Source organism: Erwinia oleae (assembly GCF_000770305.1).
Taxonomy (GTDB): Bacteria; Pseudomonadota; Gammaproteobacteria; order Enterobacterales; family Enterobacteriaceae; genus Erwinia; species Erwinia oleae.
Genome location: NZ_JNVB01000012.1, coordinates 1 through 56,737, shown reverse-complemented (window position 1 = coordinate 56,737; position 56,737 = coordinate 1). Strand labels below are relative to the sequence as shown.

The following is a 56,737-nucleotide window of genomic DNA, read 5'->3' as shown; positions in this document are numbered from 1 at the left end:
GCACCGTTTGCAGAAAAAAGGGCAGCGAAACCATCGCCAGCATCTGCGCGCAAAAAGAGCAGATGGAGGTACCGATAGAAAGTGAAAAAACCGGAATGCGAAACAGATCAACCGGCAGCAGCGGAAAGGGCAGGCGTAGCTGACGGCGAATAAAAAGAAAGCCGACCACTGCCAGCGCTGCCAGTTCAGCCAACACCACGCTGCCGCTGTGGCCCTGCGCAAAGCCGCTCAGTGCCGAAATCAGCAGGCCGAAGGTCAGTGCATTCATCAGCGCGCTGAGAACGTCAAAGCGCTGATCCTTTGGCCTTTGCGCATTATCCGGCAGAAAGCGTAATGCCAGCACCACCGCTGCCATGCCCACGGGAACGTTTATCAGAAACAGCCACTTCCATGAGGCAACCGACAATACCGCCGCCGCCACGGTTGGGCCCGCCGCCGTTGAAACGGCGACAATCAGCGAGTTGATGCCCATCCCACGCCCCAGATAGCGCTGCGGATAGATGATCCTGATGAGCGCCGTATTGACGCTCATCAGGGCGGCGCCGCCAAAGCCCTGGAGAATGCGCGACACCGTCAGCGTGGTCAGCGAGTCGGACAGTGCACAAAGTAACGACGTACAGGTAAACACCACCAGTCCGCACTGATAGATGCGTCGATAGCCAATAATATCGCCAAGAAACGAGAGCGGAAGCAGCGCCACAACAATAGCAAGCTGGTAGGCGTTAACAATCCAGATCGAGCGGGCCGGGCTGGCATGCAGATCGTGCGCAATGGTCGGTAAAGCAACGTTGGCGATCGCGCCGTCCAGCACGGCAACAGTGATCCCCAACGCAATCGCCAGGATTGCGCCATAGCGCTGTGGAACGGGTAAACCGTCCGGTTGAGTAATTTGCGGCATAGGCCTGAAGATGTCAGCAGAGGGAATGTTCATGCTAGGGGTTTTTTACTGAATGATCCAATAGCTACACTTTTAATTGTGCAAAAGTCCGGTGAGCGTTGCTGGCGGCATTGCGCAGGAGGTACGTCAAAACGTATACTAAAAATAGTGTTCCATTTTTTCTGAAACGGATAGAAAGCTATGGTCAGCAGCGATATGGATAAACAGCCCGACTCGGTATCTTCAGTAATGAAGGTCTTTGGCATTCTGCAAGCGCTGGGTGAGGAAAGAGAGCATGGGATAACCGAACTTTCTCAGCGAGTCATGATGTCTAAAAGCACGGTTTATCGTTTCTTACAGACGATGAAATCGCTGGGTTATGTTGCACAGGAAGGCGATTCAGACAAATACACCTTAACGCTTAAGCTGTTCGAGCTTGGCGCAAAAGCGCTTGAAAATGTCGATCTGATCCGCAGCGCTGATATTCAGATGCGCGAGCTTTCCCGCCACACTAAAGAGACCATCCACCTTGGCGCGCTGGAAGAAGACAGTATTGTTTACATCCACAAGGTTGATTCACTCTATAACCTGCGTATGTATTCACGGATTGGCCGCCGTAACCCGCTTTACAGCACGGCTATCGGTAAGGTGTTGCTCGCCTGGCGCGACCGGCCGGAAGTGGAAGAGATCCTCAATGATGTGACGTTCAAACGTAGCACTTCGCGTACGGTTGGCAGCGCGGAAGAACTCATTGCGCAGCTTGACCAGGTACGGGCGCAAGGCTACGGCGAAGACAACGAAGAGCAGGAAGAGGGACTACGCTGTATTGCCGTGCCGGTTTTTGACCGCTTTGGCGTGGTGGTCGCAGGCATGAGTATCTCCTTTCCGACAATTCGTTTTGATGTCGAGCAGAAACAACATTACGTCGCCATGCTGCATAAAGCGGCCGGAACGCTATCCGCGCAGATGGGCTACCGCGACTACCCTTTCTGATAAACCAGGCCAGTCTGGCTGGCTTAGTTGTCGATGACGTCAGTGCTTTTCTTGAGCAAGGGGCACTGCGTAACGCCAACAATTCCGCTGTCCGTATGCAGATATTGAGCCGAAACAACGCCGCGAGCGGTAAGGTAACGGCACTGCAACCCCATTCCTGCCACGTTTTCCGAGCTCCCGGCCAGTATGCCGTAACCGGTAACCAGTAGCGCAAGCCAGATCAGAATCAGCAGCGAAACAATGCGAATCAAAAATCTCATGGGTTCCTCGTAAAATATTTATCGCAGACCGGCTTGTGTCCGGTCACGTTAATCAGGACTGCGAAAAGGCTCGCAATGGGTAAAGAGAATACACAACCTGGCACATAATGCCTGCGTGAAGGTTCTGAATTCTTTTCTTTCTGGCTACTATTTTGCAATCGACAAGGTAAAATCCATGCACATCTGTAGCGTTACGTAACGGGAGTAAAGAAGCTTCTATGAACGAACTGGCAAACGGCATGTTCGCGCCAATAATAACCGTCGTCCTGTTTTTTGCAGGCGTTGTGATCTGGTTTTTTATCAATCGCGCCAGTGTCAGAGCAAATCAACAGATCAAACTGCTGGAGGCGCTGTTGGAAGAGCAGAAGCGTCAAAATGCGATGCTGCGTAAACTGACGGATTCCGTCGTGGGTAAAGAGAAAACGGAAACCACGTCCGACGGGCAGGATGATAATAAAGACTTTATTCGTTTAATCCCTGAACGTTAATAAACGCAAAAAGGATGTAAGCATGGCCTGGCAAAATCCCTGGTACGATCCTGCTAAAGCGCACCATTCGCCAGAAGGGTTCCGCAATGCTGCTGACCCGGATCTACGTAAAAATGGCGATCTCAATCGTTGGCGTAAAGAGCGGAAGGCACAGGGATTGCCCTTGCCGCCCGCGCTGGGCTATGAACGTTTTATTGAGACGTGGTGGCAGCCTGCCGATCTTTCCGGCACTGAAGACGCCGTCTGGTGGTTGGGGCATGCCTGTATCCTGCTGAGGCTGGCAGGGCGCTATATACTCATTGACCCCGCACTGTCTGAGCGTGTTTCGCCAGTCAGCTTTTACGGCCCGAAGCGCAGAACACCTGCTGCGCTTAATATCGACGATTTGCCGACGCTTGATTGCGTGCTGATCTCCCACAGTCACTACGATCATCTTGATGCTCCCACTGTCAAAAAAATCCTTCGTCGCTTTCCGCAGGTGCATTTTGTGGTGCCGCTTGGGCTCGAACCCTGGTTTCATCGGCGCGGTGCACGGCACATTACTCAGCTTGACTGGTGGGAAGCAACCGACGTGGCGGGTGCCACGATCCATGCCGTTCCCGCCAGGCACTGGAGCATGCGCACGCCTTTTGATCGTAACCGCTCGCTATGGTGTGGCTGGACAATAAAAACTGAATTGATAAATTTTTGGTTCACAGGCGATAGCGGATACAGCGAAGCGCTGTTGGCTATTCCGCAACAGCTGGGGCCTTTTACGCTGGCAGCGTTGCCGGTGGGCGCGTATGCACCAAAATGGTTCATGCAGGCGCAGCACATGGATCCGCAAGAAGCGGTTGCTCTTCATGCTGCATCAGGCGAACCCGTTAGCATTCCTATTCATTGGGGAGTATTCGAGCTGGCGGACGAGTCGCTTGATGAGCCTCCCCGACAGCTTGCGGCAGCAATGGATGAAGCGGGACTCGATAAAAGCCGTTTCACTGCATGGAAAATAGGGGCGAAAATGGCCTTAAATAAACCATGCTAAGAATAATCCTAAATTGCTATTACGAGGCAATTAACTTTAGTCTCAGATGTTATATAAAGGTTCTATTCGAGAGCAGGGCAGAAATTAATTATTATTTATGATGCCATTTAATGGGGCAGCGGAATGATACCCTTCCTTTTTTTGGTGCAATTAATTTAAACTTGTACCAATTTAATTTTCTTGTACAACGGAGCGGATTGCCTTACGTTGAATCCGCTTTAATTTAAATGAAGTTTTTGGTGTAAGGTATGCCATAAAACGGTAATAAACAGGCGGTGATAAAGGGCGAAAATCTGCCCCGGCGCAGGCTGTCCTGAGCGCTGCGGCGTAAAGCTCCCCTTGCAGTTGTGGTAACAATATTTGACATGCAAAAATACTATTTTAATGTAATCGCTTTCATAACGATGCCTCCTTATCAACGCTTCGGTTTGAGCTGTTTCAATTGTGTGCGGCGCATCTGTTAATGCTTAAAAATAACTTGCCATCAATTAACGAATATGTGATAACGCATGAAGTAAAACGAGGTACACTTCTGTTTATGCAAGGCATCATCAGTAAAGAAGTTTCGAGTAAAGACGTTGACGTTGAATACCGCTTCCTTGCCGAGTATTAATTCGTGCCTCATGCAGTAATGTCTCTGGTTTTTGTACGTAAGCCTCCGGGCGAATAAACACTCTAAGGAATTTGCAAAATGGCAAAGATTAAAGGTCAGGTTAAGTGGTTCAACGAGTCTAAAGGTTTTGGTTTCATCACCCCAGCCGACGGCAGCAAAGATGTATTCGTACACTTCTCTGCTATCCAGGGTAATGGTTTCAAAACGCTGGCTGAAGGCCAGAACGTTGAGTTCGAAATTCAGGATGGTCAGAAAGGCCCTGCTGCTGTGAACGTTACCGCTATCTAATTCTCGATCTTAGCCTGCTATTGCCGCACCGCGCGCGATCCGGGCAAAAATCTGAATACTAAAGCCCTGCCCTGGCGGCAGGGCTTTTTTGTTGAAGAAAAATTTTTTGCCGTTTGTCAGTGCCTTTCCGGTAAAATGCCGCCTCAAATCTGAACCGGAGCGTGGTTATGTCCTATCTTTGTCCCCTTTGCCATCAGCCGCTGTTGCCTGTATCAGGCGGTTTGCGCTGCGAAAACCGGCATCAGTTTGACCGGGCCAAAGAGGGCTACGTCAACCTGTTGCCGGTGCAGCACAGGCATTCAAAACAGCCGGGCGACAGTGCGGAAATGATGCAGGCCAGACGCGACTTTCTTGATGCGGGCCATTATCAGCCATTACGGGATGCGGTTTGCGATCTGCTGGCGCGTCTGCTGCCTGAGCAGCCGATCAACGTTTTGGACATCGGCTGTGGGGAAGGGTATTACACCAATGCCGTGGCAACCCGCTTTCATGCAGGGGAACGCGCGATGGTTTATGGTCTGGACGTCTCCAGGGTCGCAATCCGTTACGGCGCAAAGCGTTATCGTAACGTGGTGTTTTGCGTCGCCTCCAGTCATCGTCTGCCGTTCGCAGAGAATCAATTTGATGCCGTGCTGCGTATCTATGCGCCCTGCAAGGCTGAAGAGCTGGCGCGCGTGGTGAAGGAACAGGGATATGTGGTGACGGTTACGCCCGGTCCAAGGCATCTTATTCAGTTTAAAGCGCTGATTTATCAGGATGTAAAGCTGCATGATGACACGCCAGAGAAGATGCCGGGTTTTGAGCTGATTGAACAGCAATCGCTGGCCTATCCTTTCTCACTTAACAGTGAAGAGTCCGCCGCGCTGTTGCAGATGACGCCGCTGGCCTGGCGCGCCCGGCCGGAAGTCTGGGGCGTACTGGCGACAACGCCGCAGTTTGACTGTGAAACGGATTTTACGCTGCGCGTCTGGCGTCGCCATCGCGAAGAAACCGCTATGACTGGATCATAAACTGGTAAATCTGTTCGAGATCGTCCAGTTTATTAACGTGGATATGAAGCGGACGATTCTCAAGCTCAATCACCAGCACGCCATCTTCAGACAAATTCATGCTTTTGATTCGTCCATAGGCGATAAAGACGTTGGCGAAGAAAAATCCCTGCGCTTTAAATAACAGTTTGGGGCGGCGGAGCCAGAAGAGATAGAAAGAGAGCGCCGCCAGTGCCATCAGGAGCGTTGCGGTGATCCTGGGGCCTTGCGTGGTGACGTTCTGATAGAGCAGAATGGCAATCAGCCCCATGAATATCAGGCTGTCGAGCTTGTTACGACGCTTCAGCAGCACCTTCAGGCGTGTCTGACCGCGCAGGCGATCCATTATAAACTCATCGTATATCGCATAAAGCAGGAAAAGCGCGATAACGGCCACGATGACATAATCGGTTAACGACATCTCCAGTCCTCAAAAAAAGACATCGCGCCACCCGGGCGCGATGTCCGAAAGCGTTTCGCCGGAGGGGGCCCGGCGAAACGTTTACAGCCCCAGTAAGCCAACCCAGTAGCCAAAAATACCAATCACGAAGAAGCCCATGATAATCCACAGCGCGTTGACTTTGCGGCGCAGCAGCCACATACAACCAAAGGTCAGCAGCAGCGGGATCAGGCCCGGCATCAGCTGATCGAGGATCGACTGAACCGTGGTGACGGTGGTTTTCCCGGTCTGATCGGTGATACGTGATACGACCAGCGGCACGTTGACGTGTGTCCACTTGTTCACCAACGCGCCCATAACAAAGAGGCCAAGAATAGAGGCGCCCTCCGTTAGTTTTTGCAGGAAACCGCCGCCCATATCACCTACGATATCAACACCTTTGCGGTAGCCATAGGCAACGCCATAATAGCGAACCAGCATGCGCACCAGATTGAACAAAATGAAGAACAACAGCGGGCCGAGCAGGCTGCCGCTCATGGCGATGCCTGCACCCAGCGCCGCAAACACCGGACGCACGGTACCCCAGAAAATCGGGTCGCCCACGCCTGCCAGCGGCCCCATCAGGCCCACTTTGATGCCGTTGATGGCCGCATCGTCGATGGCCGCACCGTTGGCACGCTGCTCCTCCATCGCCATGGTGACGCCAAGCACCGGCGCGGCCACGTACGGATGGGTGTTAAAGAACTCCAGATGGCGCTTGATCGCCTGTTTACGGTCGTCGTTGTTAACAGGGTAGAGGCGGCGGATCACCGGCACCATCGAGTAGCAAAAGCCCAGCGCCTGCATACGTTCAAAGTTCCATGAACCCTGAAACAGGTTAGAGCGGAGAAACACGCCACGCACGTCGCCCGGCGTTAGTTTTTTCTGCGTGGTCGCAGTTGTTGTGGTATCAACCATTTTTCTCACCCTTTCCTTAATCTAATTCGTTATCAAGGTCATTAGCCACTGGACCCGCGGCCTGAGCGCCCGCCACGCGGTTATATTTCGGTGCCAGTTGAATGTAAAGCACAGCCATCACCACGCCGATGACGCCAAGCGCCACCAGGTTGAAGTTGGTGAAGGCGGCGGTAACAAAGCCAAGGTAGAAGAACGGCATCAGGTAGCCAGCACGCATCATGTTAATAACCATTGCGTAACCGACCACAACAATCATTCCACCTGCGATGTTCAGACCGTTGGTCACCACTTCCGGGATGGACTCAAGCATGCTCTGCACAACGCTGGTGCCGACGGAAACGCCCACGATCACTGCCGGAATAGCGATACGCATTGCCTGCAATACCAGCGCCGATACGTGAATCCAGGATATGGCAGAAAGATTGCCTTTCTCGGCAGCCTTATCGGCCGCGTGCTGGAAGGCGACGGTAATGGTACGAACGATAATCGTCAGCACCTGACCGGCCGCCGCCAGTGGGATAGCCAGCGCAATACCGGCGCCAACGCTCTGACCACCGGCGATAACCAGAATGGTTGAGATAATAGAGGCGAGGGCGGCATCAGGCGCCACGGCGGCACCGATGTTCATCCAACCCAGCGCGATCATCTCCAGCGTACCGCCGATGATAATGCCGGTTTTGATATCACCTAAAACAAAACCAATTAAGGTACAGGCCACCAGCGGACGGTGAAACTGAAACTCATCAAGAATTGATCCCATACCTGCAATACAGGCGACAATAAATATCAGCACAATTTGAAGAGTGGTAATCTCCATTGCACTTCTCCTCTGACATTCGTGAACTGAGTTAAACCTGACGTATCAGGCAATAAAGTGTTACTGGCGGCCCATTTTGTTAATCAGATCCATCATTTTCAGGCGCTGATCGCTTGAGACCTTCCGAACTTCTAATTCAATACCGCGCTCGTTGAGTTTTTTGAAAGCCACAATATCTTTCTCATCAACCGAAACGGCGTTATTAATCTGCGTTTTACCCTGACGAAATGCCATACCGCCGATATTTACGCTGGGAATTTTTACTCCTGCTTCAACCAGACGCTCAACGTCGGTCGGATTAGTGAACAGCAGCATAACGCGTTCGCCCGCATATTTGGGGTTATTCCATACGCGGATCATTTTAGCGACATCAACCACATGCGCCGTCACGCCGGGAGGCGCAACCTGAGTGAGTAACGTTTTGCGAACGTGATCGGCAGCCACTTCATCGCTGACGACAATAATGCGCGTAACGTTGGTCTCTTTTGTCCAGCGCGTGGCGACCTGTCCATGAATCAGACGGTCGTCAATTCGCGCGAGGCCAATCTTCATATAGTCATTGGCGCCCATTGGCTTTTGCGCCACTGGCGCCGCTTTGACCTGAGGCGCCGCGGCAGGCGCGGGTTCAGGTTCTTTTGCCTTCAGCGCCTTCACGCCTTCACGCCCGGCTTCAACCGCGATGGCGACCAGCTCGTCAAAAGAGGGATCGTCATCACGTCCCATCAGTGTTTCCACCAGCATTGGGATATTCACCCCGGCGATCACTTCGTGATTCGCCTTATCTACCACAATGCGACTGGCGGCGTTAAACGGGCTGCCTCCCCACGTATCAACCAGAAACAACACGCCCTGACTGGTATCCAGCTCGGTGAGTCGCGCCTGATACTTCTCAATCAGGGTTTCCGCATTCTCGCCGGGTACAAAATCTATCCACCCGACGTTCTGCTGGTCCCCAAGGAGCATTTCGGCTGTTTTTATCAGCTGCTCAGCAGCCCAGCCGTGTGTGCCGATCACAATAGCAATTGTCACCTGCTACCTCCATAAACAATCATCAATGGCCGCCCGGAAGGCGGGCCGTGCGAATCTTCATCAGAGTGCCGAAGCCATCATCATGAAAGAGATTAATCTGTTATTGTGTTGGGAAGACGTTTAAGAAAAAACTTAACCCAACCTTACGACGCGATTTATTTTAGTACGCGAAAAAATAAATTATGTGACGGTGCTCAGCTATTTAGACCCTGATCTCGTTGTCAGGCACTATTGCTCAAAAGTGCAGCACGAAATGCACGTATACAAGTGTAAATGTAAGAAAACATTTTGACGCGAGCCTGGACGCTGATTAGAGTAAAGCTCCTTATTCAATACAGGAGTAACGGGCTTCAGCCCCCTCTATGGACCGTCACCGACGCCACTCTCTTTTTTTACCGGCCAGCCCGGTTAGTTCTGTTCCGTCCTTTGACGATACGCTTCACTCCCTCAACGCTTACCCCTGCTGCGCGATCCTGTCTGCGCCGGCAGCCTTTTTTCGGAGTCTGTAATGGAATTTCTCCTGGATCCTTCAATTTGGGTAGGTTTGCTGACGCTGGTTGTGCTCGAAATCGTGCTGGGTATCGACAATCTGGTTTTTATTGCCATTCTTGCGGAAAAACTCCCCCCGAAGCAGCGCGATAAGGCCCGCCTGATTGGTCTCTCACTGGCGCTGATCATGCGCCTGGGCCTGCTGTCGCTTATCTCATGGATGGTCACGCTGACGAAACCGCTGTTCAGCGTGGGCGAATTCAGTTTCTCCGGGCGCGATCTGATCCTGCTGACCGGGGGACTTTTCCTGCTGTTCAAAGCCACCATGGAGCTGCATGAGCGGCTTGAGAACCGGGAAGTCAACGCCGACGGCAACAAGGCCTACGCCAGCTTCTGGGCAGTGGTGACGCAGATCGTGGTACTGGACGCGGTTTTCTCGCTGGATGCGGTGATCACAGCCGTCGGCATGGTGAACAACCTCGCCATCATGATGACGGCGGTGGTGATTGCGATGAGCGTCATGCTGCTGGCCTCCAAACCGCTGACGAACTTTGTTAATGCACATCCAACCGTTGTGGTGCTTTGTCTCAGTTTCCTGCTGATGATTGGGCTGAGTCTGGTTGCGGAAGGCTTTGGCTTCCATATTCCGAAAGGCTACCTCTATGCCGCCATCGGCTTCTCGATTCTGATTGAACTGTTCAACCAGATCGCCCGCCGAAACTTTATGCGGCATCAGGCCAGACGGCCGATGCGCGAGCGCACCGCCGAGGCGATCCTGCGTCTGATGGGCGGTCGTCGCCAGCAGGAGAGCAGCAGCGAAAGCAGCGAAGTGGCAAAAGCGATGCCGCAGGAAGCGTTTAAGGATGAGGAGCGTTACATGATTAACGGCGTGCTCACCCTGGCTTCCCGTTCGGTACGCAGCATCATGACGCCGCGCGGCGAGATCTCCTGGGTCGATGCGATGCGTCCGGTGGATGAAGTTCGGCTTCAGCTTCTTGATACGCCGCACAGCCTGTTCCCGGTTTGCCGCGGCGAGCTGGATGAGATCATTGGCGTGGTGCGGGCGAAAGAGCTGCTGGTCGCGCTGGATCATGGTATCGACGTTGCCACCTTTGCGGCGGCCACGCCGCCAATCATTGTTCCGGAAACGCTTGATCCCATTAACCTGCTGGGAGTGCTGCGCCGCGCCAAAGGCAGTTTTGTGGTGGTGAACAATGAGTTTGGCGTGGTGCAGGGACTGATCACGCCGCTCGACGTGTTGGAGGCTATTGCGGGAGAATTCCCGGACGAGGACGAAACGCCAGACGTGATCGCCGACGGCGACGGCTGGCTGGTGAAGGGCGGCACCGATCTTCATTCGCTTCAGCAGTTGCTGGATACGCAGGTGCTGGTTAATCGTGAAGACGACCACGCGTCGCTGGCGGGACTGCTGATTGCCCAGAAGGGACAGTTGCCAACGGTCGGCGAAGTGATTGAACTGCCGCCGCTGCGCTTTCAGGTTATTGAAGCAACCGACTATCGCGTTGATCTGGTGCGCGTGACGCGTGCGCGAACGGACAATGATGAGGAAGAGAGCCCACAATAAGCCTGCCCGTCTGCCACCGTCTGGTGGCAGACGCTTCATCAGGCGCTGAGTCTCACCTTATGGCTGCTCAGCCAGACGGGAAAATCGCCCAGCGGCATCGGCCGCGCATAGTAATATCCCTGAAGCACATCAACACCTCTTTCCTTCAGATAGGCCGCCTGTTCAGCGGTTTCGACGCCTTCCGCTACCAGACTGATATTCAGCCGCTGCGCCAGTGAAATCACCATATCCGTCACCGTCGCGTTGATGGCGTCGGTGCCAATTGCGGCGGTAAACACCTTATCGATTTTCAGCACATCCGGACTGAGCGTCTTCAGGTAAGACAGCGAGCTATGGCCGGTGCCGAAGTCATCAATAGCCAGCTTCACGCCAATCTGATGCAGCTGTGAAACCACCTGACGATCGACTTCCGGCAGCGCATCCCGCTCGGTCAGTTCGACGATCAACTGCGGCACCGGGCTGGCAGGCCACCAGAGATTTTGCAGATCGTTGATAATTTGCCGCTGATGAAACTGGCTTGCCGCCACGTTGATCGCAATATGAAAAGAGGTGCAGGCGGGCAGATCGGGCAGATGCCGCACCACTTCGCTGAGCACAAACCGCGTCAGGGGCGCGATCATATTCTGCCGCTCCGCCAGCGGAATAAAGAGATCAGGCGATATCCACCCGTGGCGCGGATTGTGCCAGCGCAGCAGCAGTTCGATACCGCTACAGTTTCCCGTACGGGAATTAATCAACGGCTGGCAATAAACCATAAATTCCCGCGCGGTGATGCCGTAGCCAATCTGCCAGGAGAGACTCATACGGTTGGCGGTGGCCAGCCAGACAATATATCCCAGCAGCAGGCTCAGCAGGAGCGCCAGCGGCAGCTGCGAGGGCAGTTTTTCCAGCGCCAGCCGCTCCGGGGCAGGACCAAACAGCGTGATGGAGAAGGGATAGCGCAATGACTCCGCCTTGTAACTGACCTCATCCGCAGAGGGCAACGCCGCTTCTATCATTGGATTGCCATATTCCAGGCTCTTACCACCCACGTTGAGTATTGCACGCTCAACCCACGGCAGCGTGGGTTCGAGCAGGTAGTTGTTCATCATTTCGATATTGATAATCTGGATGATGCCGGCACGATTATCGGTATCGTTTGGCGTCCACAGCAGCAGAATGGGCGAGCCTTTAAGCAAATGATCGTCGGTACTGAGTATCATGCGCTGGTTGTTCACCGCCAGTTCAGGCCAGGTTGCACTGAAGGAGGTATGACTGTCGCCGAAGATGCTTGAGCAGTACAGAGTGTCGCGGTCAACCACGATAATCGACCGCACGGTTTGTAAACTGGCGAGCTTTTCAATCAGTTGCGAACGTATCTGCTCGCACGGCAGCCCCACCAGCCCTAACGTGTTATTGGCGGCAATATCCAGCGGAGAAAACAGGCGGTCAAAACGCTGAATAGCATTGCCCGCAAATGTTTTCGACTGCTGCTCAATGCGACTTTTCTCTTCCATGAAACGAACAAAAAGCGTAAAGATGAGCACCAATGCGGCAACGACCACAGCGATGAATAACCGCTTGCGGCGAAACTGTCCGAAAACCTCATGGGACATATGCATCAGTAACCACCCTCTACTCGGACACGCACACATAAGACCGGATATCTGTTATCGGCAGTTTGCCCGGTAAGTTTAGTGAGTGAACATGAAATACAGTGGTTAATAAATCAGCGTCTTAACGGGCCAGGCCGCGATCGGAATACATCAGTCGCACTGCACCTTGATCGCCAGCCCGCCGCGTGAAGTTTCCCGATATTTGGCATTCATATCCTTACCGGTTTCATACATGGTTTCGATAACCTTATCGAGCGAAACCCGGGCCTCGCTGGTACGACGAAGCGCCATACGCGCGGCGTTGATCGCTTTAACTGCGGCAATGGCGTTCCGCTCAATGCAGGGCACCTGCACCTGTCCTGCAACCGGATCGCAGGTCAGACCGAGGTTATGCTCCATGCCAATTTCAGCGGCGACGCACACCTGCTCCGGGCTGGCGCCAAGGAGCTCGGCCAGCCCGGCAGCGGCCATGGAACAGGCCACGCCCACTTCACCCTGGCAGCCGACTTCTGCGCCAGAAATCGAGGCGTTCATTTTATAGAGAATACCCACCGCGCCCGAGGCAAGAAAGTAGCGAATGAAAATATCCGGGCTGACCGACTGGATAAAGTGATCGTAATAGGCCAGCACCGCTGGCACGATGCCGCAGGCGCCGTTGGTCGGTGCCGTTACCACGCGGCCGCCTGCGGCGTTCTCTTCATTCACCGCCAGCGCAAACATATTTACCCAGTCAATCACGTTCATCGGATCGCTCGAAAGCTTATCCGATGACACCAGCAGGCGGCGAAGCGCCGAGGCACGTCGCGGGACGCGTAAAGGACCAGGCAACACGCCCTCTGTATTCAGCCCGCGATCGATACAGTCGCGCATGCTTTGCCACACGTCGCTAAAGTACTTTTCAATCTCTGCTTTGCTGTGCAGTGCCAGCTCATTTTTCATCACCATGCCGGAAAGCGACAGACCGGTATCGTGACAGTGCGTCAGCATCTCTTTGGCAGAATTGAACGGGTAGGGGACGTCAACGTCGTCAAGCGTGGACTGGCCGAAATGCTCTTCATCAACAATAAATCCGCCGCCGATGGAGTAGTAAGCTTTAGTGAAAAGCGGCGTCTCATCGGCAAAGGCGTGCAGGCGCAGGCCATTTTCATGCAGCGGAAGATTATCGCTACGAAATACCATGCCGCCTTCACGTGGAAATTCCACCTCATGTTCGCCGTTTGCCAGCAGCAGCCGCTGACGCTGCTCCACATCACGAATAAAAGCGGGAATGCCATCAATGTCCACGTTCTCTGGCGAGGCGCCGGCGAGACCCATAATAACAGCGATATCGGTATGGTGACCCTTGCCGGTCAGCGAGAGCGAACCATAAACGTCAACGGCGATGCGCGTAACGTCGGCCAGTTTTCCACTGTTAACCAGTTCATCAACAAAAAGCTTTCCGGCCTTCATCGGGCCAACCGTATGGGAGCTTGATGGGCCAATGCCGATCTTGAACATGTCAAAAACGCTAATCACATCGCGCTCCTTATAAGATTGCCGGGGCCAAAAATCATCGTATCGTGGCGCACATAGTAATCATCCTGCGTGGGATTGCCGCATGAAAAAAACTAATCGACCACGTGCGAAAAACTTATGGCTGTACAGACGTTAAGGATAGCGGAAAAGCATGATATCAGTGTGACGCAGCGCGCTATTCAGCGACCTGAAGACTCAGCGCGCGAATAATGCCGGCGGTCATTCCCCAGATAAAATAATCTTCATACCAGGAGAGCCAGACGCGATGATGGCGATCGCGTCGATAGATATCCAGCGGCTGATAGCGGCCCAGGCGCAGCGCTTCCTCAAGGGGCATCTCAAATATGGACTCTACTTCGTCCTCATTGGGGTGCCAGCGAACGTTGTCCGACACCACGCCCACCACCGGCGTCACCTGGAATCCGGTACTGCTGGTCACCGGCGGCAGCACGCCCACCACGCGCACGCTGTGTGGCGGAATGGCGACCTCTTCCTGCGCCTCACGCAGCGCGGTGGCAATCAGCGAGGCGTCTCCGGCATCCATCATGCCGCCGGGAAACGCCACCTGTCCCGCATGCTTGCGCAGCGTTGAAGAACGACGGGTCAGCAACAGTGAAGGCGTGGCGCGATTGACGACCGGCACCAGCACCGCAGCGCGACGCAGCGGCAGCGACGACGTTGACGGCTGGGGGCATTGCAGCACAAAACGGCTTAAAAACTGTGCCAGCACCGGAGAAAACTCACTCATGAAACGCATCCAGGCAGGGAAGTATTCGGTTAACTTTATCAAACGTTTCCTGATATTCGGCCTGTTCGATGCTGTCGGCGACGATGCCGCCGCCCGCTGAACAGTGAAGGTATCCCTGCCCGGCGATCAGCGTGCGGATAGTGATACTGGTATCCATGGTGCCGCAGGCGCTGATGTAACCGATGCTGCCGCACCAGGCGTTACGGCGATGAGGTTCGAGCTGGTCGATAATCTCCATGGCGCGCACCTTTGGCGCACCGGTAATCGATCCGCCGGGAAAACAGGCGCGAAGCAAATCGCAGGCGTCATGCCCGACGCTGAGACGAGCCGTGACGGTACTGACCAGGTGATGCACCGCCGGGAAAGCCTCAACGGCAAAAAGCTGCGGCACGCGGACGCTGCCCGGCACGGCAACCCGACCCATATCATTACGCATCAAATCGACAATCATCACGTTTTCAGCCCGATCTTTTGGCGAACTGGCCAGTTTTTGCGCCTGAAGACGATCCGCTTCCTCATCATCAAGGCGGGGAAGGGTGCCCTTGATCGGACGCGTTTCAATCGCCGAATCCACTTTCTTCAAAAAGCGTTCAGGCGAGAGACTGAGAATGGCGCTGTCTTCCAGACGCAGAAAAGCGCTGAACGGCGCACGGTTTTGTTCATTCAGCGCCCTGAACGCCTGCCATTCGTCGCCGCTATAGCCTACGCTGAAACGCTGGGCCAGGTTGACCTGGTAGCAATCACCTGCACGAAGCCAGGCCTGAATGCGGCGGAATTTTTCGCCATAGTCTTCTCGCGTCATATTCGATTGCCATGCTCCGGCGAGCCGGAAGGGCGTCCTGGCCGGGGAGCGTTGTGCGGCAAGCCAGTCGAGACGCGCCTGCGCATCGCGATGGGTCACCAGCGTTAAAGTCTGGCGATGATGATCCGCTATCAATGCCCAGTCATAGATGCCCACCGCCAAATCAGGTGTGGTAATATCCGGCTCAGCACAGGCAGGCAACGTTTCGAAACGGCGTCCAAGATCGTAACCAAACAGGCCCAGCGCGCCGCCCTGAAAAGGGAAGTCGGCGTTCTGCGCGGCCTTTAAACCGCTCTCCGCCAGCGCCTTCGACAGTAAACGCAGCGGATCGTCTTCGCTGACGGTCACCGCGCTGCCGCGCACCGTGTGCGTTAACGTTCCTCGCGTGGTGAGCGTGATAAGCGGATCGGCCACCATGATGTCAAAGCGATTGTCGCTGTGATCGGCAAAACCGGAGTGCAGCAGCATTGCCCAGGGCCTGTCGGCCACGGCGGAAAAATATTCAGTGAGCGCGTCAGGGGCGTAGTCGAGCGGAAAAAAAACAGGCGGCATAGACAGATATTCAGCAGTTTCGGATCGCAACAGGATGCAAGCCTGCCATATTTTAACGCGGAAGGCATCCGTTTGTTCAGCGTCAACACCAGACAGGAGCGAAAATGATTACAGGTCTACCGGCACTTTCACACGAGCAGCAGCAGCAGGCCGTTGAGCGCATTCATCAACTCATGTCCGAAGGGATGAGCAGCGGCCAGGCGATTCAACTGGTCGCCGCAGAGATCCGCGAAACGCATACCGGCGACATGATCGCCGCCAGATTTGAAGAAGAAGACGACGACGAGTAATACCGGGCCGACGAGGTCAGGGCGGGCGGCATCGCCCGCACCTATTTTGCCGCGATGATTTTAATTTCGACGCGATATTTCGGATTCATCAGGCCGGCCTGCACCGTGCAGCGAACCGGCGCATTACCGGGAGAAACCCAGGCATCCCAGGCACGATTCATCGCCTGAAAATCTTCTTTGTGCACCAGAAAAATCGTTGCATCAAGAATGCGGCTTTTGTCTGAACCCAGACGGCTGAGAATATTGTCAATCACCGCCAGCGCATTGGTCGTTTGCGCTTCGGCATCCTCATCCAGGTTTTCAGGTACGCTGGTGTAATAAATCGTGTCGTTATGAATGACGGCTTCAGACATGCGGTGTTCCGGATCGATACGTTCGACGGTCATTATTTTTCCTTACGGGTAATCGGTTTGCCGCAAGCCTGGCATATTTCCGGGGGCGATGTCATCTGAAGGATGGCATGACAACACGCAAGATTGACCGTTGGCATTGGCTTGCGCCGCCCTTATATCTGAGGGAATCCACTTTTTTCCGGCAGGTGACTCATGAAAAAGCAGCTTCTCATCCTTATTGTTGTGGCACTGACGGGCTGTTCATCAGCCGGGCCGGAGAAGGAAGCGCCCGGCTATGCCGCGCACTCGATAAAGTCGGCCTATGAATTTAACAAATGCCTCGCGCCTCAGTGGCTGGCACTGAACCCGGCATCTGCCAGCGTGGCGGGTGCAAAGGGTTACCGGATTACCGCGTCGGGCGCTGTTGATTCCGTTGCAACCATTGAGATGGCCAGCGACGGCGGCGCGGACGTCAAAATATATACCGCATCGAAGGACCCGCGCGATCGCTGGATAGCCTCTGCGCGATCCTGTATGTAACGAACGCGGGCTTATACAAACCAGGCAAATACTGACATAATTACAGTACTTTTTTTTAAAAAACGGTGAGGGCGTGTGGCGGACGATTTTGCAGCAGAGGGCGCGCTGGCGCAGGCCATTCCGGGCTTCAGGCCGCGCGAACCCCAGCGTCAAATGGCTGAGGCAGTCACGAATGCTATCGCCAATAAGCGTGAACTGGTGGTTGAGGCGGGAACCGGAACGGGTAAAACCTACGCGTATCTGGCGCCCGCGCTGCGTTCCGGCAAAAAGGTGATTATTTCCACCGGTTCTAAAGCGCTTCAGGATCAGCTCTACAGCCGGGATCTTCCCACCGTCGCCCGCGCGTTGAAGTACAAAGGTGCGCTGGCCCTGCTGAAAGGGCGCTCGAATTACCTTTGTCTGGAGCGCCTTGAGCAGCAGTCAATGGCGGGCGGAGAGCTGGCTGCGCAGGCGATGAGCGATCTGGTCCATCTGCGCGGCTGGTCGTCTGAAACCATTGACGGCGACATCAGCACCTGCGGCGGCGTGGCGGAGGACAGTCCGGTCTGGCCGCTGGTCACCAGCACCAATGACAACTGTCTGGGCAGCGACTGCCCGCTCTATCAGGACTGTTTTGTGGTGAAGGCGCGACGAAAAGCGATGGATGCCGACATTATTGTGGTGAACCATCACCTGTTTCTCGCTGATATGGTGGTAAAAGAGAGCGGCTTTGCTGAGCTGATCCCGGATGCGGACGTGATGATTTTCGACGAAGCGCATCAGGTGCCGGATATCGCCAGCCAGTACTTCGGCCAGCAGCTCTCCAGCAAACAGCTTCTCGATCTGGCAAAAGATATTTCAATCGCGTACCGCACCGAAGTCCGCGACGCACAGCAGCTACAGAAGTCTGCCGACCGTCTGGCGCAGAGCGCGCAGGACTTTCGCCTTTCGCTGGGCGATCCGGGTTTTCGTGGCAACCTGCGCGATCTGCTCAGCAACGCGCAGGTGCTGCGCTCGTTGACGCTGTTGGATGATGCGCTTGAGCTTTGTTATGACGTGGCGAAAATGTCGCTGGGGCGCTCGGCGCTGCTGGATGCCGCTTTTGAACGCGCCGCGCTCTATCGCGGCAGGCTCAAGCGTCTGAAGGATGTGTCGCAGCCCGGCTTCAGCTACTGGTACGAATGCAACTCGCGCCACTTTGTGCTGGCGTTCACGCCGCTGTCGGTATCCGATCGTTTCCGCGAGGTAATGGACGAGCGCCCGGCGAGCTGGATATTCACCTCGGCAACGCTGGCGGTGAACGAGCAGATGACCCACTTCGTCGAGCGGCTTGGCGTCACCAACGCCGATACGCTGATACTCAACAGCCCGTTTGATTTCGCCCGACAGGCGCTGCTCTGCGTGCCGCGTAATCTGCCGTCGCCGAATCAGCCCGGCGGCGCACGGCAGATGGCGCGTATGCTGCTGCCGCTGATTGAAGCCAACAACGGGCGCTGCTTTTTCCTCTGTACCTCACACCAGATGATGCGCGGTCTTGCCGAACAGTTCCGGGCGATGACGACCTTGCCGGTATTGTTGCAGGGCGAAACCAGCAAGGGTCAGCTCCTGAAGCAGTTCATTTCTGCCGGTAATGCGCTGTTGGTGGCGACCAGCAGCTTTTGGGAAGGCGTGGACGTGCGCGGCGATGTGTTGTCACTGGTGATCATTGATAAGTTGCCGTTCACCTCGCCGGACGATCCGCTGTTAAAAGCGCGCATGGAGGATTGCCGGATACGCGGCGGCGATCCGTTTGACGAGGTGCAGCTCCCGGACGCGGTTATCACGCTTAAACAGGGCGTGGGCCGGCTGATCCGCGATACAGACGATCGCGGCGTGCTGGTGATTTGCGACAACCGGCTGGTGATGCGGCCTTACGGCGCGGTGTTCCTTAACAGCCTGCCGCCGACGCCGCGCACGCGGGATATTGCGCAGGCGGTCGCCTTTCTTCAACCTGAGAAGCAACGGTAATTTTGCGCGCAGTATGCTATACTGCGCGCCGAAAATTTTCTCCCGCCTGAGGTGAGTATGTCGACGCGAATTTTAGCTATTGATACGGCCACGGAAGCCTGTTCGGTGGCGCTGCTGAATGATGAAAAGATAACGGCCCATTTCGAACTTTGCGCCCGTGAGCACACGCAGCGCATCCTTCCGATGGTACAGACGATCCTTTCTGAAGGGCAAACAACGCTGACCGATCTCAACGCGCTGGCGTTTGGAAAAGGGCCGGGCAGCTTTACCGGCGTGCGCATCGGTATTGGTATTGCACAGGGTCTGGCGCTGGGTGCTGATTTACCGATGATTGGCGTCTCGACGCTGCAAACCATGGCTGAAGGCGCATGGCGCACGCTCGGGGCGCAACGGGTGCTGGCCGCCATTGATGCGCGCATGGGGGAAGTTTACTGGGCGGAATATCAGCGCGACGCGCAGGGCGTCTGGCAGGGTGACAGCAGCGAAGCCGTACTGACGCCGGAAGCGGCTCAGCAGCGAATGGCGCAGCTCGGCGGTGAGTGGGCTACGGTCGGCACCGGCTGGCAAGCCTGGCCACAGCTGGCCATGCAGAGTCACCTCACGCTTACCGCCACCGACATTGCCTTACCGCATGCGGAGGATATGCTGCCGCTCGCCGTGATGGCGCTTCAGCAACATCGCGCCGTTGCGGTTGAACACGCCGAGCCCACTTATCTGCGCAATGAGGTCGCCTGGAAAAAACTGCCCGGTCGCGAATAGCAGGCAACTATTCGCCGTGCCCGAAGTCTAATTTTCAGGCTGTATTCATGGAGTGGGTTATGCGTAAAAAAGCAATATTGCAGTTGGGCCGGGTGCTGTTGGCCGTTGCGCTGGTGTCCGGCTGCGTCAGCGTGCCGGATTCGGTGAAAGGACATTCGGAGATGCCTCAGCAGGACCTGGCGCGGGTGCTTAACGCGCCGCAGCTCTACGTCGGGCAGGAGTCTCGCTTTGGCGGCAAAGTGGTGAAGGTCAGTAATAAAAGCGGCATGACGCGGCTGGAAATTGCCGCTATGCGGCTTGATGATACCGCCCGGCCTGTGCTTGGCAGCGCGTCAATCGGCCGCATTTATGCGGACATCAACGGCTTTGTCGATCCCATCGACTTCACTAATCAGATGGTGACTGTGGTCGGGCCGATTAAAGGCACGGAGAAAGGGGAAATCGGCCAGGCAGCGTATAACTTTGTCACCGTGAACGTGACCGGTTATCAGCGCTGGCACATGACGCAGCAGCTGGTTTCGCCGCCGCAGCCGCTCGATCCGTGGATTTGGTACGGCCCGCCACACGGGCGCCATCGCGGCGGTTATTGGGGCCCGCCGCCGTTCGGGTTCTACAATCAGGGGCCGGCGCAGGTGCAGACCATTCTGACCGAATAAACAGACAGACGATAGCGCTTATGACCCGACGGCTGTTTCTCTGCCGCCGGGTCTTTTTTTATCACGACCCGTTGAACGGGATTTTTAGTGATGGGCTTCGCAACCTTACTACGGCAGCATTTTTTAACTGGTACGCTGAGTTAAAATAATGTTAACAAACGCGATGGGTGAAGCCAATGACAACAATAAATAGTTTCCGAGGTGCTTCCTTGAAAAAGGTTTGGTTAAACCGTTATCCCGCCGACGTGCCGGCTGAGATCAGTTCCGATCGCTACACATCGCTCATCGATCTCTTTGAGCTGGCAGCACATCGCTACGCGGATCGCCCGGCGTTCATCAATATGGGTCAGGCCATGACCTATCGCAAACTGGAAGAGCGCAGCCGGGCATTCGCCGCCTGGCTCCAGGAAGGGCTGGGTCTGAAAGCAGGCGATCGCGTTGCGCTGATGATGCCGAATCTGTTGCAGTACCCGATTGCGCTATTCGGCATTCTGCGCGCGGGGATGGTGGTGGTAAACGTCAATCCCCTTTATACCCCGCGTGAGCTGGAGCATCAGCTCAACGACAGCGGCGCAAGCGCCATTGTGATCGTCTCCAATTTTGCCCATACGCTGGAAAAAGTGGTGGCGAAAACGCAGGTGAAGCATGTGATGCTGACGCGCCTTGGCGACCAGCTCTCTCCCGCCAAAGGAACATTGATTAATTTTGTCGTAAAGTACATCAAGCGTCTGGTGCCGAAATACCATCTGCCGGGTGCCATTTCGTTTCGCAGCGCGCTACAAAAAGGTTACCGCATGCAGTACGTGCGGCCTGAGACCACCAATGACGATCTCGCTTTCCTGCAATATACCGGCGGTACCACGGGCGTGGCGAAAGGCGCGATGCTCAGCCACCGCAACATGCAGGCCAATCTTGAGCAAACCAAAGCCACCTACGGCTCGCTGCTCAAGGAAGGCAAAGAAACTGTGGTGACGGCGCTGCCGCTTTATCATATTTTTGCGCTGACGGTGAACTGCCTGCTGTTTATCGATCTTGGCGGCACCAACCTGCTGATTACGAATCCTCGTGATATTCCGGGCCTGGTGAAAGAGCTGAGTAAAGTCCGCTTCACCGCCATTACCGGCGTCAATACACTTTTTAATGCGCTGCTGAACGACAGCGAGTTCAACAAACTGGACTTCTCGAGCCTCAGTTTATCGGCAGGCGGCGGCATGGCGGTACATAAGGCCGTGGCGGAACGCTGGGAAAAACTCACCGGCCACTATCTGCTGGAGGGCTACGGCCTGACCGAATGCGCGCCGCTGGTTTCAGTCAACCCCTATGATATTCGCTACCACAGCGGCAGCATTGGCCTGCCGGTGCCGTCAACGGATATCCGGCTGGTGGATGACGCAGGAAATGAGGTCGGCGAGGGCGAACCTGGCGAACTGTGCATTAAAGGCCCGCAGGTGATGCGCGGCTACTGGCAGCGACCGGACGCGACGGCTGAAGTACTGCAAGATGGCTGGCTGCACAGCGGTGACATTGTCACCGTGGATAGCGAAGGCTTTATTCGCATTGTCGATCGTAAAAAAGATATGATCCTGGTCTCCGGTTTTAACGTTTACCCCAACGAAATCGAAGACGTGCTGATGATGCACCCGAAAGTGCGGGAAGCGGCCGCCATCGGCGTGCCTGATGATATTGCCGGGGAAACGGTAAAGGCGTGCGTGGTCAGAAAAGATCCGTCGCTCACCAAAGAAGAGCTGACAGCCCATTGTAAAAAGCATCTTACAGGCTACAAAGTGCCGAAAATAGTTGAATTTCGCGAAGATCTGCCGAAAACTAACGTGGGCAAAATCCTGCGTCGCGAACTCCGTGACGAGGCAACCAATGCGACCAGGAGCCCCTGAACACGGTATACTGCCTGCAACTTTTTTCAGAGCGCCGGTGACCCCGGCGTTTTTATTGTCACCGAAACGGTTTTTTTGTTGCGGTAAGAGGATTTTTTTTGAATTACACCATGATAACCACCAACGAGGCGCTGGCTGAGCTGTGCCTGCGCGCGCGTACGTTTTCTGCGCTGGCGCTGGATACCGAATTTGTGCGTACCCGTACCTATTATCCTCAACTGGGGTTGATCCAGCTTTATGACGGCGAAAACATCGCGCTGATCGATCCGTTGCCCATTACCGACTGGGCGCCTTTTCGCGCGCTGCTGCTGGATGAGCAGGTTATAAAATTTCTGCACGCCGGTAGCGAAGATCTGGAAGTTTTTCTGCATGAATATGGCGTGATGCCAACGCCGATGATTGATACACAGATCCTCGCGGCCTTTACCGGACGCCCGCTCTCCTGTGGTTTTGCAACCATTGTGGCGTCATTTACCGGTATTGCGCTGGATAAAAGCGAGTCCCGCACCGACTGGCTGGCGCGTGCGCTGACCGAACGCCAGTGTGAGTACGCGGCAGCAGACGTTTACTATCTGCTGCCTGTTGCCCACAAACTGATGGCGGAAGCGGAAGAGAGCGGCAAACTCGCCGCCGCACTGAATGAGTGCGCGCTGCTGTGTCAGCGTCGCCGCACGGTGGTCGCGCCGTCTGAAGCCTGGCGCGACATTACCAACGCATGGCAGCTACGGCCGCGACAGCTGGCTGCGCTGAAGCTGCTGGCGGAATGGCGACTGACGCTGGCGCGTGAAAAAGACATGGCGGTAAATTTTGTCGTACGCGAAGAAAATTTGTGGAAGGTGGCGCGTTTTATGCCGGGTTCACTGGCAGAGCTGGATCAGTTAGGGCTGAACGGGCAGGAGATCCGCTTCCACGGCAGAGAGTTGGTCAACAGGGTTGAGCAGGCCAATGCGCTTGATGAGAGTGAACTGCCGGAGCCGCTGCGGAATCTGATCGATCATCCCGAGTATAAAAACGCTTTCAAAGCGCTGAAGGCGGTGGTTGCCAGCGCAGCGGAGCGGCATGGCGTCAGTCAGGAATTACTGGCTTCCCGTCGGCAGATTAATCAGCTATTAAACTGGCACTGGAATATAAAACCCCGCAGCACCACGCCGGAACTGATTGATGGCTGGCGTGGGGAGCTACTTCACTCGGGTATCAGTGACGTGCTTAACACGATCTGAACCGCATGCTGATGATTTCCCCTGCGAAGGCAGGGGAAATTCAGCGGCGGCAGACGATCATTTTGGCGTTTCGTCCGTCTCTGGCAAGGTTACGTTCAGTTCCAGAATCGAGATATCATCATCTTTCTGATCAAGCTTAACGCTCAGCATCTCAGGATCGATCTTCACGTATTTACAGATGACTTCCAGAATGTCCCTTTTCAGCTGCGGCAGGTAATGAGGTTCGCTGTCACCCCGTCTGCGCTCCGCAACGATGATTTGCAGCCGTTCCTTGGCAATATTGGCTGTGCTCTTTTTACGGGATAAAAAGAAGTCGAGTAAGGCCATGTCTTATCCCCCAAACAGGCGTTTCAGAAAACCCTTCTTCTCTTCTTCAATGAAGCGGAAGGGACGATCCTCGCCGAGTATACGGTCTACCGTATCGGCATAGGCTTTACCCGCATCGGAGCTGAGATCCAGAATAACCGGCTCGCCCTGGTTGGACGCGCGCAGTACCGACTGATCTTCAGGAATCACACCCGCCAGAGGAATGCGCAGGATCTCCAACACGTCTTCCATGCTCAGCATATCGCCACGATTTACGCGGCCGGGATTGTAGCGGGTCAGCAGCAGATGCTCTTTTATCGGGTCCTGGCCGTTTTCCGCACGGCGCGATTTTGAAGAAAGAATGCCCAGAATGCGGTCGGAGTCACGAACGGAGGAGACTTCCGGGTTGGTGGTAATAATCGCTTCATCAGCAAAATAGAGCGCCATCAGCGCGCCGGTTTCAATCCCCGCCGGCGAATCACAAACGATAAAATCGAAAGCCATCTCACCCAGATCGTTCAATACTTTTTCCACGCCTTCACGGGTAAGCGCATCTTTATCGCGCGTTTGCGAGGCAGGGAGAATGAAGAGGTTTTCAGTACGCTTGTCTTTGATTAATGCCTGATTGAGCGTGGCATCGCCCTGAATTACGTTAACAAAATCGTAGACGACGCGGCGCTCACAGCCCATGATCAAATCAAGATTACGCAGGCCAATATCGAAGTCGATCACTACGGTTTTCTTACCTTTCTGGGCTAAACCGGTAGCGATGGCCGCGCTGGACGTGGTCTTGCCAACGCCTCCTTTACCCGAAGTAACAACAATAATGCGTGCCATATAAGGATTTCCTTAGAAATAGAAAGGCTCGTGAGCCCGGCTTAATTCAGTGTCTGTATCGTCAATGCGCCGTCTTTCAGATAAAGACGCGACGCTTTTGCGAAAAATTCAGCAGGGATCTGATCCATAATCCAGTACTGTCCGGCTATCGAAACCAATTCTGCTGACAAGCTGGTACAAAAAATCTGGCAGTCTGCGTCGCCGCTGGCGCCGGCCAGGGCGCGGCCGCGCATCATGCCGTAAATATGGATGTTGCCATCAGCAATCAGTTCCGCCCCGGCGCTGACGCTGTTGGTGACGATAAGATCGCTGTTTTTCGCGTAGATTTGCTGGCCTGAACGCACCGGCGTATCAATCACGCGGGTTTTTGCCGCCGGCGTCGCCACCGGTTGAGCAGGCGCTGGCTCAACGCTGCTTTTCTGATCTCTACCCGAAGACAGAACAGGCAGGCCCGCACGGATCACCGTGCGCTTCAGCACATCATCTTTACACCCGCTCACGCCAACGATGTGCAGACCGGTTGAGTCAATGGCGTGCTGCATACGCGGCCAGTCGACATCGCGCGTTAATGAAGCGATATTCAACACCACAGGAGCGTTTTTCAGAAAGGCGGGCGCCTGATTGATCTTATCCTGAAGCGCCTGATGTACCACATCAGGATCGGCGTGGTGCAAATGAACAACTGACAGCGTAAAACTGCTGCCTTTTAACTCGATTGGCGTTTGTGGCATTTGCCCGGCCCAGTCCTGTAATCTCTGTCCCGACTAAATTATGTCTGTGTTACCGACATTTACCGCGGCAGGACAATATTCCGAAGTTCAGCAAGCATGTTATAGTTACTGTTATATTCAGGCAAGTCACCTTCCAGGTAATTTCGGGTTAAATATATGTTTTGTGTGATCTACAGAAGTCCCCTACGCGACCAGACTTATCTCTACGTCGAAAAAAAAGACGATTTTTCCCGCGTGCCCGAGGCGCTGTTGAAAGGGTTTGGCAGGCCACAGCTGGCTATGCTGCTGCCGCTTGACGGCAGTAAGCGGTTAGTTAACGCGGAGTTGAGTAAGGTAAAAAATGCCCTTAAAGAAGAGGGGTATTACCTGCAAATGCCGCCACCGGTTGAAAGCCTGCTTAAAAGCCATCTCGACCAGGTAAAAAATAGTAATTAAGAGACATCTGCACGCTATTTTATCGTCGCCGAATGCACGCGCAGAGATATATATGCGGCGGCGCTCACCTGAAAAGGATGAACGCATGAAACTGACCTTTCTCACGACCTTTATTCTTACCGTCGCGCTGACCGGATGCGCCGGCAAAAACCATGCGGCGCCCGCATCGCAAAGCAGCGGCGCTTTTCTTACGCCGCCTGAGAAAACCACGCTGGCCAGCGAAGGGCGCGATCCGGCTGAATTCCCGGCTTATGTGGAAAAACTGAAAGCGCAGGCGCGCCAGCAGGGCATCGATGAATCAACGCTTGCGGTCGCCTTTGCTAATGTCCACTTTGTTGACCATGTCATTGCGTCCGATCGTAATCAGCCCGAGAAAAAAATCACCCTGAGCGACTATCTGGCGCGCGTCATGCCGGAAGCAAAAGTGCAGCAGGGACGGGAAAACCTGCAAAATTATCGCGCGCAGCTTGAGCCGGTCAGCCAGCGTTACGGCGTGCAGCCGCAGTACATTGTGGCGCTGTGGGCCATGGAGAGTAACTTCGGTAAAATCCAGGGCAAAGAAGATATCGTTTCGGCACTCGCTACCCTCGCTTTCGAAGGCCGCCGCGAGGCGTTTTTCACCAAAGAGCTTTACGCTGCGCTCCGGATTGTCCAGCAGCAGCATATCACCGCTGACGAACTGAAAGGCTCGTGGGCTGGCGCAATGGGACAAAGCCAGTTTATGCCCAGTTCATTCGTGCGCTACGGCGCAGACGGCGATGGCGACGGCAAAATTGATATCTGGAACAGTACAGATGACGTGTTCGCCTCCACCGCCAACTATCTGTCGAAAGAGGGCTGGAAAGCCGGGCAGAGCTGGGGCAGAGAGGCTATTCTGCCGCTTGATTTCGTGCCGGAAATGGCAGGGTTGAAAGATTCTCAGGCCAAAAGCGTCGGCGAGTGGCAGCGACTGGGCGTGCGTTTCACCAGCGATGCCTCGCTGCCGGATAACGCCCAGCGCGCCTGGATCATCACCCCGGACGACGCGCCCGGAAAAGCGTTTCTGGTGTATGACAATTTCCGCACTATTATGCACTGGAACCGCTCAACCTATTTTGCTCTCAGTATCGGCATGATGGCCGATGCGATCTCGCAGTAACGACCATCACGGGTCGTTTCCATCAACACAGTCAGGGGAAGAATATGTATCAACATCACAACTGGCAGGGCGCACTGCTAGATTACCCGGTAAGTAAAGTGGTTTGCGTGGGCAGCAACTATGCAAAACACATTAAAGAGATGGGCAGCGCAACGCCGGATGAGCCGGTTATTTTTATCAAGCCGGAAACGGCGATTTGCGATATCCGCCAGCCGCTGTCCATTCCGAAAGGTTTTGGCGCCGTACATCATGAAATTGAACTGGCGGTACTGATTGGTTCAACGCTGAAGCAGGCTTCCGAAGAGCATGTGGCAAAAGCGATTGCCGGTTACGGCATTGCGCTCGATCTCACGCTGCGCGATATGCAGGCGGGCTTTAAAAAAGCGGGGCAGCCATGGGAAAAAGCCAAAGGTTTTGATAACTCCTGTCCGCTGTCCGGCTTTATCCCGGTGGGGGAATTCAATGCCGATCCGCAGGACGTTGAGCTAAAATTACTGGTGAACGGCGAAGTTCGGCAGCAGGGCAATACCAGCGATATGATCCATAAAATTCTGCCGCTGATTGCCTATATGAGCCGCTTTTTCACCCTGCGCGCCGGTGATGTCATTCTGACCGGTACGCCTGAAGGCGTCGGCCCGATGAACTCAGGCGACAAACTGGAAGCCTCACTGGGCGGCCACGGCATTGCCACGCGCGTGCTGTAAAACTTGCATCTGAAGCCCGAACTGTTTATAAGGTGCGGGCTTTTATTCAATCAGGACGCGAACATGACCGAGACCCCTTTCTGGCAACAAAAAACGCTGGAGCAGATGAGCGATGAGGAATGGGAATCCCTTTGTGATGGATGCGGACAGTGCTGTCTGAACAAGTTACAGGATGCGGACACGGATGAAATCTACTTCACCAATGTCGCCTGTAACCAGCTGAATCTGAAAACCTGTCAGTGCCGCAACTATGAACGCCGCTTCGAATACGAAGAAGACTGTATCAAGCTGACCCGCGAAAACCTGCCAACATTTTCCTGGCTGCCGCCCACCTGCGCCTATCGCCTGCTGGCGGAAGGGAAAAACCTGCCCGCATGGCATCCGTTGCGCGCCGGTTCCAAATCTGCCATGCACGCCGAACGCATTTCGGTCCGTCATATCGCCGTTCGCGAAAGCGAAGTGCGCGACTGGGAAGATCACATCATTAATCGCCCGTATTAAAAAAAACCGCACGCTCTTTTGAGGTGCGGTTTTATCTCATCAGGATTGCGGCTGTCCAACAGGACCGCTGCCGCCCGGCGCGCCAGGAGGCTGCTGACCGCCGGGCGGTGCCGGTGGCGGACTGTGCGTGTCGTTGTTATTTCCCCAGTAAGCGCAGCCGGTGAGGGCGGCAGAAGAGAAAGCCAGAACCAGCGCTAACGCAATATGTTTCATGGTATTCCTTTTTGTGGCATCGGAGTCCTTAAAGCGTAGTTGGCTGCGCCAGGTCTTTCAAATGGCTTACGTTTTTTAAGGGGAATGATGTAAAAAGGCCCGCCGGAGCGGGCCAGAAACAGGCGTCAGCGTGAGAAGAGATCGCGCCGCTTCGGGCGGAAGGCCTGAGCGATAAGCACCAGCGCGGCCACCAGCAGATAAGCGGCAAAGATGCCCACCAGCCACTGTGGCATCTCAAGCGTAAACAGAGACCACTGCTTTTCTGCGCAGTCGCCGCTGGCGACGAACACCGCAGGCAGCCACTTGTCCAGCGGCAGCCATGTTGGAAAGCGCGCCGCAAAGTCGCAGGTGACGAATGGATTGGGATGAAGCTGGATCATAGTGTGCTCCCACGACAGACGCAGTCCCTCCCAGGCGCTGTATAACCAGATCGCTATGGCGACCCAGCGCAGCGGCGTTCTGGGCGCAATCGCACCGACCACGCCCGCGCCCATCACGCCAAACAGCGCGCAGCGCTCGTAAATGCACAATACGCAGGGCTTCAACAACATCACGTGCTGAAACCACAGCGCGACCATTTCCAGTGCAAACGCCGTCAGCGCCAGCAGCAGCCACGCGCCGCGACCGCGGGAACAGGTATTCAGATATCTCAACATAATCAATCCATGTAACAGCTTTCGAAACGGCAGTGTAAACGAAAAGTGGATGCGTGCCAGTCATGAAAAGAAAATTTAGCGGCGACCATGACCCAGATAAAAGAAAGTGTGAATAATCTGCGTCATCAAAAACCAGTCAGACGTGCGTTTACATTTGCGTGATTTGCGGCCTTGACCACTTTTTAGCGCGCTGGCGGTCTAGGTGATGTTCAGGGCGTCTGGTATGATGAGCTCAATTTTTTGTCGTCCTGAAGCAATGGAAACAAAACGCTATGGTCATCAAGGCGCAGAGCCCAGCGGGATTCGCTGAAGAATACATTATTGAAAGTATCTGGAACAGCCGTTTTCCACCAGGTTCCATCCTTCCGGCAGAGCGTGAGCTCTCAGAGCTGATCGGCGTGACCCGCACCACGCTGCGCGAAGTGCTCCAGCGCCTGGCGCGCGATGGCTGGCTGACGATTCAGCACGGCAAACCAACGCGGGTGAATAATTTTTGGGAAACCTCCGGCCTCAATATTCTGGAAACGCTGGCGCGCCTGGATCACGACAGCGTACCGCAGCTCATTGATAATCTGCTGTCGGTGCGCACCAATATTTCGTCGATTTTTATTCGCCGCGCGATCCGCATCCATCCGGAGAAAGCAAAAGAAGTGCTGGAGATGGCGAAAAGCGTGGAAGACGGCGCAGAAGCGTTTACCGAGCTGGACTACAACATTTTCCGCGGACTGGCATTTGCTTCCGGCAATCCTATTTACGGACTGATCCTGAACGGCCTGAAAGGCCTGTATACGCGCGTCGGCCGTCACTATTTTTCCAATCCGGAAGCGCGCAAGCTGGCGGCAGATTTTTACCAACAGCTGTTGGTGATACTGCACGATCGCCACTTCGACAAAATCGTTGACGCGGTGCGTGACTATGGCCGCCGCAGCGGTGAACTGTGGCACGCAATGCAGAACAGTATGCCCACCGAACTGACGCCGCAGCGCCGATAAAAAAAGCCGGTTCTGAAGAACCGGCCTGATATTTACAGCGTTGAGGTGCGTGGCGGGCAGCGATCGAGTATTTCCGTGGTGCCATCGTCATTTTGCTGCTCCAGATGCACGTCAAAGCCCCAGAGACGATGTACGTGCTTCAACACTTCCCTTCGCGTTTTATCCAGCGGTGCCCGATTGTGCGGCACATAACGCAGCGTCAGTGAGCGATCGCCGCGCAGATTGACATCATAAACCTGAATATTCGGCTCAAGGTTACTGAGATTGTACTGCGCCGAAAGCTGCTGACGGATGGCCCGATAGCCCGCTTCATCATGAATAGCGGCGATTTCCAGATAGTTATTTCGATCGTCATCCATCACCGTAAACAGGCGGAAATCACGCATGACTTTCGGTGATAAAAACTGGCTGATAAAGCTCTCATCTTTAAATTCACGCATGGCGAAATGCAGCGTATCAAGCCAGTTGCTGCCGGCAATATCCGGGAACCAGTAGCGATCTTCCTCCGTCGGCGCTTCGCAAATGCGTTTGATGTCCTGGAACATGGCAAAACCCAACGCATAAGGATTGATGCCGTTGTACCACTGGCTGTTGTACGGCGGCTGGAAAATCACGTTTGTATGGCTGTGCAGGAATTCAAGCATGAAACGCTCGGACACCTTGCCTTCATCATAAAGGTGATTGAGGATGGTGTAGTGCCAGAACGTCGCCCAGCCTTCATTCATTACCTGCGTCTGCTTTTGTGGATAGAAATACTGGCTGACCTTGCGCACAATACGCAGGATTTCCCGCTGCCACGGCTCCAGCAGCGGCGCGTTCTTCTCCATGAAGTAGAGCAGATTTTCCTGTGGTTCAGAGGGGTAACGCGCGGCCTCAACCTGAGACTCTTCGCGATCGCGACGTGGCAGGGTACGCCACAGCGTGTTCACCTGGCTTTGCAGGTACTCTTCACGACTTTTCTGCCGTGCTTTCTCCTCCTGAAGTGAAATTTTCTGCGGGCGCTTATAGCGATCGACGCCGTAATTCATCAGCGCATGGCATGAATCAAGCAGCTTCTCCACCTCATCAATGCCGTAGCGCTCTTCGCATTCGGAAATATAGTTACGTGCAAAAATCAGGTAATCGACAATGGAGCTGGCGTCTGTCCAGCTACGAAACAGGTAGTTATTTTTAAAAAAGGAGTTATGCCCGTAGCAGGCATGCGCCATCACCAGCGCCTGCATAGTGATGGTGTTTTCTTCCATCAGGTAGGCGATACAGGGATTGGAATTAATAACAATTTCATACGCCAGACCCTGCTGACCGTGTTTGTAGCGCTGCTCGGTTTCAATGAATTTTTTACCAAAAGACCAGTGGGCGTAGTTAATGGGCATGCCCACGCTGGAGTAGGCGTCCATCATCTGCTCTGAAGTAATCACTTCAATCTGATGAGGGTAGGTATCAAGCCGATAGAGCCGGGCAACACGATCAATTTCCGCCAGGTAAACATCAAGCAGGTCAAAGGTCCAGTCGGGCCCATCGCTGAGTCGTTTGCTGTTAGTGACAGGAACGTCAAAGATAGTTGTCATAGCGCACCTCTTTTATAAAACCGGTTTCCATCGCTGCATAGCGCAGCGGCAAAACGTCCGTTTTATCCTGATCCACCTGAAGCATCGCGTGCCGGCAGGCCAGAAATGAAGCCAATAAGCTAATGATAGTTCACTCTCTCTGATTCTTTCGGCGAATACAATGGATATATTTGGCAGGAAACAGAGTGTGGTAAGTAATTTGTTTTTTTAATGATTTAATATATTGGTTTTACTTTTGTTTACAGCAGATGATCCTGTTTATAAGTGAAAGCTATGGCCCGATAATATTGTGCTGAGCAAAGGCATCATTGGCTTTTTTAATGAGATTAACTGCTTTATAACGCCTGAAAGCGATATTAAATGGCAAACTGCATGCCGGGTATGTTCTTTATTCTTTTTTTTGGTTAAAAAGATGTGAAATGTACCCATGCGGTAACGATCGTTTTGCGGTAGTCTTTTCATCTAATGATGCCGCTTTCAGGCAGTTTATCTCTCTGTTGCAAAATCGGTGGAGCATTATGCGAGTTGTCATTTTGGGTAGTGGCGTGGTTGGCGTCGCCAGCGCCTGGTATTTGTCTCGGGCGGGGCACGAGGTGACGGTTATTGACCGGCAGCCCGACGTGGCACTGGAAACCAGTGCGGCAAACGCCGGGCAGATCTCACCCGGTTACGCCGCGCCATGGGCCGCGCCCGGCGTGCCGCTGAAGGCGATCAAATGGCTTTTTCAGCGTCATGCGCCGCTGGCGATCCGACCTGACGGCAGCCGCTTTCAGCTTGAGTGGATGTGGCAGATGGTGCGTAACTGCGACATGGCGCACTATCAGCAAAATAAAAGCCGCATGGTGCGTATTGCCGAGTACAGCCGTGACTGCCTGAAGTTACTGCGCCAGGAAACCGGCATCGCTTATGAAGGTCGGCAGGGCGGAACGCTTCAGGTGTTTCGCACTGCGCAACAATATGAAAATGCTGCCAAAGATATTGCGGTGCTGAAAGAGGCAGGCGTGCCGTATGAACTGCTGGAAGCGGAGCAGTTAGCCATCGCCGAACCCGCGCTCGCTGCGACGCGCCATAAGCTGACCGGCGGTCTGCGTTTACCTAACGATGAAACCGGCGACTGCCAGCTCTTTACCGGACGTCTGGCGGAGATGGCGAAGTCCGCAGGCGTTACCTTTCGTTTTAATACGCCTGTTGACGCGCTGTTGCAGGAAGGTAACCGTATCGTTGGCGTGCAGTGTGGCGCAGAGGGGGTCACGGCCGACGCCTTTGTGGTGGCGCTCGGATCGTTTTCCACTTCGCTGCTGAAGCCCCTGGTGAAAATTCCGGTCTATCCGCTGAAAGGCTATTCGTTAACTATTCCGATTAACAACGCCCAGGCGGCGCCGGTTTCTACCGTACTGGATGAAAGCTATAAAATTGCCATCACGCGTTTTGACGACCGCATTCGCGTTGGCGGCATGGCGGAAATTGTCGGCTATAACACCGATCTGCTGCCTGCACGACGCGAAACGCTGGAAATGGTGGTTAACGATCTCTTCCCCGGCGGCGGACACACGGCACAGGCAACCTTCTGGACCGGACTACGCCCGATGACGCCGGACGGCACGCCAATCGTTGGCCGCACGCCGCTGAATAATCTTTTTCTGAATACCGGTCATGGAACGCTCGGTTGGACGATGGCGTGCGGATCGGGTCAGCTACTTTCTGATATCATTTCCGGACGTAAACCCGCCATTGCCGCAGACGATCTGTCGGTAATGCGTTACCTGCCGGGAACCTGGCCAACGACTGGTCATACGCTGTACGGCGCCAGCCGCTAAACGTCCCTGCATTTCAAATCAGGAGAAGTTATGTCTCGTCCGACCGTCGCTACGATCGATACTCATGCGTTGCGACATAACCTGGCGGTTGCCCGTCAGGCTGCGCCCCATTCACGCGTCTGGTCCGTGGTGAAAGCAAACGCCTACGGCCACGGCCTCGATCGCGTTTGGCAAAGTTTTTCTGAAACCGACGGCTTTGCGCTGCTCAATCTTGAAGAGGCAATCCTGCTGCGTGAGCGCGGCTGGAAAAAACCCATCCTGCTGCTGGAGGGTTTTTTTGAAAGCAGCGAGCTGGCGATCCTCGACCGCTATCGCCTGACCACCAGCGTGCACAGCAACTGGCAGATTCAGGCGCTGGCCAGGGCGGAGCTTTCTGCGCCGCTGGATATTTATTTAAAAATGAACAGCGGCATGAACCGGCTCGGTTTCCAGCCAACGCAGGTGAATCACGCTTGGCAGAAGCTGCGCGCGCTGAAAAACGTTGGCGAAATAACGCTGATGGCGCATTTTGCCGAGGCAGAGAGCAGCGAAGGGATCATCGAACCGATGCGGCGCATCAACGCCGCGGCGGAAGGGCTGGACTGCCCGCGCTCGCTGGCCAACTCCGCCGCCACGCTGTGGCACCCTGAAACGCATTATCACTGGGTGCGACCCGGCATCATTCTTTATGGCGCATCACCCAGCGGACAGTGGCGGGACATCGCCAGCTGCGGTTTGCAGCCCGCGATGACGCTCAGCAGCACGATCATTGGTATCCAGACGCTGACGGCGGGCGACGGCGTGGGCTACGGCGCGCGCTATCACGCACGTGGTGAGCAGCGCATCGGCGTGGTGGCGTGCGGTTATGCCGATGGCTATCCGCGCCATGCGCCGACCGGTACGCCGGTCTGGGTTGACGGCGTCATGACGCAGACGGTTGGCGCGATTTCAATGGATATGCTGACGATTGATTTGACGCCTTGTCCGCAGGCGGGGATCGGTAGCGCGGTCGAACTGTGGGGAAGCAACGTTCGTATTGATGACGTTGCTGCGAGCGCCGGCACGGTAGGCTACGAGTTAATGTGCGCGCTGGCGCCGCGCGTGCCGGTCACGGTCATCTAATATCAGAGCGCGGTCAGCGTGCCGCGCACTTTTTTACTACATAGCCAGGCGAGGCCGGTCAGTATCGCGCCCGCCGCCATCATCAGGCCGAGCGCCGATTTTTCCGCCAGCGGCAACATCATCACCAGCAGGCCACCGCCCGCACCGCCCGCCATCTGAATAAAACCGGCCAGCGCCGACGCCACGCCCGCCTGCTGCTGCCAGGGTTCCAGCGCATAGCTGGTTGCCGGGCCAACGGTAAAGGCCAGACCGGCGACGGCCACCGCGACCGGCAGCATATAGAGCGCCCAGTGCGACTGCCAGGCGTCAGGAAGAAACCCTGCGCCCGCCATCAGCATCATCGCGCCCAGCGCCATTGCCACACTGCCGATAAACAGGCAAACCGGCCTGCCAACCTTACGGATCATTTTATTTACCAGCACGCTGACCAGCATGATCCAGAAGCCGTTGGCGCCGAAGGCAATGGAAAATTGCAGGGCGGTGAGCTTTCCTTCCATCATCAGCACCTGTGGCGCGAGGGAAACATAGGTCAACACCATGCCCAGCGCGCCGGCATTCGCAAAAGCAAAGGCAAGAAAGCGCGGCTGGCTGAGTATTTGCCCATACTGCTTCAGCGGCAATCCCTTAACGCGCAGCGTATCCGCCGGACGCGTTTCCGGTAAAAAGAAAATCACCAGCAGGCCAATCAGTAATGCATAGCCGGTCAGAAACCAGAAGGGTGCCCGCCAGCCGAAAGCCTCAGCCAGAAAGCCGCCCAGCATCGGCGCCAGCGCCGGAACAATGTTCAGCGCGCCGTTAAGAAAGCCATAGGCGCGGGCCGCTTCTTCGCCATCCAGACGATCGCGCACGCCGCTGAACGCCACGACAGCGGTGCAGCACACCGCGCAGCCTTGTACCACCCTGGCCGACAGAAACTGTGGCCAGCCGCTGGCGGTAGCGGCAAGGATGCTGCCAATGAGATAAAGAAGCAGCCCGGCCAGCGCCAGCGGCTTTCTTCCCAGATTATCAACCAGCGGCCCGGCAACCAGTTGCCCAAGTCCCATCACCAGCAGGAAAAGCGGAATGGTGGTCTGAATATTGCTGACCGGCGTGTTCAGGCCCAGCGCGATCTCAGGCAGCGTGGGCAGATAGAGATCGATGCCCAGCGGCGCCAGTAGCACCAGGGTCAGAAGAAGTAGCGTGAATTTTTGCATCGTGCGTGATGACGTCCATTAAACAGCAAGCCGGACAGGGTAAGGATTACGGCGGGAAAAGAAAAGGGGAGAAGAAAGAAATAGTCACCTGAGAAAAAAAACGCGCCCTGATAAGGGCGCGGTTTATGCAGGCGACTTAGTAAGCACCGTCACGACGCAGTACAACGCCTGCGGTTTTAAACAGGATGGCGATGTCTGTCCACAGCGCCCAGTTTTTAACATACCAGGAGTCGAAGTAGACGCGGGTGTCGTAATCGATATCGTTACGTCCGCTCACCTGCCAGAGACCGGTCATACCCGGTTTGGCCATCAGGTAATAGTCAACATCGCCGGCATAACGCTCCAGTTCCGCTTCGATTACCGGACGTGGCCCTACCAGGCTCATTTCACCACGGATCACGTTCCACAACTGCGGCAGCTCATCAAGGCTGGTCTTGCGCAGGAATGCGCCGATTTTCGTAACGCGTGGATCGTTCTTCAGCTTAAAGTCTTTATCCCACTCTGCGCGCGCCTCTTCGCTGGTGGCGAGCAGTTCAGCCAGCACTTCCTGCGAGTTGGTTACCATCGAACGGAATTTCAGGCATTTAAATTTCTTGCCGTCCTGACCCACACGTTCATGACCGTAAATTTTGTTACCGCCATCACGACCGACCATCCAGCAGATCAGGCCAAAAGCCGGTGCCAGGAACAGCAGCAGCATTGACGCAACCACCACGTCGAAGGTGCGTTTCAGGAAGCGTGACGAACGCTTCGCCAGATTATTGCTGACGCGAAGGATCATTACCTCATGGCTGAAGATATAAGACATATCCGTACCGTAAAGCGGCACGCCGCGCAGGGTAGGGATCACGGATACTGAGCGACATTTCTTCTTCGACAGCAGTTTAAGCCACTGATCGCGCATCGTCTGCTGCTCATACTCCATCGCCACGATGAACTGCGTGTTCTCCAGATCGACCGTATCCCATACGATATCTTTCGCTGTGATAACCGGTACGCCATTAAGATGCTCGGCGCCGCCGTGTCCGTTGGAAGCGACGAAGGCTTTCACTTCATAGCCGAGGATCTCTTCGCTTTGCAGCGCAGCATAGGCTTCACGCGCATTTTTACCCGAACCGATAATAATGGTCTGCTTCTGCCACTGGCCTGCTTTCATGATCGCCTGCTTAACGCTGGCGCGCAGCAGCGGAACCAGAATCAGCGCATAGACCCAGGTGAAGCTCCACAGCATGCGTGAAAAATCCCATTTGGAGAAGGCAATGAGCGCCAGATCCAGCAGCGAAAATATCACCAGCGTTTTAATAATTTCTTTTAATTCAAACCAGAATGGCTTGCGGTAGGTGTAATGGCGCAGCCGCATCCAGAACCAGGCGGTGCACACTACCGACATGACAAACTGCGCAATAAAGCGCACCTGTACTTCCTGTGGGGGAATAAAAACATCCAGATTTCCCCAAATAGCCCGTACGGTTGCGGCGGATAAAAATAGCGCCAGGTTAATAGAAATTAAATCTGAAAGACTGAGTGCGACTTTTGCAATAATGTTTTTCCGCGTACCGCTAAATGTACGGCTGCGGTTATTTAAAACCAAGGTACTTGCCATAATGCCTGCTCTCTTTGAGTGAGGAATGAGTGACCTGACGAAGATCAAGCATGCGTTCAGGAGTATGGGTATTGAAGTTTATTCCTTTATCTTCAATTAATTAATTCTTATTACTTTCCGCGATGTTTAACATCTACAATAATTAAAACATATGACAGAAATATTTTATGCGGCTTCATCCCTGTAGCGAGATGAGTATGCAGGAGTTATTACCGTGAGTTAATACGGGTTATTCCTAAAAACAGTCTTATTTTTATATTCAGATATCAGGCATCTATATGAAATAAGCGAAGCGGAAAATCAGGATAATTCTGTATTTATGTGAAAAAGATTAAAGCAGAGGCAAAAAAAACGCCGCGAATAATCGCGGCGGCGGTAATCAAGCTGGTTTTTTTAACACCCAGCGGTCCTGCTGTTTATCGTAATGATCGATTGCAAGATCAACAGGTTCGCCGTCAATCCAGGCGGGAACGCTGGTCTGGTCGTCCCATCCGTCGAGCTGATAGCTCAGGCCAGGATTGGTGTTGCAGGGAATGCTGACCGTATCGACATTCTGTGCGTCCATCTCTGCATCGATGATTTCATAGCGACCAATCTTTACGACATGACCCATGATATTCTCCCTTCAGAACTAACAAGTTCTCTAAGCCTGGTCGTCAATGCACAGAAATACAAGGCGCGGGGGCCAGGATTATTCCTTCTCTTCAGCCACGCGCACGCCAATTTTGACAATTTCATTGTCTTCTTTTTCAGCAACGGTCCAAATCATATTTTTCCATTCCACCTGATCGCCTACCACTGGCGCGCCGCCAATCATACCTGCCACCAGCTGACCCAGCGTTTGTCGGTCGTTAAATCCTTCTTCAAGCTCGATGCCGTAAATCTCAGAAACGTCATGCAGGCGCGCATCTGCCTGAAGAATAAAATCGCCGAAAAAACGTTGATCGAGGGCAACCGGCGGCGACTGGCTGAATAACTTGCCTAACGCGGGCAAATCGCGTTCGCGTCCGATAATGCAGAGCACGTCGCCCTCTTTGAGACGCGTATTACCGGTTGGATGCAGCAGCAGATTATCGCGAAACAGGGCGGCAATGCGCGTTTCGCGCGGCATTTTCAGATCGCGCAGGGCGGCGCCGACGCACCATTTATCGGCGCCAAGCTGGTAAACAAACTGCTCCCACGGGTTTTCCGGGTGAATGTCCAGACCCACACGAGAGACGGGCGACGCGGTGGGTGGCACCACCACTTTCGCCTTGCGGGCCGCAAAGCCCAGTGAGGTACCCTGAACCATCAGCGACACCAGCACCACAAAGAAAGCAATATTAAAGAACAGCGAGGCGTGCGCAATGCCCGCCATCATCGGGAATACCGCAAGAATAATCGGCACCGCGCCGCGCAGGCCTACCCAACTGATAAACCAGCGCTCACGGGTGGTAAAGCCGCGGAAAGGCAGCAGGCCGACCATAATCGACAGCGGTCGCGCAATCAAAATCAGCCACAGCGACAGCAGCATTGCTGGCAGCGCAATGTTCCACAAATCGCTGGGATTAACCAGCAGCCCAAGCACCAGGAACATGCCTATCTGGCTCAGCCACGCCATGCCGTCAAAGGTTTGCAAAATACCGTGACGGCTGCGAACAGGCGAGTTGCCCAACAGAAAACCGCACAGGTAAACGGCCAGGATGCCACTGCCTTCCAGAACGGTTGTCAGGGCGAAGACCAGAATACCGCCGCTCAGCGCCAGCAGCGGATAGAGGCCGCCCGGCAGGGGAACACGATTAATTAACTGCTGGAGCGCCCAGCCGCCGCCGAGGCCGAGCACGATGCCGAGGCCAAACTGCTGGATCAGATGCACAACGAACATCCCGCTCAGGCCGGTCTGGCCCTGCTGGATCATCTCAATCAGCGTAATAGTGAGAAATACCGCCATCGGATCGTTACTGCCGGATTCAATTTCCAGCGTGGCGCTGACGCGTTCATTCAGTCCTTTGCCGCCCAGCAGCGAGAAGACCGCTGCCGCATCGGTTGAACCAATAATGGCGCCGACCAGAAAGCCTTCAATCATATCGAGGTTGAACAGCCAGGCCGCAGCCATGCCGGTTAATCCTGCGGTAATCAGTACGCCGACCGTTGCCAGTGAGAGCGCCGGGCCAAGCGCCACTTTGAATGAGCTGGCCTGTGTGCGCATACCACCGTCAAGCAGGATCACTGCCAGCGCCAGGTTACTGATCAGATAGGCCGCAGGATAGTTATCAAAGGCGATGCCGCCAATGCCATCGCTGCCTGCCAGCATGCCAAGAAAAAGGAAGATAACCAGAATCGGGATGCCAAGCCGGGAAGAAAAAGAACTGAGTAAGATACTCGCGGCTACCAGCACGGAACCGATAATGAACAAACTATAAATTGCGCTGGCTTCCAAAGTGCTTCACTCCTGTAGGATTAACGGCAGATTATGTCAGTGTGGGGTAAAAGTGCGCCGAATGTCAAAAGAGTAACGCATCTTGTTGACGATTCAGTGAAGTTTTGTGTTTATAAAATAAAGTAGCACGCAGAAGGCAGCGTTAAAAGGCGGCGGGGAGCAAGGAATAGTACGTTATTTAAAGGATTGATTGCCAAAAACAGGCGGCACCGCTGTTTTTTGCGCTCGACGATAAAATAAGGAGGGCAGCCAGCCTGAATTCACTGGCTGCAATGAACCGTCAATAACTCTCTTCGGCCTGCTTATGAAACAGTTCCCGAAACACCGGATAGATGTCCTCCGGCTCACGGATGTGCTGAATGGCAAAGTTATCAAATACCGCCTGAAGATGTTCATATTCCCGCCAGAGCGTCTGATGCGCGCGACGGGTGATCTCAATATAACTGTAATAGCGCACCACCGGCAGAATGTTTTTTGTCAGGATCTCATGGCAAAGCGGCGAATCGTCCGCCCAGTTATCGCCATCAGAAGCCTGTGCGGCATAAATATTCCACTGAGCCGGATCGTAGCGCTCTTTAACCACCTCATCCATCAGCTTCAGGGCGCTGGAGACAATAGTGCCGCCGGTTTCCTGCGAGTAGAAAAACTCCTGCTCGTCGACCTCTTTCGCCTGCGTGTGATGGCGAATATAGACCACATCCACATTTTTGTAGGTACGGCTGAGAAACAGGTAGAGCAGAATATAAAACCGTTTCGCCATATCCTTCGTGGCCTGATCCATCGAGCCGGAAACGTCCATCAGACAAAACATCACCGCCTGGCTTGACGGCTCCGGGCGTTTTTCGAAATTTTTATAACGCAGGTCGAAGGTGTCGATGAAGGGCACGCGTTTAATGCGCGCGCGCAGTTCGGCAATCTCTTTACGCAGGCGCTCCTCTTCGAGAAGCTGTGCCGGTTCGCTCTTTTCAACGTCCGCCAGCGCTTCTTCAAGTTCACCGAGCATTCTTCGCTTGCCCGCGGTCATCGCCGTACGTCGCGCCAGCGAATTTTGCAGCGAGCGAACCACGCTGATGTTGGCCGGCACGCCGTTTGAGGTGTAGCCGGCGCGATGGACTTTGTATTGATTGAGCTGACGATGCTGATTTTTCTTCAGATTAGGCAGTGCCAGATCTTCGAATAACAGATCGAGATACTCATCTTTTGAGATATTAAAGACGAATTCGTCCTGGCCTTCGCCGTCCTGGCTCGCATTACCCTGACCGCTTCCGCCGCTGCCGCCACCGCCCTGAGGCCGCTCCACACGATCGTTTTGTACAAAGTGATCGTTGCCCGGATGGACACGGTGACGCTGACCGCCGCGTCCCTGATGAAAGATGGGCTCATTGATATCATCAATCGGGATGGAAACGGATTCACCACTTTCAGTATCGGTTACCGAACGCTTATTAATGGCCTCGGAAATCGACTGCTTGATTTGCGACTTGTAGCGGCGCAAAAAGCGCTGGCGATTAACCGCGCTTTTATTTTTGCCGTTGAGACGCCGATCGATAAAATAGGCCATAGATCCCCCACACAACGTTGCAAACCGAGCCAGACGATATCTGGCTCGTGAGCATGAATGCCACTATCACGACGATTTTCTGACGCGCAAATACCATTCACACAGCAGGCGAACCTGTTTGCGCGTATAGCCTTTTTCCATCATGCGGTCGACAAAGTCATCATGTTTTTTCTGCTCATCGGTTGACGTTTTGGTGTTAAACGAAATAACCGGCAGCAGCTCTTCGGTATTAGAGAACATTTTCTTCTCAATAACCGTGCGTAGTTTTTCGTAGCTGGTCCAGTTGGGATTACGTCCGCTATTATGCGCGCGTGCCCGCAGCACAAAATTGACAATTTCATTACGGAAGTCTTTCGGATTACTGATCCCGGCGGGCTTCTCAATTTTTTCCAGTTCAGCGTTAAGCGATTCACGATCGAAAAGCTGGCCGGTGTCCGGGTCGCGATACTCCTGGTCCTGAATCCAGAAGTCCGCATAGGTCACGTAGCGGTCGAAAATGTTCTGACCGTATTCGGAATAGGATTCAAGATAGGCGGTCTGGATCTCTTTTCCGATAAACTCGGCGTATTTCGGGATCAGATAGCCTTTCAGGTGCTCCAGGTATTTTTCCGCCAGATCCTGCGGGAACTGTTCGCGCTCGATTTGCCGTTCAAGCACATAGAAGAGATGCACCGGGTTGGCGGCCACTTCGGTATGATCGAAGTTAAATACCCGCGACAGAATTTTAAACGCGAATCGGGTCGAGAGGCCGTTCATGCCTTCGTCCACGCCCGCGTAGTCGCGGTACTCCTGATAGGATTTTGCCTTGGGATCGGTATCCTTCAGGCTTTCGCCGTCGTAAACGCGCATTTTTGAGTAGGTGCTGGAGTTTTCCGGCTCCTTAAGACGCGACAGGATAGTAAATCGAGCCAGGGTTTCCAGCGTGCCGGGCGCGCATGGTGCATGCGTCAACTCGCTGTGGTTAAGCAGTTTATCGTAAATCTTGATCTCTTCCGACACGCGCAGGCAATAAGGCACCTTGACGATATAGACGCGGTCAAGGAAGGCTTCGTTGTTCTTATTGTTGCGGAAAGTCACCCACTCGGATTCGTTGGAGTGCGCCAGTATGATGCCGTTAAACGGCAGGGCAGAGATACCTTCCGTCCCGTTGTAGTTCCCTTCCTGCGTGGCGGTCAGCAGCGGATGCAGCACCTTGATGGGCGCCTTAAACATCTCGACAAATTCCATCACGCCCTGGTTTGCCCGACACAACGCGCCCGAATAGCCGTAGGCATCGGGATCGTTCTGCGCATGATTCTCCAGCTTACGGATATCAACTTTCCCTACCAGCGCAGAGATGTCCTGATTGTTTTCATCGCCCGGTTCTGTTTTCGCGATAGCAAGCTGTTCCAGGATGGAAGGCCATACTTTCACCACTTTAAAGCGGGAGATATCACCACCAAAATCGTGCAGGCGTTTCGCTGCCCAGGGCGACATAATCGTGCCCAGGTAACGGCGCGGCACGCCGTACTCTTTCTCAAGAATATTCGCGTCTTCCTGCGGGTTAAACAGACAGAGCGGATGATCGTTGACCGGACTGCGCTCGCCGTCCGCGCTCAACACATAAATCGGTACGCGCTGCATCAACGATTTGAGACGCTCGGCCAGCGAGGATTTACCGCCGCCAACCGGGCCGAGCAGATAAAGGATCTGTTTCTTCTCTTCCAGCCCCTGCGCAGCATGTTTCAGGTAAGAGACAATCTGCTCAATCGCCTCTTCCATACCGTAAAATTCTTCAAAGGCAGGATAGCGCCCGATAACACGATTGGAGAAGAGGCGGGAAAGGCGAGGCTCCAGCGCTGTGTCGACCATAACCGGCTCGCCAATAGCCATTAACAGTCGTTCTGCCGCATTGGCGTAGGCACTACGGTCCTGCCGACAGATAGTAAGAAATTCCTGTAATGTGAACTCTTCGTCCTTGGCAGCCTCATAACGCTGACGATAATGATCGAATATATTCATGGCGATGCCCGTCCTTTCGTTTATAGCACAGGTACCAGGAGCCTAAGTTATGCGAGCCCCTGAAGGAACTTATAAAAGAGTACAGCAACCCTTATGCCAACCTGACTTATTATCGGAAACACAAATCTGAGAGTTACTCTGCTCATCAAAACCTGAGGTCATTCATTTAAGCGTAGATGGCATTTAAGAAATTTCCTGAGTTACTGGCTATTTCATATGCAATTTCAATAACAAAGTTAAATTCCTGCAAAGGGACAACCTTGACTGACGCGGGCTGCGGGAAAATTGTAAAAAAGGCTTTGCAGCGATTATCCTTGCAGCAGCTGATGCTAAATGCGACGAAACATGTAAAGATTTAACCTTACCGCCAGCGGCAGTAAAACTGGCCTGTCTGATTGTTATATTTATGGAATGAATTAATTGTGAACTATTTCAAACTTAGCGCCCTGACCGTTCTTTTCTCAACGGGTTTCGCTGCCAGCGCTGTGCAGGCCGAGCCGGTCAGCCTTGGAGCCTCCGTAATCTACAGCGAAAGCCCGTATAAAGGGGGAGACAGCCGTTATTTGCCACTGCCGCTGATCAACTATGATGGCGACAGTTTCTATATTCATGGTTTCCAGGCGGGTTACTATTTGTGGAAAGATCAGGAGAATCAGCTTTCACTCACCATACTCGGTTCCCCACAACAGTTTGATACTGACGACACGGACAATAAACAGCTTAAACAACTCGATAATCGTCACATGACCGCGCTGGCTGGCGCAACCTGGCGACATAACGCCGAGTGGGGCACAGTGCGTACCACGGTAGCGGCTGACGTACTGGATAACAGCAACGGCTACATCTGGGATCTGGCCTACCTCTACCGCTTCCAGTTTGGACAACTCTCCGTTACGCCCGGTATTGGCGCGGTTTACAGCAGCGAAAACCAGAATGACTATTACTATGGCGTCTCTAAACGAGAATCCCGTCGCAGCGGCCTCGCCAGCTACGATGCGGACGATAGCTGGAATCCTTACCTTGAACTGACCACTATTTATGCCATCAATGAGAGCTGGAATGCTACCCTGTCCGGTCGTTATACACGCCTGAGCGATGAGGTGAAAGACAGCCCGATGGTCGATCAGAGTTCGCAGCTCACCGTATGGACAGGCATCAGCTACACCTTCTGATGCACTGTTAAAGGGCATCCGCGCCCTGTTTTTTCACTCAGTAAATCTCCGGGAGGATCCATGGCTCATACGATCGGCTTTACCCATGACGTGGCGCTACCCGCTATCGGCCAGGGCACCTGGTACATGGGTGAAAATGCCCATCAGCGTAAAAGCGAAGTGGCCGCGCTTCAGTGCGGTCTCGATTTGGGGCTGACGGTCATTGATACGGCCGAAATGTACGCTGACGGCGGCGCGGAAGAGGTAGTGGGCGAGGCGTTAAAGGGCAGACGCGACAGCGCCTGGCTGGTATCAAAAGTCTGTCCGTGGAATGCGGGCCATAGTGATGCAATTAACGCCTGCGAGCGCAGCCTGGCGAGGTTGAAAACCGATTACCTCGATCTCTATCTTCTTCACTGGCGCGGCGGCGTGCCGCTGGATGAAACCATTCGCGCGATGGAAACTCTCCAGCAGCAGGGTAAAATCCGGCGCTGGGGCGTCTCCAACTTTGACAGCGACGATATGCAGGCGCTGCTAAATGAACGGGGCGGCGAAGCCTGCGCGGCAAACCAGGTGCTTTACCATCTTGCTTCCAGAGGCATTGAATACGATCTTTTACCGCTGTGCCGTGAGCGGGCGATGCCGGTAATGGCCTATTGTCCGTTGGCGCAGGCGGGTCGTTTACGGCATGACCTGATGACGCACGTAAAATTAAACGAAATTGCACAGCAAAAAGGCGTAAGCGTGGCGCAACTGCTGCTTGCGTGGGTTATTCGTGAAGAAGGGGTGATGGCAATTCCAAAGGCCGGTTCAATACAGCATGTGAAGGAAAACGCCGCTGCGCTTGATATTACTCTGACCAGGGCGGAGCGGGAGACGATCGATCGGGCCTTTCCTGCACCCGATCGTAAACTGCCGTTAGATATCGTTTAAGGCGTGTAATCAGCCTTTACGAATGCGAAAGGTGGTCGCCAGGCGTGAAGGCGCTTCGGCCGCGCTGATCATCGGCGTTGAAACGTGCGCCGTCTCAACGCAGACCATCGTTTTGTAGCCTTCATTCGGCATATCGCCCATGCTGCACGACAGTGCCGGGCCGGGGTTCCACGTTACCACATCGCTGTGGTAGTGGTGATAGATCTCCAGCGTGCGCCTGCCTGCCGTATCAACGATCACGCTACAGTCTTCCGGCCGGGTATGAATGCGGTCGACACGATCCGGATAGGTTTGCTTACCGTTTTCGGACGCGCCTTCAACACCGCCATTGACTTTATCAATGTAGTGCTTGCCAAGGCCGCTGACCTCAACGCCGGCAATATCCGCCACGGCAAAATAGCTGTGCAGCGCTGCCGTTGCCTCAAACTCGCCGTGCGCTTCCAGCTCGATTTCGCAGCGATCGCTGAAGCGATAGCGGGCAAGCAGCGTAAAGTCGTGGGGCCACAGTTTCTTTGTTTGTTCACTGCTTTCCAGCACAAAAGTCAGCACCACGCTCTCTTCGTTTTCATCATGGGCGGAAAGCGTCCACGGCAGATTGCGGGCAAAACCGTGTGCGGGTTCACCCGCAGGGCCGAACCAGGGCCAGCAGATTGGTACGCCGCCGCGAATGGCCTTGCCGTTGGCAAAGGCGGTTTTTGCGCTCAGCCAGATAACCGGGGCTTCACCTGCGGGCTGCCAGTCAATGAGCTGTGCGCCCTGAAGCGTGACTGCGGCGCGGACCTTTGGATGAACAATAGTGATAACCGGCAGTTCGCCGACAAGGCGTTGAGAAATGTAAGGCGTGATTTGTTCAATAACGGGGAGCGAGAAGAGTTTTTCGTTCATGAGTCACCCTGCTATAAAAAAAGGCGACCGAAGTCGCCTCAGAGAATGGCATCACATCGCTTATTTAGAGATGTGTGCGATCAGATCGAGAACCTTGTTAGAGTAACCGGTTTCGTTATCGTACCAGGAAACCAGCTTAACAAAGGTGTCGCTCAGCGCGATACCGGCTTTCGCATCAAATACGGAAGTCAGGGTTTCGCCGTTGAAATCGGTAGAAACCACTTCGTCTTCGGTGTAACCCATAACGCCTTTCAGTTCACCTTCAGCGGCAGCTTTGATGGCTTCACAAATTTCTTTGTAAGAAGCAGGCTTCGCCAGACGTGCAGTCAGGTCAACCACGGAAACGTTAGGGGTAGGTACGCGGAAAGACATACCGGTCAGTTTACCGTTCAGCTCAGGGATCACTTTACCTACGGCTTTAGCAGCGCCGGTAGAAGAAGGGATGATGTTCTGAGAAGCGCCACGGCCGCCGCGCCAGTCTTTGTGAGATGGGCCGTCAACGGTTTTCTGCGTTGCAGTGGTCGCGTGAACGGTGGTCATCAGGCCTTCAACGATACCGAATTTGTCGTTGATGACTTTAGCCAGCGGCGCCAGGCAGTTAGTGGTACAAGAGGCGTTAGAAACGATCTCCTGACCCGCGTAAGATTTGTGGTTCACGCCCATAACAAACATTGGGGTGTCATCTTTAGATGGACCGGTCAGAACGACTTTCTTCGCGCCTGCCTGAATGTGTTTACGTGCGGTTTCATCGGTCAGGAAGATGCCGGTTGCTTCAGCAACGACGTCAACGCCGATTTCGCCCCATTTCAGGTTAGCCGGATCTCTTTCAGCGGTAACACGGATGGTTTTGCCGTTAACAACCAACTGGCCGTCTTTAACTTCTACGGTGCCGTCGAAACGACCGTGAGTAGAGTCAAATTTCAGCATGTAAGCCATGTACTCTGCGTCCAGAAGATCGTTGATGGCAACGATTTCGATGTCAGAACGCTGCTGAGCAGCACGGAAAACGATGCGACCAATACGGCCAAAACCGTTGATACCTACTTTGATAGTCATATATTCCACCAGCTATTTGTTAGTGAATAAAAGGTTGCCTGTAAAATTACAAAAACCTTGCCAGGCGTCAAGCGGAATCGCTTCAACTGTTGCGGCAAATCAAATCCTCAGCGAGGAATAGTTGCCCAAAAAGGCGGTTCGCAATGACTTCTGGGCACTGATCTTGGGCCGACCGGACAAAATATAAAGGGGGGAAAGGTAAAAAGAGTGATGTACTTCACATTTTATCTTCCGCGCTGCCTTCAGATCCTGCCTGGAAGAAAAAATTCCCCTGATCTTGTTAAGCATTTGTTAGAATAGTAGCTGAAATTTTCAGATTTACACGGCGAGAGAGCGGTAAAAATGGCCAAAGACATCCTGAAACCTGAAACCGATTTAACCGAAATCCAGCACTACGTTACGCAGCAGCGTGGAACGGAGCCGCCTTTTTCCGGCAAGCTCCTGCACAACAAAGGCGAGGGCATTTATCACTGCCTGGTGTGCAACGCGCCGCTGTTCTTATCCGAAAGCAAATACGAGTCCGGCTGTGGCTGGCCCAGCTTCTATCAGCCTTATCAGGACGAGGCGATCCGCTACCTGGAAGATGATTCGCATGGCATGCAACGCACGGAAATCCGCTGTGGAACCTGCGACGCTCATCTGGGGCACGTATTTCCTGACGGCCCGCAGCCCACCGGTGAACGCTTTTGCGTCAACTCCGCTTCATTAAGCTTTACCGATGATGATGGCAATAACATTAAAGGCTGAACCATGGAACTTGATGAAATGATTGCCGCCATGACGCCGGAAGTCTATCAGCGGCTGGCAACGGCGGTTGAAACCGGAAAATGGGCGGACGGCGTGGCGTTGACGCCGGAGCAAAAGGAGAACAGCCTGCAACTGGTGATGCTGTGGCAGTCGCGACATAACGACGCGCCGCAGCACATGAGCGTGGGTAAGGGTGGCGAAATCGTCACCCGAACAAAAAAGCAGCTTAAGGAAGAGTTCGGCATTAATGATGACAACGTCACTTCTATCCGTTTGCAGTAGTCTCTTCGCCTTCAGCGGGCGTGACGCCCGCTCAGTCCATCCTCAATTCTTGTCATCCGGCGTCAGTTCGCCACGCAGATTCAACTGCATTAAACGGCGTACCTCATCGCTCGACAGATCCTGACTCAGCAGGAAATGCAGCTTGGTCAACGTCGCTTCCACCGTCAGATCGTGTCCGCTGACCACGCCCGCCAGCGCCAGCGCGTTACCGGTTGCATAACCGCCCATATTGACCTTGCCTGACATGCACTGCGTCAGGTTAATTACCACAATGCCACGCGCGCTCGCTTCTTTCAGTTCACGTAAAAACGCGGGGTTCTGTGGCGCGTTGCCCACGCCATAGGAACGCAGGATCAGCGCCTTCACCGGCTGAAGCAGAAAGTTACTGACCACATCGGCAGAAATGCCCGGATAGATTGTCACCACGCCTATGGGCTGCGGGGTAATCGGATGTACGATCAGTTCGCCAGCGCCGCCGGGTGCAGGCGGCGTGTTCAGACGGCGAATGTGGATACCGGCTTCCAGCAGCGGCGGCAGGTTAGGCGACGCGAACGCATTGAAACCATCGGCATGCGCTTTGGTGGTCCGGTTGCCCCGGTAAAGCGTATTGTTGAAGAAAAGGGCGACTTCATTGATCGGGTAATTCGCAGCAACAAACAGCGCGTTAAGCAGATTTTGCTGCCCGTCAGAACGCAGTTCAGCCAGCGGAATTTGTGACCCTGTCACAATTACCGGCTTGCCGAGGTTTTCCAGCATAAAAGAGAGCGCGGAAGCGGTAAACGCCATGGTGTCGGTGCCATGGAGAATGACAAAACCGTCGTACAGCGCATAATTTTGCCGGATATCGTCGGCTATCGCCTGCCAGTCCTGCGGCGTCATATCGGATGAATCAATCAGCGGCGCGTATTCATGAATGGTAAAATCCGGCATTTCCGCGCGATGAAACTCCGGCATGGCCGCCAGTTGAGATTGCAGGTGACCTGAAACAGGAATGTAACCGTGCTCGGAGCGTTGCATACCGATAGTGCCGCCGGTATAGGCCACGTAAATAGATTTTTTTTGCATTGAAAACTCTGGCTTGCCGAAAAGGCGAAGTATAAGGGCAAAGCGGGGGAAAAGCAGCCCGACCAGAGGCCGGGCTGCGTTGATTACTTAACCTGCGCGCAGGTCAGGCACATCGCATAACGATTTTGCGGATCGTTCATCTTATCAAACAGACCTGGCTGGTTTTTCATTGCGCTCACCACTTCGGCCATCGGTGCCGGCAGATAAGCCTTCAGGGCGCCAGGCAGCGCGGCACGAATCGAGACATCTACCTGGCTGAAAAGCATGTCCATAAAGCCCGGCTCATCCTGATACCAGTTCAGTTTCGGCTTGTTGAGCTTCGCCAGCTCCGCCGCTTTGGTGACCACGTCGTCAAAGTCGCCTAATGCATCCACCAAGCCATTTGCTTTCGCATCACTGCCGGTCCAGACGTGTCCCTGCGCAATCTGGTCGATCTGCTCCGGCGTTTTGCCACGCGATTTCGCCACCAGCCCGAGGAAATTTCTGTAGCCGTTTTCAATACTGATTTGCATCATCTGCTGCATCTCAGGTGGCAATGCTTTGGTCAACGCTACATCGGCCAGCGGTGAAGTAGCCACGCCATCGGTGTGAACGCCGATAGCGTCGAGCGAGTTTTCAACGGTATTGATCACGCCAAAGATGCCGATGGAACCGGTCAGCGTGCTCGGACTGGCGATAATGTAATTCGCCGGCGTGGAGATCCAGTAGCCACCGGAAGCCGCCATGCCGCCCATTGATACCACAACCGGCTTATTAGCTGCCTTCGCCGCCGCCAGCTCCTCACGAATGGTTTCGGAGGCGGTAACGCTGCCGCCGGGGCTGTTAACGCGCAGAATAATCGCTTTGATTTTCTTGTCCAGGCGCGCTTCGCGGATCTGCATTGCCGTGGTGTCGCCACCCACGTTGCCGGGCGTCTCCTCTCCGTCGATAATGGCGCCGTTTGCCATGATAACGGCAATTTCGCCATTAGCGGAGCCGTTATCCTTCACGGCATAGTCGTAAATGCTGGTGCCTTTGTACTCGTTGGCCCGATCGTCCCAGCCAAAGATTTTACCTAACTCATTTTCAACCAGCGCGCGTGAGGCCAGTTCATCAACCAGCTTTGCGTTTTTGGCATACAGGGCCGTGTCGCCACCGGTTTTTTGCAGGCCGTCAAGCACGCCCTGCGCGCCAGGAAACACCTGATCGGCGGTAATCTGCCGGTTAGCAGCCAGGGTGCCGAGGAAATTCTGCCACAGCTCGCCCACCCAACGGCCATCGGCGTCGCGTGCCGCAGGCGACATATCGTCACGCAGGAAAGGTTCTACCGCCGACTTATAGGTGCCCACGCGGAAAACGTGCGAACTGACCTTCAGCTTATCCAGCAGTGATTTGTAGTAGAGGCCGTTGGTGGCAAAACCGTGCAAATCGACGTTGCCCTGCGGTGAGAGATAAATTTTATTAGCAAAGCTGGCAAGGTAATATTGCGCCTGGCTATAGCTGTCGCCGGTGGCGTAAATTTTCTTGCCGCTGTCGCGGAACTCGCGCAGCGCCTTGCCGATATATTGTAAGGATGGCTGGTCGCCGCCCGCGAAATCGCGCAGATCGAGCACCATTCCGGTAATGTTGGCATCATCCTTTGCCTGACGAATGGCATCCACCACGTCAAACAGCGAATTCTCCTTTAAGCGATCGCTGCTGGCGCCCAACAGCTGTCGGCTGATTTTGCTGAGCTTGTTATTAACGGAGGGTTTGTCGACCACGACGCCAGTGAGATCAACCACCAGCGCGCCTTTCGTCACCGGCTCCGGCGTCGTCGCGCGATTCACCTGGAACCAGATCCCCACGCACACCACAATCAACAGCACTAAAAACAGATTAAGAATAAATTCACGAACAAAATTCAACAGCCGCCAGGTCCATTTGAAAAAACCGGCAATGATTCGCCACAAAGTGCGCATAACTTCTCCATTTTGATAAAAACCCGGTAAGGGAAAGACGCTGTCGCCTTTTCGCCAAACCGCAGCGTGATGATGACATCCTAATTAGCGACGGTGAAATTGTCAGCAGGAAAAAGTGCAATGCTGTAACAAATCATCATCCTGTGCTAGCCTGGACGTACTACACGTGTTATCAGGAGGTAAAAATGGATGCACTGGATCTGGTCGTTAACCGTCGTTCGGCGTCACGCCTGAGTGAACCTGCGCCTGCGGGCGAGGTACTCGAAAATATCCTCCGTGCCGGTATGCGCGCGCCCGATCACGGCACGCTACAGCCCTGGCGCTTCATTATTGTTGAAAATGACGGGCGTGACCGTTTCAGCACGCTGCTCGAAGAGGCAGCCCGCACGGACGGGATGGACGACAAAGCGATTGAAAAAGCGAAAAAGGCCCCGTATCGCGCGCCGATGATCATCACCGTGGTGGCACATTGCGAAGAAGATCATAAAGTGCCGCGCTGGGAGCAGGTAGTGTCGGCGGGCTGCGCGGTCATGGCGATGCAGATGGCCGCGCTGGCGCAGGGCTTCAACGGTGTCTGGCGCAGCGGGGCGTGGACGGAACATGCTGCCGTACGCGATGCGTTCAACTGTCGCCAGCAGGACGCCATCGTCGGCTTCCTTTACCTCGGCACGCCGCAGTTAAAGTCTTCCACCACCGTTATCCCGCCAGATACCGCGCCTTTTGTCAGCCGTTTCTGAAGATTTTGCACTCAGGGGTTGCGAGCGGCCCCGCATTTTGTGGTGATAATGAGCGAACGGCGGCGGAAAAATATCTCAGCCCTTACTACTGTCGGCATTAAGCGCTACCATGTCGCGGGTTGATGCCTGATGGGAGCCATAAAATGAAAGACGAAACCATTCGCCTGACGCAATACAGTCATGGCGCCGGCTGCGGCTGCAAAATTTCGCCCGCCGTCCTTGAGCAGATCCTGCACAGCGACAGCCCGTTATTCAACGATCCGCATCTGCTGGTGGGTAATGAAACCCGTGACGATGCGGCGGTCTGGAATGCAGGTAACGGTACGGCGGTGATCAGCACAACCGACTTCTTTATGCCCATCGTTGACGATCCCTTTGATTTTGGCCGCATCGCGGCCACCAACGCCATCAGTGATATCTATGCCATGGGCGGTAAACCGATTATGGCGATCGCCATTCTGGGCTGGCCGGTGGATAAACTGCCGCCGTCGGTGGCGAAGCAGGTGATTGAGGGCGGGCGCCACGTCTGCCGCGACGCGGGGATCTCGCTGGCGGGCGGGCATTCAATCGACGCGCCGGAGCCTATTTTCGGCCTGGCGGTAACCGGCGTAATCGATCCGCATAAGGTAAAGAAAAACAGCGCAGCGCGCGCAGGGTGCAAGCTGTTTCTCACCAAGCCGCTGGGTATCGGCGTGTTGACGACGGCTGAGAAACGGACGCTGCTCCAACCAGAACATGTTGGCCTTGCCACGGAAGTGATGTGCCAGCTGAATAAAGCCGGGGCCGTGTTCGCCGATGTTGACGGCGTGACGGCGATGACTGACGTCACCGGTTTCGGCCTGCTGGGGCATCTTAGCGAAATCTGCCAGGGCTCCGGCGTGCAGGCGGACGTCTGGTTCAGCGCAGTGCCTCGCCTGCCAGGCGTTGACGGCTACATCGCCCGTGGCTGCGTTCCCGGCGGAACCGCACGCAACTTCGCCAGCTACGGCCATTTGATTGGCGAAATGAGCGAACCTCAGCGACAGCTACTGTGCGATCCGCAAACTTCCGGCGGTCTGCTGCTGGCGGTAACGCCTGAAGCAGAAGCGGCGGTCATCGAGCGCGCAGGCGTAATGAATACCTCCCTTACCGCCATCGGCGAGCTGCATGCGCCGCGGGCGGGCCGGGCGCTGATTGAAATTATCGGCTGAGCAGGAAGCAAATCCCGGATGCGCTTGTTTATTGCAGAAAAACCCAGCCTTGCCCGCGCGATAGCGGACGTTTTGCCTGAGCCTCACCGTCGCGGCGACGGTTTCATCGCCTGCGGTTCCGATAACATGGTGACCTGGTGCGTCGGCCACCTGCTTGAGCAGGCGCAGCCGGACAGCTACAACAGCCGTTTCGCGCGCTGGTCGCTGGCGGATCTGCCTATCGTGCCGGAAAAGTGGCGGCTACAGCCGCGGCCGTCGGTGGCAAAGCAGCTTCGGGTGATTGAGGGTCTGCTTGGCAAAGCCAGCGAAGTCATCCACGCCGGTGACCCGGACAGAGAAGGGCAGTTGCTGGTAGATGAGGTGCTCGACTACCTGGCGATGCCTGCCGCAAAACGTGACCAGGTGCGGCGATGTCTGATTAACGATCTCAATCCGCAAGCGGTGGAAAGGGCTATCGGCAGGCTGCGCGAAAACCGTGAGTTTATTCCCCTGTGCGTTTCCGCGCTGGCCAGAGCGCGCGCCGACTGGCTTTACGGCATCAATATGACGCGTGCCTATACGCTGTTGGGACGAAACGCGGGCTACGATGGCGTGCTCTCCGTTGGCCGTGTTCAGACGCCGGTGCTGGGGCTGGTGGTGCGGCGTGATGAGGAGATCGAAAGCTTTGTGGCAAAGGACTACTTTGAAGTAAAAGCCCACATCGTCACGCCGGCTGAAGAGCGTTTTGTTGCGTTGTGGCAGCCAAGCGAGGCGTGCGAACCCTATCAGGACGAAGAGGGGCGACTGCTGCGTCGGGCGCTTGCCGACCATGTGGTAACCCGCATCAGCGGACAGCCTGCTCAGGTCACCAGCTATAATGACAAACGGGAAAATGACACCGCACCGCTGCCGTTTTCGCTCTCCAGCCTGCAAATTGAGGCGGCGAAACGCTTTGGCCTCAGCGCCCAGGCGGTGCTGGATACCTGCCAGAAGCTGTACGAAACCCATAAGCTGATCACCTACCCACGTTCGGACAGCCGCTATCTGCCTGCGGAACATTTCGCGGGACGGCACTCGGTGCTGAATGCGATTGGTATTCATCAGCCCGATCTCACGCCGCCGGGGGATTTTGACAGCGATCGTAAAAACCGCTGCTGGGATGATAAAAAAGTTGACGCGCACCATGCCATTATTCCTACCGCACGCAGCAGCGCGGTTCGCCTGAGCGACACGGAAAGTCAGATCTATCGCCTGATCGCTATCCAGTACCTGATGCAATTCTGCCCGGATGCCGTTTACCGCAAATGCGTGATTGAGCTGGATATCGCCGGGGGTAAATTCGTTGCAAAAGCGCGTTTTCTTGCCGAAGCGGGCTGGCGCGCGCTGCTTGGCAGCAAGGAACGCGATGAGGAGAACGACGGCACGCCGCTGCCGGTAGTGGCGAAAGGTGACACGCTACTTTGCGAACGCGGCGAGGTGGTGGAAAAACAGACGCAGCCGCCGCGTCACTTTACCGATGCGACGTTGTTATCGGCCATGACCGGCATCGCACGTTTTGTACAGGATAAAGATCTAAAGAAAGTACTGCGTGCGACCGATGGTTTAGGAACGGAAGCAACCCGTGCGGGGATCATCGAGCTGCTGTTTAAGCGTGCCTTTCTGCTGAAGAAAGGGCGCTATATACACGCCACGCCCGCCGGCCGCGCGTTAATTCATTCACTGCCCGAAATGGCGGCGCGGCCGGATATGACCGCCCACTGGGAGTCAACGTTGACTAAAATCAGTGAGAAGCAGTGCCGCTATCAGGATTTCATGACGCCCCTGGTGGAGACGCTGCACAACCTGATTTCACAGGCGCGACAGCAGCCCGCCGCCCATGCGTTTCGGGGGCTGCCGCCAGCCGCCAGATCATCTAAAAAGCCGCCTCGGCGAAAAGCGGCGAAAGCGAAGGATACAGAATAATGAAAAGAACGGCCTGGGTAGTTCTCTCCGCCGCGCTGCTGTTCAGCGGACACCTCCTCGCAGCAGATCAAAGCCTGCACGTGGGTAATTCACAGCATCATCAGGGCGATGATTATGGCAACGGCGGCGGTTATGAGCAGGGCGGCGGCTATCATAACGGCGGCGGCAACAGTGAGCAGGGTAGCAGCCCCAATGCTGATGTCGTGGTGGATATGCCGCCGGAAGCGTGGACGCAGGGACAAAGCAATCAGCCGCCCTGCCTGCGCTGCTGCACTTATGAAAACCGCAGCTATACCGAGGGATCGGTAGTGAAAATGGAAGGCGTATTGTTGCAGTGCAGCCGCGATGAGCGCTCGCTAGGCACCAACAATCTGACCTGGCAAACCGTGAAGTAAAGCCCTTCACCGGACTGGCCCTCCGGTAAAGGTGCATCATTCATTATTCGATGTCGAAACGCGCCCAGACCGGCGCATGATCGGAAGGCTTTTCCATGCTGCGGATCTCATAGTCAATGCCGGTTTCAATGCAGCGCGCGGCCAGTGGCTGACTCGCCAGCATCAGGTCGATACGCAGGCCGCGATTGTCGTCAAACCCTTTAGAACGATAGTCAAACCAGGAAAAACGGTCGCTTACCTCGCCGTTCTGGCTGCGCCAGGTATCCACCAGCCCCCAGTTCATCAGGCGATCCATCCATTCACGCTCCTCAGGTAAAAAGGAGCACTTGCCGGTGCGCAGCCAGCGCTTACGGTTCTCTTCGCCAATGCCGATATCCCGATCCGCCGCGCTGATGTTCATATCGCCCATGATCAGCACCGGCCTGGAGGGCTGCTGCTCCTGCTCCAGGTAGTTTTGCAAATCGCGATAAAATTTCTCTTTCGCCGGAAACTTACTGGGATGGTCACGGCTTTCCCCCTGCGGGAAATAGCCGTTAATGACGGTAATGTTGCCAAGCGCGCTGGGGATATCGGCCATGATCAGGCGACGCTGCGACTCTTCATTGTCGTCGGCAAAACCACGACGAACCGCGACCGGCTGCATCTTAGTCAGCAGTGCAACGCCATAGTGACCTTTCTGCCCGTGATAAAATACGTTATAGCCAAGCTTCGCCACCTCTTCGAGCGGAAACATATCATCGTGAACCTTGGTTTCCTGAAGGCCGATCACGTCGGGCTGATGCTGTTCGACGATAGCGGCAAGCTGATGAGGACGGGCGCGTAGTCCGTTGATATTAAAAGAAACAAATTTCATTACGCAGGCTGCTTTACAAGGGGAGAGATGTCGGAATGGTAGCAGAGAGCG

At 54.6% G+C, this 56,737-nt stretch carries 57 protein-coding genes (1 of these 57 cut by a window edge); 29 read left to right on the top strand and 28 right to left on the bottom strand.

Features of this window, described 5'->3' with window-relative positions; genetic code table 11:
* Positions 1-931, bottom strand: the 5' portion of a protein-coding gene (locus GS12_RS05950; RefSeq protein ID WP_235421087.1) for an MFS transporter. Its footprint begins 479 nt before the window's first position; 931 of the gene's 1,410 nt are visible here — the first part of the coding sequence; the start codon lies at positions 929-931; its stop codon lies beyond the left edge, outside the window.
* 147 nt (positions 932-1,078) lie between these two features.
* On the opposite strand from GS12_RS05950, the gene kdgR reads away from it, so the two are divergent.
* Positions 1,079-1,870, top strand: coding sequence for a DNA-binding transcriptional regulator KdgR (kdgR, locus tag GS12_RS05945; RefSeq protein ID WP_034944835.1), 792 nt, complete (start codon positions 1,079-1,081; stop codon positions 1,868-1,870).
* 23 nt (positions 1,871-1,893) lie between these two features.
* Here the strand turns inward: kdgR and GS12_RS05940 are convergent, their stop codons facing one another.
* Positions 1,894-2,130: a YobH family protein gene (locus GS12_RS05940; RefSeq protein WP_034915329.1), complete on the bottom strand. Its 237-nt coding sequence runs from the start codon at positions 2,128-2,130 to the stop codon at positions 1,894-1,896.
* Between the two features lie 218 nt (positions 2,131-2,348).
* Here GS12_RS05940 and GS12_RS05935 point away from each other — a divergent pair, with 218 nt between their 5' ends.
* From GS12_RS05935 to rlmA, 5 genes are all read left to right on the top strand, one after another.
* The gene (locus GS12_RS05935; RefSeq protein ID WP_034915327.1) at positions 2,349-2,618 is read left to right on the top strand and encodes a YebO family protein; all 270 of its coding nucleotides are present in this window, start codon (positions 2,349-2,351) and stop codon (positions 2,616-2,618) included.
* A 22-nt stretch (positions 2,619-2,640) separates the two neighbouring features.
* Entirely contained in the window at positions 2,641-3,642 is a 1,002-nt protein-coding gene (locus GS12_RS05930; RefSeq protein ID WP_034944832.1) for an MBL fold metallo-hydrolase, read from the top strand.
* Positions 3,643-4,105: 463 nt separating this feature from the next.
* Positions 4,106-4,255, top strand: coding sequence for a DUF2627 domain-containing protein (locus tag GS12_RS25270; RefSeq protein ID WP_407637850.1), 150 nt, complete (start codon positions 4,106-4,108; stop codon positions 4,253-4,255).
* 78 nt (positions 4,256-4,333) lie between these two features.
* Positions 4,334-4,543 carry a transcription antiterminator/RNA stability regulator CspE gene (gene cspE, locus GS12_RS05925; protein ID WP_001062678.1) on the top strand — a complete coding sequence of 70 codons (210 nt, stop codon included), beginning with the start codon at positions 4,334-4,336 and terminating at the stop codon, positions 4,541-4,543.
* 167 nt (positions 4,544-4,710) lie between these two features.
* On the top strand, positions 4,711-5,553 hold the full coding sequence (gene rlmA, locus GS12_RS05920) for a 23S rRNA (guanine(745)-N(1))-methyltransferase (RefSeq protein ID WP_034944829.1): 843 nt from the start codon (positions 4,711-4,713) through the stop codon (positions 5,551-5,553).
* Here rlmA and GS12_RS05915 read toward each other — a convergent pair.
* The 4 genes from GS12_RS05915 to manX all read right to left on the bottom strand — a co-directional run bounded on the left by GS12_RS05915 (position 5,537) and on the right by manX (position 8,774).
* Positions 5,537-5,992: a DUF986 family protein gene (locus GS12_RS05915; protein ID WP_034944826.1), complete on the bottom strand. Its 456-nt coding sequence runs from the start codon at positions 5,990-5,992 to the stop codon at positions 5,537-5,539. The two genes, rlmA and GS12_RS05915, sit on opposite strands and share 17 nt — an antisense overlap.
* An 81-nt stretch (positions 5,993-6,073) precedes the next feature.
* Positions 6,074-6,928 (bottom strand): PTS mannose transporter subunit IID, encoded by an 855-nt coding sequence (locus tag GS12_RS05910; RefSeq protein ID WP_034915313.1) that lies wholly within the window; start codon positions 6,926-6,928, stop codon positions 6,074-6,076.
* A 16-nt stretch (positions 6,929-6,944) separates the two neighbouring features.
* Positions 6,945-7,745 (bottom strand): PTS mannose/fructose/sorbose transporter subunit IIC, encoded by an 801-nt coding sequence (locus GS12_RS05905; protein WP_034944824.1) that lies wholly within the window; start codon positions 7,743-7,745, stop codon positions 6,945-6,947.
* Between the two features lie 60 nt (positions 7,746-7,805).
* A complete protein-coding gene (manX, locus tag GS12_RS05900) occupies positions 7,806-8,774 on the bottom strand; it encodes a PTS mannose transporter subunit IIAB (RefSeq protein WP_034944822.1) in 969 nt (322 codons plus the stop codon).
* A gap of 508 nt (positions 8,775-9,282) precedes the next feature.
* Here manX and GS12_RS05895 point away from each other — a divergent pair.
* Complete coding sequence (locus GS12_RS05895; protein WP_034944819.1) at positions 9,283-10,848, top strand: TerC family protein; 1,566 nt, start codon at positions 9,283-9,285, stop codon at positions 10,846-10,848.
* A 38-nt stretch (positions 10,849-10,886) separates the two neighbouring features.
* Here GS12_RS05895 and GS12_RS05890 read toward each other — a convergent pair whose 3' ends face one another.
* The 4 genes from GS12_RS05890 to pabB all read right to left on the bottom strand — a co-directional run bounded on the left by GS12_RS05890 (position 10,887) and on the right by pabB (position 16,060).
* Positions 10,887-12,449, bottom strand: coding sequence for an EAL domain-containing protein (locus GS12_RS05890; protein ID WP_034944816.1), 1,563 nt, complete (start codon positions 12,447-12,449; stop codon positions 10,887-10,889).
* Between the two features lie 144 nt (positions 12,450-12,593).
* Positions 12,594-13,958: an L-serine ammonia-lyase gene (locus GS12_RS05885; protein ID WP_034944813.1), complete on the bottom strand. Its 1,365-nt coding sequence runs from the start codon at positions 13,956-13,958 to the stop codon at positions 12,594-12,596.
* Between the two features lie 175 nt (positions 13,959-14,133).
* Positions 14,134-14,706, bottom strand: a complete 573-nt coding sequence (locus GS12_RS05880) for a CoA pyrophosphatase (protein ID WP_034915298.1) — start codon at positions 14,704-14,706, stop codon at positions 14,134-14,136.
* Positions 14,699-16,060, bottom strand: coding sequence for an aminodeoxychorismate synthase component 1 (pabB, locus tag GS12_RS05875; RefSeq protein ID WP_034944810.1), 1,362 nt, complete (start codon positions 16,058-16,060; stop codon positions 14,699-14,701). Before pabB ends, GS12_RS05880 begins: the two co-directional genes overlap by 8 nt.
* Positions 16,061-16,164: 104 nt before the next feature.
* On the opposite strand from pabB, the gene GS12_RS05870 reads away from it, so the two are divergent.
* Positions 16,165-16,350, top strand: a complete 186-nt coding sequence (locus GS12_RS05870; protein ID WP_034915293.1) for a YoaH family protein — start codon at positions 16,165-16,167, stop codon at positions 16,348-16,350.
* A 41-nt stretch (positions 16,351-16,391) separates the two neighbouring features.
* Here GS12_RS05870 and GS12_RS05865 read toward each other — a convergent pair whose 3' ends face one another.
* Positions 16,392-16,736 (bottom strand): RidA family protein, encoded by a 345-nt coding sequence (locus GS12_RS05865; protein ID WP_034915290.1) that lies wholly within the window; start codon positions 16,734-16,736, stop codon positions 16,392-16,394.
* A gap of 159 nt (positions 16,737-16,895) precedes the next feature.
* Here GS12_RS05865 and GS12_RS05860 point away from each other — a divergent pair, with 159 nt between their 5' ends.
* The 6 genes from GS12_RS05860 to rnd all read left to right on the top strand — a co-directional run bounded on the left by GS12_RS05860 (position 16,896) and on the right by rnd (position 23,735).
* Complete coding sequence (locus GS12_RS05860) at positions 16,896-17,222, top strand: hypothetical protein (RefSeq protein ID WP_034944807.1); 327 nt, start codon at positions 16,896-16,898, stop codon at positions 17,220-17,222.
* 75 nt (positions 17,223-17,297) lie between these two features.
* Positions 17,298-19,208 carry an ATP-dependent DNA helicase gene (locus GS12_RS05855; protein WP_034915284.1) on the top strand — a complete coding sequence of 637 codons (1,911 nt, stop codon included), beginning with the start codon at positions 17,298-17,300 and terminating at the stop codon, positions 19,206-19,208.
* Between the two features lie 57 nt (positions 19,209-19,265).
* A complete protein-coding gene (tsaB, locus tag GS12_RS05850; protein ID WP_034944804.1) occupies positions 19,266-19,967 on the top strand; it encodes a tRNA (adenosine(37)-N6)-threonylcarbamoyltransferase complex dimerization subunit type 1 TsaB in 702 nt (233 codons plus the stop codon).
* Between the two features lie 59 nt (positions 19,968-20,026).
* Entirely contained in the window at positions 20,027-20,623 is a 597-nt protein-coding gene (locus GS12_RS05845) for a Slp family lipoprotein (protein ID WP_034915280.1), read from the top strand.
* Between the two features lie 209 nt (positions 20,624-20,832).
* Positions 20,833-22,515 (top strand): long-chain-fatty-acid--CoA ligase FadD, encoded by a 1,683-nt coding sequence (fadD, locus tag GS12_RS05840; protein ID WP_152601359.1) that lies wholly within the window; start codon positions 20,833-20,835, stop codon positions 22,513-22,515.
* A 110-nt stretch (positions 22,516-22,625) separates the two neighbouring features.
* A complete protein-coding gene (gene rnd / locus GS12_RS05835) occupies positions 22,626-23,735 on the top strand; it encodes a ribonuclease D (protein WP_034944867.1) in 1,110 nt (369 codons plus the stop codon).
* 57 nt (positions 23,736-23,792) lie between these two features.
* Here the strand turns inward: rnd and minE are convergent, their stop codons facing one another.
* Genes minE through minC form a run of 3 tightly spaced genes read right to left on the bottom strand, consistent with a single transcriptional unit; the run spans position 23,793 to position 25,609 of the window.
* A complete protein-coding gene (gene minE, locus GS12_RS05830; RefSeq protein WP_034915272.1) occupies positions 23,793-24,062 on the bottom strand; it encodes a cell division topological specificity factor MinE in 270 nt (89 codons plus the stop codon).
* 3 nt (positions 24,063-24,065) lie between these two features.
* The gene (gene minD / locus GS12_RS05825; RefSeq protein WP_034944798.1) at positions 24,066-24,878 is read right to left on the bottom strand and encodes a septum site-determining protein MinD; all 813 of its coding nucleotides are present in this window, start codon (positions 24,876-24,878) and stop codon (positions 24,066-24,068) included.
* Between the two features lie 41 nt (positions 24,879-24,919).
* On the bottom strand, positions 24,920-25,609 hold the full coding sequence (minC, locus tag GS12_RS05820) for a septum site-determining protein MinC (RefSeq protein WP_034915268.1): 690 nt from the start codon (positions 25,607-25,609) through the stop codon (positions 24,920-24,922).
* Between the two features lie 156 nt (positions 25,610-25,765).
* Between minC and GS12_RS05815 the strand changes: the two genes are divergently transcribed.
* The 4 genes from GS12_RS05815 to GS12_RS05800 all read left to right on the top strand — a co-directional run bounded on the left by GS12_RS05815 (position 25,766) and on the right by GS12_RS05800 (position 28,387).
* Complete coding sequence (locus GS12_RS05815) at positions 25,766-26,044, top strand: YcgL domain-containing protein (RefSeq protein WP_034915266.1); 279 nt, start codon at positions 25,766-25,768, stop codon at positions 26,042-26,044.
* An 85-nt stretch (positions 26,045-26,129) separates the two neighbouring features.
* Positions 26,130-27,182, top strand: a complete 1,053-nt coding sequence (locus GS12_RS05810) for a lytic murein transglycosylase (RefSeq protein ID WP_034915262.1) — start codon at positions 26,130-26,132, stop codon at positions 27,180-27,182.
* 44 nt (positions 27,183-27,226) lie between these two features.
* Positions 27,227-27,886: a fumarylacetoacetate hydrolase family protein gene (locus GS12_RS05805; RefSeq protein ID WP_034915259.1), complete on the top strand. Its 660-nt coding sequence runs from the start codon at positions 27,227-27,229 to the stop codon at positions 27,884-27,886.
* A gap of 63 nt (positions 27,887-27,949) precedes the next feature.
* Complete coding sequence (locus GS12_RS05800; RefSeq protein ID WP_034915256.1) at positions 27,950-28,387, top strand: YcgN family cysteine cluster protein; 438 nt, start codon at positions 27,950-27,952, stop codon at positions 28,385-28,387.
* 39 nt (positions 28,388-28,426) lie between these two features.
* On the opposite strand, the gene GS12_RS24590 is transcribed toward GS12_RS05800, so the two are convergent.
* Both GS12_RS24590 and dsbB read right to left on the bottom strand, forming a co-directional pair.
* Complete coding sequence (locus GS12_RS24590; protein ID WP_160279907.1) at positions 28,427-28,600, bottom strand: hypothetical protein; 174 nt, start codon at positions 28,598-28,600, stop codon at positions 28,427-28,429.
* A gap of 125 nt (positions 28,601-28,725) precedes the next feature.
* Positions 28,726-29,256 carry a disulfide bond formation protein DsbB gene (dsbB, locus tag GS12_RS05795; protein ID WP_034915254.1) on the bottom strand — a complete coding sequence of 177 codons (531 nt, stop codon included), beginning with the start codon at positions 29,254-29,256 and terminating at the stop codon, positions 28,726-28,728.
* Positions 29,257-29,528: 272 nt separating this feature from the next.
* On the opposite strand from dsbB, the gene fadR reads away from it, so the two are divergent.
* Positions 29,529-30,248, top strand: a complete 720-nt coding sequence (gene fadR / locus GS12_RS05790; RefSeq protein WP_034915253.1) for a fatty acid metabolism transcriptional regulator FadR — start codon at positions 29,529-29,531, stop codon at positions 30,246-30,248.
* 32 nt (positions 30,249-30,280) lie between these two features.
* Here the strand turns inward: fadR and GS12_RS05785 are convergent, their stop codons facing one another.
* The gene (locus tag GS12_RS05785) at positions 30,281-31,816 is read right to left on the bottom strand and encodes a SpoVR family protein (protein ID WP_034915252.1); all 1,536 of its coding nucleotides are present in this window, start codon (positions 31,814-31,816) and stop codon (positions 30,281-30,283) included.
* A 518-nt stretch (positions 31,817-32,334) separates the two neighbouring features.
* On the opposite strand from GS12_RS05785, the gene GS12_RS05780 reads away from it, so the two are divergent.
* Both GS12_RS05780 and dadX read left to right on the top strand, forming a co-directional pair.
* Positions 32,335-33,633 (top strand): D-amino acid dehydrogenase, encoded by a 1,299-nt coding sequence (locus GS12_RS05780; protein WP_034944864.1) that lies wholly within the window; start codon positions 32,335-32,337, stop codon positions 33,631-33,633.
* 30 nt (positions 33,634-33,663) lie between these two features.
* Positions 33,664-34,734, top strand: coding sequence for a catabolic alanine racemase DadX (gene dadX, locus GS12_RS05775; RefSeq protein WP_034944795.1), 1,071 nt, complete (start codon positions 33,664-33,666; stop codon positions 34,732-34,734).
* Between the two features lie 2 nt (positions 34,735-34,736).
* Here the strand turns inward: dadX and GS12_RS05770 are convergent, their stop codons facing one another.
* The 6 genes from GS12_RS05770 to yeaG form a co-directional block, all read right to left on the bottom strand.
* Positions 34,737-35,927 (bottom strand): multidrug effflux MFS transporter, encoded by a 1,191-nt coding sequence (locus GS12_RS05770; RefSeq protein WP_034944793.1) that lies wholly within the window; start codon positions 35,925-35,927, stop codon positions 34,737-34,739.
* Positions 35,928-36,063: 136 nt separating this feature from the next.
* Entirely contained in the window at positions 36,064-37,530 is a 1,467-nt protein-coding gene (gene wbaP, locus GS12_RS05765) for an undecaprenyl-phosphate galactose phosphotransferase WbaP (protein ID WP_034915245.1), read from the bottom strand.
* Between the two features lie 379 nt (positions 37,531-37,909).
* The gene (locus tag GS12_RS05760) at positions 37,910-38,143 is read right to left on the bottom strand and encodes a DUF1480 family protein (RefSeq protein WP_034915242.1); all 234 of its coding nucleotides are present in this window, start codon (positions 38,141-38,143) and stop codon (positions 37,910-37,912) included.
* 78 nt (positions 38,144-38,221) lie between these two features.
* Positions 38,222-39,949 (bottom strand): potassium/proton antiporter, encoded by a 1,728-nt coding sequence (locus GS12_RS05755; protein ID WP_034915240.1) that lies wholly within the window; start codon positions 39,947-39,949, stop codon positions 38,222-38,224.
* Positions 39,950-40,229: 280 nt separating this feature from the next.
* Positions 40,230-41,510 (bottom strand): YeaH/YhbH family protein, encoded by a 1,281-nt coding sequence (locus GS12_RS05750; protein ID WP_034944790.1) that lies wholly within the window; start codon positions 41,508-41,510, stop codon positions 40,230-40,232.
* Between the two features lie 66 nt (positions 41,511-41,576).
* Entirely contained in the window at positions 41,577-43,511 is a 1,935-nt protein-coding gene (gene yeaG, locus GS12_RS05745; protein ID WP_034915237.1) for a protein kinase YeaG, read from the bottom strand.
* Between the two features lie 422 nt (positions 43,512-43,933).
* Between yeaG and GS12_RS05740 the strand changes: the two genes are divergently transcribed.
* On the top strand, positions 43,934-44,683 hold the full coding sequence (locus tag GS12_RS05740; protein WP_034944787.1) for a MipA/OmpV family protein: 750 nt from the start codon (positions 43,934-43,936) through the stop codon (positions 44,681-44,683).
* A gap of 60 nt (positions 44,684-44,743) precedes the next feature.
* A complete protein-coding gene (locus GS12_RS05735; RefSeq protein WP_034944784.1) occupies positions 44,744-45,595 on the top strand; it encodes an aldo/keto reductase in 852 nt (283 codons plus the stop codon).
* A gap of 9 nt (positions 45,596-45,604) precedes the next feature.
* Here the strand turns inward: GS12_RS05735 and GS12_RS05730 are convergent, their stop codons facing one another.
* Positions 45,605-46,480, bottom strand: coding sequence for a D-hexose-6-phosphate mutarotase (locus GS12_RS05730; protein ID WP_034944778.1), 876 nt, complete (start codon positions 46,478-46,480; stop codon positions 45,605-45,607).
* A 60-nt stretch (positions 46,481-46,540) separates the two neighbouring features.
* Positions 46,541-47,536, bottom strand: coding sequence for a glyceraldehyde-3-phosphate dehydrogenase (gene gapA / locus GS12_RS05725; protein ID WP_034915227.1), 996 nt, complete (start codon positions 47,534-47,536; stop codon positions 46,541-46,543).
* A gap of 342 nt (positions 47,537-47,878) precedes the next feature.
* On the opposite strand from gapA, the gene msrB reads away from it, so the two are divergent.
* Positions 47,879-48,283, top strand: a complete 405-nt coding sequence (msrB, locus tag GS12_RS05720; protein ID WP_034915224.1) for a peptide-methionine (R)-S-oxide reductase MsrB — start codon at positions 47,879-47,881, stop codon at positions 48,281-48,283.
* Between the two features lie 3 nt (positions 48,284-48,286).
* Positions 48,287-48,565: a YeaC family protein gene (locus tag GS12_RS05715; RefSeq protein ID WP_034915221.1), complete on the top strand. Its 279-nt coding sequence runs from the start codon at positions 48,287-48,289 to the stop codon at positions 48,563-48,565.
* Between the two features lie 42 nt (positions 48,566-48,607).
* Here GS12_RS05715 and ansA read toward each other — a convergent pair whose 3' ends face one another.
* Together ansA and sppA are read right to left on the bottom strand one after the other, a co-directional pair.
* Positions 48,608-49,630 (bottom strand): asparaginase, encoded by a 1,023-nt coding sequence (ansA, locus tag GS12_RS05710; protein WP_034915219.1) that lies wholly within the window; start codon positions 49,628-49,630, stop codon positions 48,608-48,610.
* An 83-nt stretch (positions 49,631-49,713) separates the two neighbouring features.
* Positions 49,714-51,570, bottom strand: coding sequence for a signal peptide peptidase SppA (gene sppA, locus GS12_RS05705; RefSeq protein WP_034944776.1), 1,857 nt, complete (start codon positions 51,568-51,570; stop codon positions 49,714-49,716).
* 185 nt (positions 51,571-51,755) lie between these two features.
* Between sppA and GS12_RS05700 the strand changes: the two genes are divergently transcribed.
* From GS12_RS05700 to GS12_RS24910, 4 genes are all read left to right on the top strand, one after another.
* Positions 51,756-52,307, top strand: a complete 552-nt coding sequence (locus tag GS12_RS05700) for an NAD(P)H nitroreductase (RefSeq protein WP_034944774.1) — start codon at positions 51,756-51,758, stop codon at positions 52,305-52,307.
* A 143-nt stretch (positions 52,308-52,450) separates the two neighbouring features.
* Positions 52,451-53,497 carry a selenide, water dikinase SelD gene (gene selD / locus GS12_RS05695; RefSeq protein WP_034944771.1) on the top strand — a complete coding sequence of 349 codons (1,047 nt, stop codon included), beginning with the start codon at positions 52,451-52,453 and terminating at the stop codon, positions 53,495-53,497.
* Between the two features lie 18 nt (positions 53,498-53,515).
* Positions 53,516-55,438: a DNA topoisomerase III gene (locus tag GS12_RS05690; protein ID WP_034944768.1), complete on the top strand. Its 1,923-nt coding sequence runs from the start codon at positions 53,516-53,518 to the stop codon at positions 55,436-55,438.
* Positions 55,438-55,833, top strand: a complete 396-nt coding sequence (locus GS12_RS24910) for a DUF1496 domain-containing protein (protein WP_034944765.1) — start codon at positions 55,438-55,440, stop codon at positions 55,831-55,833. Before GS12_RS05690 ends, GS12_RS24910 begins: the two co-directional genes overlap by 1 nt.
* Before the next feature lie 43 nt (positions 55,834-55,876).
* Here GS12_RS24910 and xthA read toward each other — a convergent pair whose 3' ends face one another.
* Positions 55,877-56,686: an exodeoxyribonuclease III gene (xthA, locus tag GS12_RS05680; protein WP_034944762.1), complete on the bottom strand. Its 810-nt coding sequence runs from the start codon at positions 56,684-56,686 to the stop codon at positions 55,877-55,879.
* Between the last annotated feature and the right edge of the window lie 51 nt (positions 56,687-56,737).

Excerpts from the sequence above, each read along its gene's own strand:
- GS12_RS05915 (WP_034944826.1), bottom strand. The coding sequence starts at position 5,992 with ATGTCGTTAACCGATTATGTCATCGTGGCCGTTATCGCGCTTTTCCTG.
- GS12_RS05785 (WP_034915252.1), bottom strand. The coding sequence starts at position 31,816 with ATGACAACTATCTTTGACGTTCCTGTCACTAACAGCAAACGACTCAGC.
- wbaP (WP_034915245.1), bottom strand. The coding sequence starts at position 37,530 with ATGGCAAGTACCTTGGTTTTAAATAACCGCAGCCGTACATTTAGCGGT.
- GS12_RS05940 (WP_034915329.1), bottom strand. The coding sequence starts at position 2,130 with ATGAGATTTTTGATTCGCATTGTTTCGCTGCTGATTCTGATCTGGCTT.
- GS12_RS05895 (WP_034944819.1), top strand. The coding sequence starts at position 9,283 with ATGGAATTTCTCCTGGATCCTTCAATTTGGGTAGGTTTGCTGACGCTG.
- GS12_RS05750 (WP_034944790.1), bottom strand. The coding sequence starts at position 41,510 with ATGGCCTATTTTATCGATCGGCGTCTCAACGGCAAAAATAAAAGCGCG.
- ansA (WP_034915219.1), bottom strand. The coding sequence starts at position 49,630 with ATGCAAAAAAAATCTATTTACGTGGCCTATACCGGCGGCACTATCGGT.
- yeaG (WP_034915237.1), bottom strand. The coding sequence starts at position 43,511 with ATGAATATATTCGATCATTATCGTCAGCGTTATGAGGCTGCCAAGGAC.
- GS12_RS05780 (WP_034944864.1), top strand. The coding sequence starts at position 32,335 with ATGCGAGTTGTCATTTTGGGTAGTGGCGTGGTTGGCGTCGCCAGCGCC.
- cspE (WP_001062678.1), top strand. The coding sequence starts at position 4,334 with ATGGCAAAGATTAAAGGTCAGGTTAAGTGGTTCAACGAGTCTAAAGGT.
- GS12_RS05935 (WP_034915327.1), top strand. The coding sequence starts at position 2,349 with ATGAACGAACTGGCAAACGGCATGTTCGCGCCAATAATAACCGTCGTC.
- GS12_RS05815 (WP_034915266.1), top strand. The coding sequence starts at position 25,766 with ATGTTTTGTGTGATCTACAGAAGTCCCCTACGCGACCAGACTTATCTC.
- minE (WP_034915272.1), bottom strand. The coding sequence starts at position 24,062 with ATGGCCTTACTCGACTTCTTTTTATCCCGTAAAAAGAGCACAGCCAAT.
- GS12_RS05930 (WP_034944832.1), top strand. The coding sequence starts at position 2,641 with ATGGCCTGGCAAAATCCCTGGTACGATCCTGCTAAAGCGCACCATTCG.
- GS12_RS05770 (WP_034944793.1), bottom strand. The coding sequence starts at position 35,927 with ATGCAAAAATTCACGCTACTTCTTCTGACCCTGGTGCTACTGGCGCCG.
- rlmA (WP_034944829.1), top strand. The coding sequence starts at position 4,711 with ATGTCCTATCTTTGTCCCCTTTGCCATCAGCCGCTGTTGCCTGTATCA.
- GS12_RS05760 (WP_034915242.1), bottom strand. The coding sequence starts at position 38,143 with ATGGGTCATGTCGTAAAGATTGGTCGCTATGAAATCATCGATGCAGAG.
- GS12_RS05870 (WP_034915293.1), top strand. The coding sequence starts at position 16,165 with ATGATTACAGGTCTACCGGCACTTTCACACGAGCAGCAGCAGCAGGCC.
- gapA (WP_034915227.1), bottom strand. The coding sequence starts at position 47,536 with ATGACTATCAAAGTAGGTATCAACGGTTTTGGCCGTATTGGTCGCATC.
- GS12_RS05905 (WP_034944824.1), bottom strand. The coding sequence starts at position 7,745 with ATGGAGATTACCACTCTTCAAATTGTGCTGATATTTATTGTCGCCTGT.
- kdgR (WP_034944835.1), top strand. The coding sequence starts at position 1,079 with ATGGTCAGCAGCGATATGGATAAACAGCCCGACTCGGTATCTTCAGTA.
- GS12_RS05845 (WP_034915280.1), top strand. The coding sequence starts at position 20,027 with ATGCGTAAAAAAGCAATATTGCAGTTGGGCCGGGTGCTGTTGGCCGTT.
- dsbB (WP_034915254.1), bottom strand. The coding sequence starts at position 29,256 with ATGTTGAGATATCTGAATACCTGTTCCCGCGGTCGCGGCGCGTGGCTG.
- GS12_RS05890 (WP_034944816.1), bottom strand. The coding sequence starts at position 12,449 with ATGCATATGTCCCATGAGGTTTTCGGACAGTTTCGCCGCAAGCGGTTA.
- minC (WP_034915268.1), bottom strand. The coding sequence starts at position 25,609 with ATGCCACAAACGCCAATCGAGTTAAAAGGCAGCAGTTTTACGCTGTCA.
- GS12_RS05810 (WP_034915262.1), top strand. The coding sequence starts at position 26,130 with ATGAAACTGACCTTTCTCACGACCTTTATTCTTACCGTCGCGCTGACC.
- GS12_RS24910 (WP_034944765.1), top strand. The coding sequence starts at position 55,438 with ATGAAAAGAACGGCCTGGGTAGTTCTCTCCGCCGCGCTGCTGTTCAGC.
- msrB (WP_034915224.1), top strand. The coding sequence starts at position 47,879 with ATGGCCAAAGACATCCTGAAACCTGAAACCGATTTAACCGAAATCCAG.
- GS12_RS24590 (WP_160279907.1), bottom strand. The coding sequence starts at position 28,600 with ATGAAACATATTGCGTTAGCGCTGGTTCTGGCTTTCTCTTCTGCCGCC.
- GS12_RS05700 (WP_034944774.1), top strand. The coding sequence starts at position 51,756 with ATGGATGCACTGGATCTGGTCGTTAACCGTCGTTCGGCGTCACGCCTG.
- GS12_RS05690 (WP_034944768.1), top strand. The coding sequence starts at position 53,516 with ATGCGCTTGTTTATTGCAGAAAAACCCAGCCTTGCCCGCGCGATAGCG.
- GS12_RS05865 (WP_034915290.1), bottom strand. The coding sequence starts at position 16,736 with ATGACCGTCGAACGTATCGATCCGGAACACCGCATGTCTGAAGCCGTC.
- GS12_RS05805 (WP_034915259.1), top strand. The coding sequence starts at position 27,227 with ATGTATCAACATCACAACTGGCAGGGCGCACTGCTAGATTACCCGGTA.
- GS12_RS05735 (WP_034944784.1), top strand. The coding sequence starts at position 44,744 with ATGGCTCATACGATCGGCTTTACCCATGACGTGGCGCTACCCGCTATC.
- GS12_RS05730 (WP_034944778.1), bottom strand. The coding sequence starts at position 46,480 with ATGAACGAAAAACTCTTCTCGCTCCCCGTTATTGAACAAATCACGCCT.
- minD (WP_034944798.1), bottom strand. The coding sequence starts at position 24,878 with ATGGCACGCATTATTGTTGTTACTTCGGGTAAAGGAGGCGTTGGCAAG.
- dadX (WP_034944795.1), top strand. The coding sequence starts at position 33,664 with ATGTCTCGTCCGACCGTCGCTACGATCGATACTCATGCGTTGCGACAT.
- GS12_RS05880 (WP_034915298.1), bottom strand. The coding sequence starts at position 14,706 with ATGAGTGAGTTTTCTCCGGTGCTGGCACAGTTTTTAAGCCGTTTTGTG.
- GS12_RS05910 (WP_034915313.1), bottom strand. The coding sequence starts at position 6,928 with ATGGTTGATACCACAACAACTGCGACCACGCAGAAAAAACTAACGCCG.
- selD (WP_034944771.1), top strand. The coding sequence starts at position 52,451 with ATGAAAGACGAAACCATTCGCCTGACGCAATACAGTCATGGCGCCGGC.
- pabB (WP_034944810.1), bottom strand. The coding sequence starts at position 16,060 with ATGCCGCCTGTTTTTTTTCCGCTCGACTACGCCCCTGACGCGCTCACT.
- sppA (WP_034944776.1), bottom strand. The coding sequence starts at position 51,570 with ATGCGCACTTTGTGGCGAATCATTGCCGGTTTTTTCAAATGGACCTGG.
- xthA (WP_034944762.1), bottom strand. The coding sequence starts at position 56,686 with ATGAAATTTGTTTCTTTTAATATCAACGGACTACGCGCCCGTCCTCAT.
- GS12_RS05800 (WP_034915256.1), top strand. The coding sequence starts at position 27,950 with ATGACCGAGACCCCTTTCTGGCAACAAAAAACGCTGGAGCAGATGAGC.
- rnd (WP_034944867.1), top strand. The coding sequence starts at position 22,626 with ATGATAACCACCAACGAGGCGCTGGCTGAGCTGTGCCTGCGCGCGCGT.
- tsaB (WP_034944804.1), top strand. The coding sequence starts at position 19,266 with ATGTCGACGCGAATTTTAGCTATTGATACGGCCACGGAAGCCTGTTCG.
- GS12_RS05860 (WP_034944807.1), top strand. The coding sequence starts at position 16,896 with ATGAAAAAGCAGCTTCTCATCCTTATTGTTGTGGCACTGACGGGCTGT.
- GS12_RS05715 (WP_034915221.1), top strand. The coding sequence starts at position 48,287 with ATGGAACTTGATGAAATGATTGCCGCCATGACGCCGGAAGTCTATCAG.
- GS12_RS25270 (WP_407637850.1), top strand. The coding sequence starts at position 4,106 with ATGCTTAAAAATAACTTGCCATCAATTAACGAATATGTGATAACGCAT.
- fadR (WP_034915253.1), top strand. The coding sequence starts at position 29,529 with ATGGTCATCAAGGCGCAGAGCCCAGCGGGATTCGCTGAAGAATACATT.